Source organism: Arenimonas sp. (assembly GCF_022842045.1).
Classification (GTDB): Bacteria; Pseudomonadota; Gammaproteobacteria; order Xanthomonadales; family Xanthomonadaceae; genus Arenimonas.
Window position 1 is genome coordinate 1 of the sequence record NZ_JALHQI010000012.1, and the last position, 54826, is coordinate 54826.

The window sequence follows — 54826 nt, forward strand, 5'->3', positions numbered from 1 at the left end:
AGCGCCGCCGCCAGCCCGGCGCGGCAGGCCGCGGCCGCTTCGGCGTCGTGCGGCAGGAACACCATCCCGCAGGCGTCGCCGTCGGCGTAGGGAATGCCGGCCTCGTGCGCGATCGCCGCCAGGAACACCCGCGGCCGCCGCAGTAGCAGCCCGCAGCCGTCGCCGCTGAGCCCGTCGGCCCCGACCGCGCCCCGATGTGTCAGTCGCGCCAGCGCCTGCAGCCCCGCGTCGACCAGGGCCCGCGAAGGCCGATCGTCCAGCTGGGCGATCAGCCCGAAACCGCAGCTGTCGCGCTCGAAATCCGGGGAATGCAGGCCCGGGACCGGGGGAGCCGGCATGCGCCCTCCGTATTGATGTGGGCTTTCCCCACCGTCACACAGCCCAATAGAGTTTCTGCTCGGTTGCGGGTTAGAGTGAGGCCTCTTCCCGATGTGGAGGTCCGGCATGCGTACGATCCTGGTCGCCAGCTCGAAGGGAGGCGCCGGCAAGACCACGGTGTCGACCAACCTCGCCGCCCACTTCGCCGTCGAGGGCAAGGCCACCGCCATCCTCGACGCCGACCGGCAGAAGTCATCCACCCACTGGTGCGAGAAGCGCGCCGCCCTCGACACCGCCGTGCTGCCGATCGACGGCAGCAAGCGCGGCTGGGACAAGCACGTGCCCGAAGGCGTCCAGCGCCTGGTGGTGGACGCCCCGGCCGGCGCCATGGGCGAGGACCTCACCGCCTTCCTGGACATCGCCGACGCCATGATCGTGCCGGTGCTGCCCTCGATCATCGACCTCGAGGCCACCGTGCCCTTCCTCAACACGCTGGTGCAGCACCCGCGGGTGAAGAAGGGCAAGCTGCCGGTCGGCATCGTCGGCAACCGCCTCAAGCCCTGGACCAGCAACTCCCAGCAGGCGCTGGACCAGCTCAAGGCCTGGCCCTACCCGCTGGTGGCCGAACTGCGCGACACCCAGGCCTACGTGCTGATGGCCGCGCTGGGCAAATCGGTCTTCGACTACCACTCCGAACAGATCCGCAGCCACCAGGACGACTGGGCGCCGCTGCTGAAGTGGCTCAAGAAGTCACTCTGACTCCGTTATTCCAAGGAAGACCATGCGCGAACTGATCCTGCTCCGCCACGCCCACGCCGAACCGGCCGCCCCCGGCCAGGACGACTTCGACCGCCCGCTGTCCCTGCAGGGGCAGGCCGAGGCCGAGGCCGCCGGGCGCTGGCTGCGCGACCACGGCTACCTGCCCGACCGCGTCGTCACCTCGCCGGCGCGCCGCGCGCGCGAAACCACCGAGCAGGCCATGGCCGCCCTGGGCTACGTCGAGCTGCGCCAGGAAAAGCGCATCTACGACGCCACCCCGGGCATGCTGATGCAGGTCGCCGACGAGCACCGCGACATCGCGCGGGTGCTGCTGGTCGGCCACAACCCCGGCTTCGAACAGCTGGCGGCCCTGCTGAGCTCGGGCCAGTCCGGCGACTTCCGCGGCATGCCCGCGGGTGGCGTGGCCGTGCTGTCGATGCCGGCCGACGCCGACCTGGAGCCCGGCATCGCCCGCCTGGCCGCCTTCTGGTGGCCGTGAGCGGATGAAGTGGGCCTGGCTGGGCGCGCTGTGCCTGGCCGCCGCGGTGGCTGACGCCGCCGCCAGCGGGGAATCCCGCGAAGCCGTCGATCCGGCGGCGTCCCGCGCCAGCTTCGAGGTGTCCCTGCGCGTGACCGGCCCGGTGCCGGGCCGGTTCCGGCGCATCGAGGGCGAGCTGCTGGAGGACGATCGCGGCCGCTGGCGGGTGCAGGTGCGGGTGGACGCCGAGGGCCTGGAGCTGGACGGCCCGGAATGGATGCTCCGCAGCACCCGCTCCCGCAGCTTCCTGGACGTGGAGAACCACCCCGAGATCCGCTTCCGCTCGGCGCCCTTCACGCGCGAACTGCTGGCCACCGGCGGCGCCCTGCGCGGGCGGCTGGACCTGCGCGGCGAGTCCAGGGGCGTCGCCTTCACGCTGCTGCCGGCCGACTGCGACCGCCCCGGCCGGGACTGCGACATCGTGGTCCGCGGCGAGATCAGCCGTCGCGCCTTCGGTATGACCAGCCAACGCGTCTGGGTGAAGGACGAAGTGGGCTTCGACTTCCGGGTGAGATTGCGCGACCCTGTCGCCCCATGAGCCCCGCCCGACGCCTGTTCACCGCCCTGCTGGTCCTGCTGCTGGCCGGCTGCTCCACCCTGTCCGTGCGGGAGCGGCGCGAAGCCGCCGACCTGGCCCTGGCCGCCCGCAGCACCGAGGTCGGCTGCCGCGAGGGCGTGGACTGCGCCGTGGCGTCGCCGCTGCTGGCGCTGGGCCATGCCGCCGTCGCCGCTTCCACGCCGGAGGCGCCGCGGCACGAGGTGGTGCTGCTCGACCGCGGGCAGGACTCGCTGCTGGCACGCCTGCACCTGATCCGCGCCGCGCGCGAAAGCATCGATCTGCAGATGTTCATCTTCGACAAGGACGACAGCGGCGTGCTCGTGCTCGAGGAGCTGCTGGCCGCCGCCCGCCGGGGCGTGAAGGTGCGCGTGCTGCTCGACCAGCTCTACGGCCTGCCCGACCCGAACCTGCAGGCCAGCCTGGCCGGCCACCACGCCAACTTCGAGCTGCGCCTGTACAACCCCACCTTCGACGAAGCCAAGACCCAGAAGCTGCAGTACGCCGCCGGCATCCTCTGCTGCTTCATGAAGTTCAACCAGCGCATGCACACCAAGCTGGTGCTGGTGGACGGCGTGGCCGGCATCACCGGCGGCCGCAACATCCAGGACCGGTACTTCGACTGGGCCGAGGGCTACAACTACCGCGACCGGGACATCCTGGTGATGGGCCCGGTGGCGAAGGCGATGGCGGAGAACTTCGACGCGTTCTGGAGCTACGAGCGCTCGCGTCCGGCCGAGGAGCTCAAGGACGTGGCCGAGCGCCTGCATCGCCACCAGGGCGTGCCGCCGAGCTGGCTGTTCGACCCGGAGCGCCCGCCGCCGCCGCCGCGCGTCACCGCCATGCGCGACGAGGCCGGCGACGGTGCCGCGGTGATGGCGCGGATGGAGCCGCTGCGGCTCGCGGTCGGCCGGGTCGATTTCTACGCCGACTTGCCCGAGAAGCACGAAGGCGAGCTGCGCGCCGAGGAGGACGCGTCGCAGGCCATGCACGACCTGGTGCAAAGCACGCAGGGCGAGCTGGTGATCCAGACGCCCTACCTGGTGCTGTCGCGCGAGGCGCGCAAGGTCTTCCGCGGCCTGCAGAAGCGCGCCGACAAGCCGGCGGTGTGGGTGTCCACCAATTCGCTGGCCGCCACCGACGCCTTCCCCGTGTACGCGATGAGCCACAAGTACAAGCGCCTGTACCTGCGCGAGCTGGGCTTCCGCATCTTCGAGTACAAGCCCTACCCGACCGACGCGCCGATCAACGTCGCCGCTACCGGCGTGCTGGGCGAGGAGCGGGCCGCGCACCTGCCGATGTTCGGCTCGGGCTCCTCGGGTTCGTCCAGCGGGCCGGTGCCGCTCAAGCGCGCCGGCATCCGCGTCGGCCTGCACGCCAAGTCGCTGGTGGTGGACGGCCGGATCGGCGTGGTCGGCAGCCACAACTTCGACCCGCGCTCGGACAACCTCAACACCGAGTCCATGGTGGTGGTGCACGACGCCGAGTTCGCGGGCGCCCTGCTGGCCAGCATCCGGCGCGACATGACCCCGGAGAACGCCTGGCTGATCGCGCCCCAGGAGAAGCCGCCGGTGCTCTCGGGCCTGAACTACAGCCTGGGCAAGATCTCCGAGAAGCTGCCGATCTTCGACATCTGGCCTTTCCCCTACGCCACCAGCTACCAGCTGCGGCCGGGCTGCAACCCGATCCCGCCGGGCCAGCCGGGCTTTTACGACTGCTACGAGGACGTCGGCGCCTTCCCCGAAGTCGACCTGCCGCTCAAGACGGTCTATACCCGCATCCTCACGGCCTTCGGCGCCGGCCTGGTGCCCATCCTCTGAGCCGCGTGGCCGGTGTCGCGCCGGCCTGCGTTCGATTGACGCCGCCGCCGCCCCGGCCTAGGCTGCTTCCTCTTGAAAACCCCGCCGGACACGCCCGCATGCCCCTCGCCATCAGCTTCGAACTCTCCGACCGCGACCTCGAGCACTTCAACCAGGCCCTGGCCAAGGCCCGCGCCTCCGCCGGCAGCAAGACCGCCGACGAGATCATCGCCGCGGCGTCCAAGCTGCTGATCGAAGCCGACAAGGTCGAGGTCCCGGACTTCATCGCCGAGCGCCTGGACCGGCTCGACGCGCTGATCGCGATGTCGCGCGACGAGGGCTGGCACCTGCCCGAGGAGGACCGCCAGCGCGTGCTGTCGGCCCTGGTCTACTTCGCCGACCCGTCCGACGTCATCCCGGACCACGTGCCCGTGCTGGGCTACTTCGACGACGCCATCGCCATCGAGATGTGCGTGAAGGAGCTCAAGCACGAGATCGAGGCCTACGACGAATTCTGCGAGTACCGCCAGGGCGAGGCCGAGCGCCGCGGCCTGGACCCGGCCACCGTCGGCCGCGCCGACTGGCTCGAGGCCCGTCGCGACGAGCTGGTGGACCGCATGCACCGCCGCCGCAACCGGCAGACCGGCAGCGGCTACGGCGACAGCTCCGGCTATGCGCGCAAGGGCTACACCAGCGCCTTCCGCCCGGGCCTGATGCGCGTCCGCTGAGCCCCGCTGCCATGGCCGGCCCGTTCCGCCGCCGGCCGGCCGTGGCCGACATCAACCGGATGCTCGTGGGCACCGCCCCGGGGCACCTGGGCATCGCGGTCACCGAGCTGGGCGAGGATTTCCTGCGCGCCACGATGCCGGTGGACGAGCGCACCAAGCAGCCGTTCGGGCTCCTGCACGGCGGCTCCTCGGTGCTGCTGGCCGAAACGCTGGCCAGCCTCGCCGGCTGGCTCTGCCTGGACCCGGACCTCAAGCAGCAGTCGGCCGGCATCGAGATCAATGCCAACCACCTGCGCGCCGTCACGTCCGGCGTGGTCACCGGCACCGCGCGCCCGATCCACCTGGGCCGCGCCACCCAGGTCTGGGAGATCCGCATCGAGGACGACCAGGGCCGGCTCACCTGCATCTCGCGCATGACCGCGGCGGTGATCGGCGCCTGAGCCGGCGCGCGTCGCCCGCGTACCGCGGCGTCGGGTGTTTACTCGGCCCGCCTGCGGCACAATGCCGCGCATGTCCACCCACACCGAAACGGCCAAGCCCGCCCAGGATTGGCGCCGCCCGTTGCGCTACCTCTGGCGCGCGCCGCTGCTCAGCCTGCACCTGCTGGTCGGGCTGCCGCTGACCCTGCTGATGATCAACCCGGTCTCGGCGCGGATCGAGCTGCGCGGCGAGCGGTTGGACCACCGCATCATCCGCTGGTGGTCGGGCACGCTGATGCGCATCTTCGGCTTCCGCCTGCGCCGCTACGGCACGCCGCTGCCAGGTGCCGCGCTGTTCGTGGCCAACCACGTCAGCTGGATCGACATCGAGCTGATGCACAGCCAGCGCATGATGGGCTTCGTGGCCAAGGCCGAGATCGCGCGCTGGCCGCTGGTGGGCTGGGTGGCCAGCCGCGGCGGCACCATCTACCACCACCGCGGCAGCAACGATTCGCTGCACGGCGTGATGCACCAGATGGTGCAGCGCCTGGAGCAGGGGCTGGCGGTCGGCGTGTTCCCGGAGGGGCGCACCACCGGCGGCGACGCCATCGGCACCTTCCACGCCCGCATCTTCCAGCCGGCGGTGGTGGCGAACGTGCCGGCGCAGCCGGTGGCGCTCAAGTACGGCGCGCGCGGCGACGCCCAGACCATCGTCGCGTTCGGGCCGCGCGAGAATTTCCTGCAGAACTTCCTGCGCCTGCTGGGCGAGCCGGGCCGGGTGGCCGAAGTGCACTTCCTCGAGCCCGTCGCGGCCAGCGAGGACGGCCGCCGGCGCATGGCCGAGGCCTGCCGCGAGCGCATCATCGCGGCCATGGCGGGCTGAGATGGGCAGCGCCTACCGGCCGCCGCGCTGGCTTCGCAACCCGCACGTGCAGTCGGTGCTGAGTTCGATGCCGCTGCGGCGCGCGGCGGGGCTGCGCGAGCTGCGGCGCCTGGGCGCGCAGACCACCGAGCACATCATCACCGTCGAGGACGGCGTGCGGCTGCAGGGCTTCCACACCCGCCTGCCGGGGCGCGAGGCACCGACGCAGGGTTTGGTGCTGCTGCTGCACGGCTGGGAGGGCAGCAGCGAGTCGAGCTACATGCGCCACACCGCGGCGCAGCTGCTGGCGCGCGGCTTCGAGGTGTTCCGGCTCAACTTCCGCGACCACGGCGACACCCACCACCTCAACGAAGGCCTGTTCCACTCCTGCCGCCTGGGCGAAGTGGTGCAGGCGGCGGCCGAAGTGTCGCGGCGCTTCCCGGCGCGGCCAATGCTGGCGGCGGGCTATTCGCTGGGCGGCAACTTCGCGCTGCGGCTGGCGCTGGCGGCGCCCGGCGCCGGCATCCCGCTGGTGCACGCGGCGGCGGTGTGCCCGGCCATCGACCCGTCGGCGGTGATGCGCACGCTGGAGTCGGGCCAGCCCTTCTACCACTGGTACTTCATGAAGAAGTGGCGGCGTTCGCTGTCGATCAAGCGCGCGCTGTTCCCGCAGCAGCATGACTTCGACGACAGCATCCTGGCCAAGGACATGCGCAGCCTGACGCACTGGCTGGTGGAGCGGCACACCACGATGGGCGGGGTCGAGGAGTACTTCGACGGCTACGCGGTGGCCGGCGACCGCCTGGCCGGGCTGCAGGTGCCGGTGAGCGTGCTGGCGGCGGCCGACGACCCGGTGATCCCGGTGGAGGGCTTCCCGCGGTTGGCGCTGCCGGCGCATTCGATCCTGGAAATCGCCGATTTCGGCGGCCACTGCGGCTTCCTCGAGGGCGCCCACCTGCGCGGTTACGCCGAGCGCTGGGTCGCCGACCGGCTGGCGGCCGCCGCCGCGCCCGCCCGCGATACAATCGCCGTTTCCGCCTAGAAAACCCACTTCCATGCTCGACAGCATCAACGCCTCCCTGCGCGATGGCGACTTCGCCGTGGCCCTCGCCACGGCCCGCGAGCTCGTCGCCGCCGAACCCGCCAACGCCGCCGGCTGGCACTTGCTCGGCATTGCCGCCCTGGCCCTGGGTGAGCGCACCGAGGCCCGGGACGCGCTCGACCGCGCGATCGGCCTCGACCCCGAGCAGGGCGCTTTCCACGCCACCCGCGCCGCGCTCGACCTGGCCGAGGGCAAGCCGACCGACGGCCTGCGCGAGGCGCTGGCGCTCAACCCCAATACGCTCAGCGCCTACCTGCTGCAGGTGCATGTCGCCCTCGCCCGCGGCGATGTGGTCGAAGCCCGGCGCCGGCTGCGCCTGGCCCAGCGCGTGGACGCCGGCAACCCGCAGGTGTCGATGGCCGAAGGCCACGTCGCCCAGGCCAGCGGCGACCCGGAGCTGGCCCTGCGCTGCTACACCGCGGCCGCCACCGCCCAGCCGAACATGGCCTCGGCCCAGCTCGCGCTGGGCCTGGCCTATCTGCAGCGCCAGACCTGGGCGTTCGCCGAACAGGCGCTGTCGAACGCGCTGCGTCTGGATCCGTCGCGCCCGCGCGTCGCCCTGCGCGGCCTGGTCGAGGCCCAGCGCCGCCAGGGCGACCGCGAGGCGGCGCTGAAGACGCTCGACGAACTGGCCGAACGTTTCCCCGACGAGCTCGATGCTTTCGGCCTGCGCGCCGAGCTGCGCCTGCAGGCCGGCGATCGCGCCGGTGCGTTGGCCGACCTGGACCACGTGCTCGACCGCCAGCCGCGCCACGTTTCCAGCCTGCGCCGCCTCGCCGCGCTGCTGGTTGGCGAAGGCCGCGCCCCGGAAGCGAAGGCCCGCCTCGACAAGGTGCAGGAAGGCGCACCGAAGGACCACGACGTCTGGGCACTGCGCCTGCAGCTGGCCGGCGCCTTCGGCGAGGCGCCGCTGGACGTGGTCAGGCGCTGGCATGCCGCCGACCCCGACAGCGCGGACTGCATGGACCTGCTGGCCGACTTCCACCGCAGCCGCGGCGAGTTCGCCGAGGCCGCGGCCTGGGCCGAGCGTGCGCTCGCCGTCAATCCGCGCCTGTTCAACAGCAACATGATCCTGCTGCAGGCCGAGCAGGCCCGCGACCTCGACCTCGCCCTGGTGCGCGCCGACCGCCTGCTGGTGATCGAACCCGACGTCGAGCGCCAGCGCCAGGTGCTGGCCTGGGCCGGCATCGCCCTGGACCAGGCCGGCCGCTACGACGAAGCCGCCAAGTGCTGGAAGAACATGCTCCAGCGCGTCTCGCGCCAGTCGCCGCGGATGCCGCCGCCGGCGGTGGCGCCGGCCGAGCAGGTGCCCGAGGGCGAAATCGCCGCAACCCTGGCGTGGGCGCCGGTGGGCGTGCGCGCCGAAGCGGTGCTGATGGCCGCGAAGCAGCAGCTGGGCGAGCGCCTCGACCTGGCCCGCGCCGGCGTGGCCTCGGCGGGTGATGGCTTCGGCCTGGTGCGGTTCCCGCCCGGCGATCCGCGCGCCGGCAGCGCCGCGCGCTGGACCCAGACCGTCACCGCCGCCGGCCTGGACCCGGCGACCCTCATCGACTGGCTGCCGCACCTGGACCCGTACACGCTGGCGGCGCTGCGGGGCGCCCGCGTGCTTTGCCTGCTGGCCGATCCGCGCGATGCCCTGCTCAACTGGTTCGTGTTCGGCAGCCTGCAGAACTACCTGCCCTCGCCCGATCCGGTGGCCGCCGCCGACTGGCTGGCGCGCACGCTCGAGGCCGTGGCCGACCATCGCGACGCGCATCCGGACCGCGTGGTCTTCGCCCGCCTGGACGCCGACGCCGCCGAGGCGGCCGCCGCCATCGAACAGGCCCTGGGCCTGCCGCAGCCGCTGCCGGGCCTGCACGGCCGCGGCGCCCAGCTGCCGGCCGGCCAGTGGCGCCACTATCGCGAAGCGTTCGCCGACGCTTTCGCGCGCCTGGCGCCGGTGTCGGCGCGCCTGGGCTACCCGGCCGGTTAACTGCCGGCCGGCAGGCCCAGCAGCAGGGCCACGCCCAGGCCGATGCGGTACCAGGCGAAGGGCCGGAAGCTGTGGGTGGCGATGTAGCCCAGCAGCCAGCGCACGGCCGCGAACCCGGTGAGGGTCGCGGCCACGAAGGCGACGCCCAGGCTGGCCCAGTCCTCGTCGCCGGCGCTGCCGTCGCGCAGGGTTTCCATCAGCGCCCAGCCGCTGGCCGCGAACATGGTCGGGATGCCGACCAGGAACACGAACTCGGCCGCCGCCGGCTTGCGGTTCATGCCCAGCAGCAGCGCCATGAAGATCGCCGCCGCCGAGCGCGAGGTGCCCGGGAACACGCCGGCCAGCACCTGCGCCAGGCCCACGGCCACGACCACTTTCCAGGTCAGCGCGTCCGACGGCGGCTTGCCCTCCGAGATGCGCTCGGCGACCAGCATCCACACGCCGCCCACCACCAGCGCCCACGCGATCGGCGTCACCGTGTCGGGCAGTTCCCAGCCCAGCAGGCGCACCGGCAGGCCCACCACGGCGGTGACGCCGAACGCGACCGCGATCTTCAGCGCGTAGCCGCGGGTCGCGGCGTCGTCCAGGCCCGTGGCGAGCTGCCACAGCCGCTGCCGGTAGACCAGCGTGATGGCGAGGATGGCGCCGGCCTGGATGCTGATGTTGAACAGGTCCGAGCGCGCGCCCAGCCAGTGCTGGGCGATGAGCAGGTGGCCGGTGCTGGAAATCGGCAGGAACTCGGTGAGGCCTTCGATGATCCCCAGCAGGAGGGCGGACAGCAGGTCGTTCAAGGGCGGGGCCGGTGGGTGGGGGCGTTGGATGATACGGCGGGCAGCAAGCTGGGCGCAGGAGTTGGTGGGGAGAGGGTGGGAACTGGTGAAGAGGAACTAGTGAAGAGGAGCTAGGAACTAGTAAGAGCCGCACGGCCCGCTTCTCCACTAGCTCCTAGTTCCTTTTCACTAGTTCCCACTCCTCCCCATATTGGCGCAATACCCAAAACACAATGCACCACCATGGTGCTTGCTGGTCCCGAAGGAATAACAAAAAACTATTTGCGCCAATAACATACGCCCGGTCCTGCCTTGGCACGCCCTTTGCAACCCTACCCCCATCCCAACCCACCCGGAGCCACCCGCATGTCGCTTGCCCATATCGAGAAGATGATCAAGGACCACGAGGTCGAGTTCGTCGACCTGCGCTTCGCCGACGTGCGCGGCGTGCAGCACCACGTCACCTTCCCGGTGAGCATCATCGAGCCGGGCCTGTTCGAGGACGGCAAGATGTTCGACGGCTCGTCGATCTCGGGCTGGCGCGGCATCAACGAGTCCGACATGGTCCTGCTGCCGGACCCGGACACCGCGGTGCTCGATCCCTTCACCGCTGATCCGACCCTGATCCTGGTCTGCGACGTGCTCGACCCGGCCACCATGCAGGGTTACTCGCGCTGCCCGCGCGGCGTCGCCAAGCGCGCCGAGGCCTACCTCAAGGCGTCCGGCATCGCCGACCAGGCCTTCTTCGGCCCCGAGCCCGAGTTCTTCATCTTCGACTCGGTGCGCTTCGCCAACGACATGGGCCACACCTTCTTCGAGATCGATTCCGAGGAAGCGGCCTGGAACACCAAGAAGAAGTACGAGGGCGGCAACAGCGGCTATCGTCCGGGCGTGAAGGGCGGTTATTTCCCGGTCGCGCCGACCGACCAGCTGCACGACATCCGCGCCGAGATGTGCAAGCTGCTGATGGCCGCCGGCCAGGAAGTGGAAGTGCACCACCACGAAGTGGCCAACGCCGGCCAGTGCGAGATCGGCACCAAGTTCAACTCGCTGGTGAAGAAGTCCGACGAGCTGATGATGCTCAAGTACATCGTCAAGAACGTCGCCCACCGCAACGGCAAGACCGCCACCTTCATGCCCAAGCCGCTGGTCGGCGACAACGGCAGCGGCATGCACGTGCACCAGAGCCTGGCCAAGGGCGGCGTGAACCTGTTCACCGGTGACGGCTACGGTGGCCTGAGCCAGATGGCACTGTGGTACATCGGCGGCATCTTCAAGCACGCGCGCGCCATCAACGCGTTCTCGAACTCGACCACCAACAGCTACAAGCGCCTGGTGCCGGGCTTCGAGGCGCCGGTGATGCTGGCCTACTCGGCCTCGAACCGCTCGGCTTCGTGCCGCATCCCGTACGTGGCCAACCCGAAGGCGCGCCGCATCGAGATGCGCTTCCCGGACCCGATGAACTCGGGCTACCTGACCTTCACCGCGCTGATGATGGCCGGCCTGGACGGCATCAAGAACAAGATCGACCCGGGCGCGCCGAGCAACAAGGACCTCTACGACCTGCCGCCGGAAGAAGAGAAGAACATCCCGACCGTTTGCCACTCGCTCGACCAGGCGCTGGCCGCGCTCGACGCCGACCGCGAGTTCCTCAAGGCCGGCGGCGTGATGAGCGACGACTTCATCGACGGCTACATCGCGCTGAAGATGCAGGAAGTGACCAAGTTCCGCGCGGCCACCCATCCGCTCGAGTACCAGATGTACTACGGCATCTGATTCGCGACCATCGTGGCGGAAACGAGATGGCCCGGCTTGTCCGGGCCATTTCTTTCCCGATAGCATCGGGCGACACGAGGGGAGAGCGTGATGATGAAGTGGGTCCGGCAGGGCTTCCTGGGGCTGTTGTTGTTCGTGGTCGGCGCGGTGGTGGTGACGGCGGTGCTGCGCTGGTTCGCGGTAGATGATGCCGCGCGCGCCGACGTGGCGCTGCTGATGACGCCGCCGCCGGCGCCGGTGGGGGACAACGGCTTCGCCGCCCTGGCGCTGGCCGGGCACGAGGTGCCGGTGGACCAGTTCGAGGCCGTGATGGCCGGCGAGGTCGCGCGCTTCGAGGCCTTCGAGCGTGCGACCCGCGAAGAGTTGCTGGCGATGGCGCGCAAGTCGCCCTATTCACTGGCCGACGGCGGGCCGAGCTACACCCTGCTCGAAGACAGCGGCTTCCCGGTGCGCGAACCGCTGGATTATTCGGTCGGCTGCGGCATGCAGGCGGACGACTGCCTCGCACGCGTTGGCGAGGATCCCGGCGCCGTGCGCGACCTGCTGGCCCGTGCCGGCGAGCGCACCGCCCTGGCCGAGCGCAGCCTGGCCAGCGGCCACCTGCGCAATCCCTATCCGCCCAGCCTGATGGCGCCGCTGCCGAGCTTCCAGCTGCTGCGCCTGCCGCTCAATGCCGCCGCGCTGGACGCCGTCGAGGGCCGCGTGCCGGAGGCGATGTCGCGCACCTGCGGCGTGTTGGCCAACGCGCGGCGCCACGGCGCCACCAGCACCGACCTGATCCCGCAAATGGTCATGGCCAGCCTCGCCAACGGCGCCGCCGGCCTGCTGCTCGACCTGCGCCGCGCCGCGCCTGATGTGCCGCTTCCCGCAGACTGCGCGCCGGCCCTGGCGCCGGTGCAGGGCGAGGATTACTTCGTCTGCGAAGCGATCCGCGGCGAGTTCCGCATGGTCTCGCGCGTCAGCCACGACCTCGACGCGTCGCTGGCCGGGAAGTGGAATCCGCGCGACCTGTTCCTGCGCCTCACCGCCTTCGATGCCGACACCTACGACGCCTGGCTGGCGCCGCGCTACGCCCAAACCTGCCGCGATGACTATCGCCAGGCCGTGCTGGCGGGCGTGGTGCCGCCGCCGCGCGTCGAAGTGCCGGAAATGTCGGACCCGACCTGCTGGGGCGCGGTGGTCAGCTGCGTGCTGAGCAACATCGGCATGGCCGACGTCGGCCAGTACCAGCGCCGGCTGCTCGACAACGCGGCGAAGCTGCGCCTGCAGCTGGCGGCCTTGGCCGTCGCCGATGGCCGCCTGGCGCGCGACGCCGCGGTGGCCGAAGCGACTTCGCCGGGTTACGCGGCGACCCTGTCCGCCGACGGCGATCGCCTGCAGATCTCCCTGCAGCAGGCCGGCCCGAACCAGGAGCCGACCTTCAGCGTCGCGCTCTGATCCGCGTCCAATCCCTGGCCCCTGATCGAAGCCGGCCCCCGCGGCCGGCTTGCGGCGTTGCACCAAGTCCCCCGAGGGGAAATCTGTAATATCCGGGTAGGAAACTTCGTACCGACTTCTGGGGAGAAAGCGTACGTGACTATCCGGACCCTGCGGCTTCTGCCGCTTCTTTTGCTGTGCCCGTCGCTCGCCCAGGCCGGTGCCTGGATCAACGAGATCCACTACGACAACGCCGGCACCGACGTCGGTGAACGCATCGAGATCGCCGGCGACGCCGGCACCTCGCTCACCGGCTGGACCCTGCACTTCTACAACGGTGCCGATCGCAAGGTGTACGCCACCCGCAGCCTGTCGGGCACGCTGGGCGCCACCTGCGGCGCATTCGGCTTCCTCACCGTGGACGCGGCCGGGCTGCAGAACGGCGCGCCCGACGGCGTGGCGCTCACCAACGCCTCCGGCGCGGTTGTGCAGTTCCTGAGCTACGAGGGCAGCTTCAATGGCGCCGATGGCCCGGCCCGCAACCGGACCTCGGTGAACATCGGCGTGTCCGAGACCGACGCCACGCCCGTCGGCCACTCGCTGCAGCTCGGCGGCAGCGGCACGCAGTATTCGAACTTCACCTGGCGCGCGGCGGCGGCGTCCACGTTCGGAACCTGCAACGTCGCGCAGACCTTCCCGGTGCCGGACCTGGCGCCCACCGTCACCGGCACGTCGCCGGTGGATGGCAGCGGCTCGGTGGCGCTGGACAGCAACCTGTCGATCGTCTTCTCCGAACCGGTGAGCCTTGCCGCGGGCGCCGTGACGCTGGCCTGCGACAGCGGCGGCAGCGTCGCGGTGGCCACCAGCGGCGGCCCGACCCAGTTCACCGTGGATCCGCAGACCAGCCTGCCGGGCCTGTCGGACTGCCTGGTCGACGTCCTCGCCAGCAAGGTCACCGACCTCGACGGCACGCCGACGCCCATGGCGGCGAACTACAGCTTCGTGTTCACCACCGCCGCGGTGCCGGGGCTGGATTACTACTCGGGCGTGAACACCTCCAGCGCCTCGGCGCTGCGCAGCAGCCTGCACGCGCTGATCGACGACCACCAGCGCTTCCCGTACACGTCCACGGCCACCGATACCTGGGACATCCTCGAGTACGCCGACGAAGACCCGACCAACCCGGGCCGCATCCTCGACGTGTACCGCAATGCGGCGTACACGAAGGCCGGCGGCGGCAACACGCAGTACAACCGCGAGCACACCTGGCCCAAGAGCTACGGCTTCACCAACGACGGCAGCGGCAACTATCCGTACACCGACACCCACATGCTGTTCCTGTCGGACTCGGCCTACAACAGTTCGCGCAACAACAAGCCGTATGCCGATTGCCTGAGCAACTGCGTCGAGCGCGCCACGGTCGCCAACGCCGGCGCAGGCGGCGGCACCGGCGTGTTCCCGGGGAACTCGAATTGGTACGACACCACGTACTGGCAGACCTGGGGCGACCGCAAGGGCGACGTTGCGCGCGCGCTGCTGTACATGGACGTGCGCTACGAGGGCGGCACCCACGGCGTCACCGGCGTGGCCGAGCCGAACCTGATCCTCACCGACGACCCGGGCCTGATCCAGGCCTCCAGCAGCAACCTCGGCGTCGCCTACATGGGCCGCCTGGCCGACCTGCTGCGCTGGCACGCCGAGGACCCGGTGGACGAGAAGGAAATCCTGCGCAACGAAGCGGTCTACACCTACCAGGGCAACCGCAATCCGTTCATCGACCACCCGGAATGGGTGGCCTGCGTGTTCCAGGGCGTTTGCCCCTGAGCTGAGTGACGCGGGCGGCGCCGGGCCGCCCGCCGGTCCGGTGCAGGGCGCTCGCCTGGCCCGGCCCCGCCGGCGTCCGGCGGCCCGCCCGTCGGCCAGGCGGCGAGGGGCTTGCCGGCCCCGGGGTCACTGTGCATACTGTGCCTATTCAAAAAGCACAGTGGCCCCGTGAACGCGGAACTCTTCCTGTCGGCCAGCGACCCGCGGCCGATGTACCAGCAGATCGTCGACCAGGTCACCGCCAAGGTGATGGCTGGCGACTGGGCGGCCGGCCAGCCGCTGCCGTCCATCCGCGAGCTGGCCGCGGAGAGCCGGGTCAGCGTGATCACCGTTCGCCGCGCCTATGAAGAGCTCGAACGCGCCGGCGTGATCGCCACCCGCCAGGGCAAGGGCTCGGTGGTCGCCGAACGCAGCGACCTGCCCACCGCCCTGATGCACGAGGAACTGCAGCGCCAGCTCGAGGTGCTGCTCGCCTGCGCCGCGCGCCTGGGCCTGCCCCGCAGCGAACTGCACCGCCTCATCGACCAGGCCGCCGACCCCGACGCGGCCGGCCCCGCCACCCCGCAAGGAAACCTGCCATGACGCTCGCCTTCTCCCTGTCCGGCATCGGCAAGTGCTACCCGCACTTCGCCCTCAAGGACATCACGCTCGACCTGCCCGAAGGCCAGGTGATGGGCCTGGTCGGCATCAACGGCGCCGGCAAGACCACGCTGCTGCGCCTGCTCACCGGCCTGGCCGCCGCCGACACCGGCGAAGTCACGGTGCTCGGCCATCGCTTGCCCGAGGGGCAGGTCGCCGCCAAGCGCGACATCGGCTTCGCCTCCGAGGACATGCGCCTTTACCGTGGCCAGACGCTGCGCTGGCACATGGACCTGATGCGCGGCATCTATCCGGACTGGAGCGAGGTCTATGCGGCCGAGCTGCTCAAGCGTTTCGACCTGCGCGCCGAACAGACGCTCGGCGGGTTCTCGCACGGGCAGCGGGTGAAGGCGCTACTGCTGCTTTGCCTGGCCCGCCGCCCGCGCCTGCTGCTGCTGGACGAACCGACCACCGGCCTGGACCCGGTCGCGCGCATCGAGGTGCTGGAGGCCCTGGCGGACGTGCTGCGCGACGAGAGCCGCAGCGTGCTGTTCTCCTCGCACAACACCCACGACGTCGAGCAGATGGCCGACAGCATCACCTTCCTGCACCAAGGCCGGCTGGTGGCCTCGGCCGACAAGCACGCCTTCGTCGACCGCTGGCGCCGCGTCGTCTGCCAGGGCGCGCTGCCCGAAGGCCTCGATGCCTGGCCGGAGATCGCCAGCGCCCGCGCCAACGGCAGCCTGGTCGAAATCAAGGCGCGCGCCTGGGACGCCGGCATGCCCGCGCGACTGGCCGCGCAGGGCCTGCAGGTCCAGCGCGACGATCCGATGGCGCTGGAAGACATCTTCGTAACCGCCGTGCGCTCGGGAGCCGTGGCATGACCCTCAACATCCCCGTCATCAAGCTGCTGGTCGCCAAGGACTGGCAGCTGTTCCAGAAGCAGCTGGCCGTGTGCGTGCTCGCCGGCATCGTCTCGCTGTGCTTCCTCGGGCTGGCCAGGCCCTGGGCTTTCTATGTCGGCTCGCTGATGCTGATCATCGTGATGGTGTCGGCGGCGTGCTTCTCGATCGCGACCTCGCTGGTGGTCGAGCGAAAGGAGCAGACGCTGGCCTTCGTGATGAGCCTGCCGGTGTCGCCGCTGGACTTCACGGTGGCCAAACTGGTCGGCAACCTGGTCACCTTCCTGGTGCCCTTCGGGGTGATGCTGGCCGGCACGCTGGCGGTGGTGCTGTTCACCCCGCTGCCGGATGGCCTGTTCGTTTACGCGCTGCTGATCTTCGGCTACCTGCTGTTCGCGTTCTCAGTCTCGCTGGCGATCGCGATGGCGGTGCAAACGGAGGGGTGGGCGACGTTCGGGATGATCGCGCCGATGGTGCTGATCAATCCGTACATGATGGCGCTGGCGCAGGTGCCGGAGATCCAGCGGCGTGTCAGCGTGGACGCGCTGGTGTGGACGACGCCCGCGGTGCTGATCCTGTCGGCGCTGGTGGTGCTGTCGGTGGTGCTGATCGGCGCGACCGCGTGGCACCACGCCCGCAAGCCGGCGTTCTACTGAGGCCGTGGGTGCCACCGCGCCGCAGGAGCGGCTGCACTACATGGACCACCTGCGGGCGCTGGCGATGCTGGCCGGCGTCTTCTTCCACGCCGCGCTGGCCTACAGCCCGCTGATGCAGGGCTTCTTCCCCACCGCGGACCGGCAGAACAGCGTTGGGGTCGACGCGGTGATCTGGGGGCTGCACCTGGTGCGGATGCCGCTGTTCTTCCTGGTCGCGGGCTTCTTCGCCGCGTGGGTGATCGCCGCGCGCGGCGGCATGGCGCTGGCCCGGCAGCGGGTGCGGCGCATCCTGGTGCCGTTCCTGGTGGCGTGGCCGCTGGTGCTGTGGTCGCTGTCGGCCAGCACCGGCTGGGCGCTGGAGAACGTGCAGCATCCGTCCGCGTTCCTGGCCATGGTGCGCGAATGGCTGCAGCAGCCGGACCCGCCGCGCCTGCCGCCCGGCACCGGCCACCTGTGGTTCCTGTACTACCTGCTGCTGTTCGGCGTGCTGCACTGGGTGGTGCGCACACTGGATCTTGGACGCCTCGGCGCCTGGCTGGCCTCGCGGCACCCGGCCTGGCTGCTGCTGGGGCTGCCGCTGCCGCTGGTGCCCGCGCTCGCTTCGGTCAGCGCGCCGCATCCCGCGCCCGAAGGCCTGGTGCCGCAGTTCTGGGCGATCGCCTACTACGGCGCCTTCTTCGCGCTGGGAACCCTGGTGCACGTCAGGACCGACTGGCTGGCGCGCGCACGGCCGTCCGCGCCCTGGCTGGCGCTGGCCAGCCTCGCGCTCTACGCCGTGTTCCTGTGGCGGCTGTCGGTTGAACTGCCGGGCCAGGCGCAGCCGGTCGCGTCCTGGGGCGTCGCCTTGCTGGAAGGCTGCCTCAGCGTCTGGATGACGGTGCTGTGCCTGCTGGCCGGACAGCGGCTGCTGGATCGCGCCAGCGGCGTGATGCGCTACCTCGCGCAGTCGGCGTACTGGACCTACCTGCTGCACCTGCCGCTGCTGTTCGCGCTGCAGTACGCGCTGATGGACCAGGAATGGCACTGGGGCCTGAAGTTCGCGACCGCGGTCTGCGCCACGCTCGCCGCCTGCCTGCTCAGCTACCAGCTGATGGTGCGGCACACGCCCTTGCGTCGCTTCGTGGGCTGAGCGCGGACCGGCGCCGCCGCCGGTGCGGGGGCGTCCGGGGCCAGCGGCCCGCGCCTTGCGACATACTGTCGGCATGTCCGTCCAGCCCACGCCGCCGTCCACCGACAGCCTGGCCACGCCGCTGGCCTGGCTGGATGCCGACGGTCGGCTGGTAGGCTGCAATCCCGCCTTCGCCAGCTGGCTCGGCGTCAGCGCGCGGCGCCTGGTGGGCATGGCGCTGCAGGAGTTCGACGCCGAGGGCGATCGCGTCGCCGGCCTGTTGCCGCGGCTGCTGCCCACCGGCGAGCCCCTGCGCGTGCGGCGCGCACGCCTGGCCTTCCCCGGCAACGCCGAGCGCTTTGCCGAGGTCTGGCTGGCGCGCACGGAGGACGGTGGGCTGAGGCTCGAAGCGCACCCGGCCGACGAATTCCCCGGCGAAGACCCGGCCACCGCCCTGCCCGCCGCACTGTCGGCCGCGCTGAAGGGGCTGGCGCACGAAATCCGCAATCCGCTGGCCGGCATGAAGGGCGCGGCGCAGCTGCTCGGCCGTCGCGTCGAGAGCGACGACGCGCGCGAGCTGGTCGAGCTGATCGGCAGCGAAGTCGACCGGCTGGCCGCGCTGGTGGACCGCTTGCTCAACCCTGCGCCGCCGCGCGACTTCGAGCCCACCAACATCCACGCCGTGCTCGAGCGCGTGCGCGCGCTGGCCGAGACCGAGGCCGGCTGGTCGATCAAGCTGGTGCGCGACTTCGATCCCTCGCTGCCCGAGTTCCCCGGCGACGCCGACCGCCTGGCGCAGGCGCTCTGGAACCTGGTGCGCAACGCGCTCGAGTCCGGCGCCTCGCAGGTGTGGCTGCGCACGCGCGCCGAGCACCACGTGCTGATCGGCGACACCGCGCACCGCCTCGCCGTGCGCGTGGAGATCGCCGACGACGGCCGCGGCGTGCCCGACGACCTGGCCGAGCGCATCTTCCTGCCGCTGGTGTCCGGCCGCGCCGAGGGCAGCGGCCTGGGATTGCCGCTGGCCCAGCAGGTCGCGCGTGAGCACCGCGGCTCGCTGGGCTATCGTTCGCGCCCGGGCCACACCGTATTCACCCTGCTGCTGCCGGTGCCCGGGGCCGGCGAGGACGACGCATGAACACTGCCCTTCCCACCCGCTCCACTTTCGTCACCGTGGTGGCGTGGATCTTCCTGATGCTCTCGGGCTTCGGCCTGTTCATCTCGCTGCTGCAGAACCTGATGATCCACCTGCTGTTCCCGCCCGAGGCCTTCGAGGAATTCGCGCGCATGCCGCCGCCGCCGGGCATGCCGGCGGGCGTCGGCTGGATCTTCGGCAACATCAAGGCGTTCTTCGCGCTGATGGTGCTGCCGGTGTTGTTGATCTTCGCGGCCTCGCTGGGGCTGCTGAAGCGGTGGGAGTGGGGCCGCAAGCTCTTCATCGCGATGATGGCGCTGTCGATTGTGATGAACCTGGTGATGCTGGTGTTCCAGGGCTTCATGATGGTTGGCCTGCATGGCCAGTTCGAAGCGCTGGCGCAGGCCGCGCCGGAGGGGCAGGCGCCGCCGGACATCGGCGCCTTCCTGATCGGCATCAGCGTGTTCGCGCTGGTCTACTCGCTGGGCATCTCGGCGGTGCAGGCCTGGATCATCAAGCGCCTTGTGTCCGCGCCGATCGTGGCGGAATTCCGCGCGGCGTCCGCTCAGGCGTAGCTGAATTCCATCAGCGCCTGGTCCACCTGCCAGGTCACGCGCGTGGGCTGCACCGACAGCCACAGGCGCTTGGGCTCGCCGACGGGCTTCCTGCCGACGAAGCCGGCGGGCGTGAGCAGGGCGACGCAGCCACCGTGGTCGGGGTGGCGCACCGAGGCGTAGCGGATGGCGCCGATGTCCGCGGCGCGGGCTGCGCGGGCCAGTGCCTGGCAGTCGCGGTAGTCGTCCGGATCCGCCCACTTCGCGGCGTCGCGCGCCAGCGGCGCTTCGCGCGTATCGATCGCCGTCGCGCGCAGCGAGGCCTGGAACGCGGTGTGCACCACCGGCGGCAGCCGCGACATCGCGGTGGCGTCGCGCAGGAAGCGCCAGCGCCAGTAGCCAAGTTCGGCGCAGGCGGTGGGCAGGGCGTCGGCGCCGTAAAACACGCCCGGCTCGCCGCCGGCGCGGAAGCGCGAACCGCCCGGCAGCGGCGGGTAGCGGAAGGGCGTGGACAGCAGGTAGTGCAGCGGCTTCGCGATGGCCGGCAAGGGTGGCTTCGCGGCGTCGAGCAAGGCCTCGAGCACCACCTGTTCGGCCGCGGTGTCCACCAGCTTCATGGTCGAGGCCACGCGCTGGTCCTCGACCACGCGCCAGGCGCGGCTGCGCCAGGGGCGCGCCTCAGACGCGAGCGCGGTGGGCGTCCAGGTAATCGGTGACATGGACCAGGCCGCGGGTCTCGAGGATCAGTTCGCGCGGCACGCCGTTGAGCCCGGCGTTGTCGCTGGCCAGCCAGGCGCGCGCGGCCTCGGTGCTGCCGACGATGGAATCGAGCGAGCGGAACAGCCGCAGCAGCAGCAGGGCCAGCTCGCCGGGCTTGCCGTCGGGGTCGAGCCGGTACTGGCCCTGGTAGAGCCGGGTGACCGTGGCCTGGCTCAGGCCCAGCACCCGGCCCAGCGTGGCCTTGCTCAGGCCCAGCTGGTCGGCGGCGCGGGTGACGGCCTTGGCCAGTACGGCGTCGCGCTCGGGTTCGGGCAGTCGGGCTTGGGTGCGGGACATGGCGCCTCCTTTCCCCTGGAAGGATACGCCTCGGAAATTTCAGGTGCAAACAGCCGGGATCAGCCCGGCGGCTTCTCGTTCAGCAGCTCGTTGAACTGCTGCACCAGCTTCGGGGGGGTGGTTTCGTCGTTGAAGCCCACGTTGATGTAGGCGATCTTGCCGGCGCGGTCGATCAGCACCAGGTGCGGGATGCCGTTGACGTTGTAGGCCTCGCCGATCACGCCGTCCGGGTCGTGGGTCAGGGTCATCGTGTACTTCAGGGCGCGGCGCAGGCGGCGGTAGTCGCGGGTGCTTTCCTTGAAGTTCACCCCGATCACGTGCAGGTGCTCCCGGCCCATGCCCACCTGCAGCTTCTCCAGCAGCGGCAGCTCGGCGCGGCACCGGCCGCACCAGGAGGCCCAGAACACCAGCGCTACCACCTTGCCGCGGGAATCGCTGATGCGCACTTCCCTGCCCTCGGCGTCCACGCCCACGAAATCCGGCGGCACGTCGCCGCCCACCAGCTTTTCGGCCGCGGCGGCCGGAAGGGCGAACAGGAAGATCGCGATGAAAACGGCGAACGCGGCGCGGCGGTGGGGCATGGGGCGTGGTCCTGGGGGTGGCGGGACGCAAGGGCCCGAAGTCGCTGGAACTCTAGCCGATTGGCCGCGCCCCGGGTCCGGTCGCGCAGGCAGACAAATTCTCGTGCCGGTGGGGCGGGCGTTACTTGAGCTGGGACCAGAGGTAGAAGCCGCCGAGGGCGACGAATATCAGGACGGGCACGACCAACTGCATCAGGAAGTCTTTCGCAGCGGCGTGGCGGGCGGACGGCAGGGGCGGATAGTGCCGGGCGACAAAGGCGTCCACCTCCCCGGCCAGTTTCGCGGGCGAGCCACGCCGGTCGACGTGGAGCTCGTCCAGCGGCGCCCCAGGCCCCCAGCTGTCGTCCGGCGGGAGCAGTTCATCCTCAATCAGGAGCCAGGCCCGGTAGCGCCGCCCCATGACCTCATGGATCAGCGTGACCGTTTGGGCGGACAAGGTGCCTTGCCCGCCGAAGGCCAGCAGCGTGTCTCCGGCCTCGGCGGCACCCTCGGGCAGTTCTGCCGGATCGAGTTCAGCCATTGACTGGACGGCATAGTTGAACCCGCTCGGCTGACCGTCGACGGTCACGGGCAGCCAGCCCCCGATGTTACGGTCCAGCGAAAAATCCGCGGGGAAGGTCACCGTGACGCCGGTCTCGGCAATGTCGGCGGTCAACTGTTGCGCCGTGGGCAGGGTGGTCTTGCGGACGATCAAGGCGCTGTCGACGCTCATGGGATGGCTTGCCTCAGGTCACTTCCGGAAAAGTGTATTTGAACCGCACGCCCCGCGGCTTGGGCCAGGCTCGCGTCCGAATAAAAGAATAGGTTTTCCCTGATAAAACCGAAGGTTGACATCGGTCAGGATGGGCCCTTGGTCACGCCCATCGTTCCATGAGGCTCAACAAGTCAGCACTTCCGTCTCCATTGTTCCATTTTTGGTCATTTCAGCCGGGTGCGAGACCCTGCATGATGCTGGTGCCTGCTTGCGACCTCCATTCACGCTGAGTTGCGTTGCATTGAGTAGGCTGCCCATGGGGAGAGGCACAAATGAAAACGATCTCAGCAAAAGCAAAGTACTCGGAGCGGGCGCGCAATCTCCTTACGGACAAGGGGTCTTCGCGAGATCTCTTCGCCAAAATCCTACTCGCCAATAAGCTTGGCGCGCAGGACCAGAAGATTGTGGTCAATGGGTACACGGTAGTTACCGAACGGAAACGCTAAAGCGTGGGGCTCGGGCTGTCCGCCCTCGCGGCGATCGTGGTGCTGCTGCCTGGGTTCGCTTTCATCATCGGACTCGGGCGAATCTCAAGCCCTTCAGCGCCCTCCACCTTTCTCGATCAGCACGTCAGCGTTGGCTTGGTGTTATCGGTTGTAGCTGCCCTTCTCGCACATACATTGGCTTTGCCGTTTGCCGCAATTGCTGCGGCTATATTCGGACTGGGGGAGCCAGATCCGACTAAAGCTCTTCCGCTGCTTGCCGGCAATGTGCCAGTTGGAAATGGCCAAGCCGGCTCGAACGCCCTTGGGGACCACCCCCTCGCAGTCGCAATCTACTTCTCCACAGTCACCATCTGCTCATGGCTGCTGGGGCGGACTGTCGCCAGACTGTTTCCCGTTGCACGCCCAGGCTGGCATCAGCTTCTGCGGCCCGCGGACGACAACGTAGATTTCGTCGTTCTAACGGTTGACGGGCAGATTGATGGCGTGTGCTACCTGTTTACCGGCATTGTCGCGGATTTCTTCGTTGATGGATCCGGTCGGTTAGTCAGGGTCACTTTAAGCTATGCGGCGCGTCGAGCTTTTAGTGGGCCAGAGTCAAAAATACCAAGGGGTCATTACCTCGGCGATGGCTGGGTAGAGATTCCTGGTGAATTTTTGGTTCTGAGCCTCAGCGAAACAGCAACCGTGAATGTCGACTACTTCTACATAGATGAAGCTCCCGCAGAAGGCGAAGGAGCGTCAGCTCAGTTGATGTTGACCTTTGACGGCGGTGGAACGAAGTAGGTCCAGTAGCCCGTGCGATGGCGGAATCGATAATAGTTCCCACCGAAACTGACGGGCTTTCTGTCATAGCACAGACCAATGCGGGCGCCGGTCGAGTTTGAACTTTGCGCCGGAATGAGCTGACCAGCGATTCAGGTGTTGATTGAGCCAGCCCACACTGGCGGTGGCGACTGGTATCGCCTAGGGCGGCCGCCTGCCGCTTCCGGCCAGGAGCAGACATTGCCCGAGCGGATGGTTTAGGGTGTCTACTAAATCGTAGGAACTATCGCCCTCGTAGGAAGAAGCTCGACCGCCAGCAGCAGCACCGGAAATGTTTCACATTCATTCCGGCCCGCGCAATGGATACCTGGCAGTGGATACCTTGGGGTGGTCGCTGAAGTTGTGTTGGAACCTCGTTACGCGCGCTGGAACCGGCCTGTAGGGTCCGCGGGAAATGGTCGCTAAACCCGGCAGTCAGACTTCTGGCGGGCCCAAAGGGCCGGAACGAGGGAGACGGGCCGCCCGTTGGCGACGCCAGGACCCCCAGCCGTAAGCCGGTTGCCGGTTTTTTCCGCCCCCGGTCGACTAGCTAAAGAACGACCCAGCATGGCACTCGATCCTGGCCCGTCGCCGGCCACGATCGCGTGAGAACGGGAGCGGTTTATCCCGAAAGATGCACGCAAGAGGTCGCAACGTCTGGAGGAGAATTACCCGCATGAAAGCTGACCTCGAACCACCCGATGCTGAGGCCGGGCCCTTGCCAAGGACCCGGCGCCCGGAAGTCCAAACCGTCATCGACACGCTGAATGGTCTGGCGCGGCCGCAACTGCACCAGCGCCTGCGCCAGGCCATCCTGCATCGGGATCTGCCTCCGGAAGCGCTGTTATGCCTGGCGCGCAACGGGCATGCCTGTAAGGACAAGGACACGTTGTTTCTGGCCTTCGAAGGCCTGACCAAGTGCGCCTTGCCGATGATCCGCAGTCAGATGCGCCGGCTGTATCGCATCTCCGACGCAGACCTTAAGGACCATGCGCAGGTGGTATTCGAGAACCTGTTCCTTCGCATCAGCGAGGGCAACAAGGCGCTCGACTATGGGGAGCGCTTCTTCCACTCGTTCATCCTCAAGCGTTCGCTCGATGCGATGAAGTCGGCGGATCACCCCTGGGAACCGAAGTACCGCAACGCCGTCGCGGCTCTGTCCGATGCGTACGGCAAGGCTGTCCGGCCGATTAACGGCGATGGAGAACGCGCGCCGGTGGAAGCGGACGCACGCATCCTCAGCCAGGCCGAAGATCCGGCCGAGCGCGCCGCGGGACAGGAGGAGCTTGAAGACGTCGGACGGCGTCTGCTGGACGTGCCTGAGAACGCCTGCGAGGCCCACATCCAGTCGCACGTGCTGAAGATGACCCATGCGGAAATCGCAGCCCACTTTGATGTTGATGAGCGGACCATCCGCAACTGGCTCCCGCTCGTCAGCAAGGCACTAGGTAAGAGGGATACCCCATGAACGGAAAAATGACCCGCGATGAAGTCCTCGATGCATTCGGGGCGGCGGCGTGGCCCACCGAGGAGTTGCTGCGCGAATGGGTGAAGCGCTACCCGAAGTTCGAGCGCGACCTGGTGGAGTTCGCCACCTTGTGGGCGGCGACGGCCAATCTGCCGGAAGAGGAGATGGACTCGCAGCTGGAGGACTCCATCGTCAACCGGGTGATGAGCCGCGTGCAGACGCTGGACCGCGAGCTGGAGGATGACGAGCTGCCGGCGGCTCTGCCGGCCGCGCATGCCTCGGCGGCAGCGGCCCGGGCAGCGCTGTGCGTGTCCGATGCAGTTTGCCTGCACATTGAAAGCCTCGAGCAGGCGCTGCGTGCACGCGGCGTGTCGGGTGAGTGGGCGCACACCCTGCAGATTGACGATTCAATCTTCGTGCTGATGGAAGAACACATGATTTCCCCGCCCGTGCCCCGACGCTTGCTCGACACCTTTTCGAAGGTGTTGGGCGTGCAAGTCGAAGCGTTTCGGGCCTGGTTGTTCCAAGATCCGGCCCCTCAATATGCGTGGTACGCCACCAAGACCCCCACGATCGAGCGGTGGAGCTTTCAAATGGCGGTAGAAAAGTCTTCCTTGCCAGAGCCGCTGAAAAAGCAGTGGCTGGCCGAGAGCATGGACTCCTGATCGCTCATGGACGCTTTTACGTCGGTCCGCCTCAAAGCACAGCGGCAGCGCGAACACCTCATCACCAAACACAGCTGCAGCGAGGATGCCCCCTCGCTGCTGGCCGCGGCGATGCGCGACGCCGAGCTTCGCTTGCTGGTGGTCCCGGCCGACTTTCCGTTGTTGGGAGGAGGGCACGGCGCGTTGCAGCGCGTGCGTCGACGGGTTCTGATATCGGCGGATCTCCAACCGGAAATCCAGTCCTTTGTGCAGGCACACGAATACGCGCACTGGGTGATCGAGTCCCCGGCCGATCCGGTGCTGGTGAGCCAGGTCATCGATCCTGCCACGCCTGAACAAGCGACCCCGCTGGGCATGGGCCGAGTCGAAGGCTATAGCGCCCAGGAGCTGCGCGAACGCTACGCCAATGTCTTCGCTCGCGAGTTTTTGTTGCCAACGATGCTGGCGCGCCGGATGTTTGTGGACCAGAAGTTGTCGGCTACTGATATCGCGGGGATCCTGAAGATCACCGTAGGTCTGGTTTACCAGCAGCTGCAATACGCTTTGCTGGTTCCCGAACCACCGCCGGCAAAGCCGGACAATCCGTTGCCGGACCTGGACGATTCCCAGCGTTCAGCGGCCCAGCACGAAGGCAGTGCCGCGCTAGTCGAGGCCGGGCCGGGTACGGGCAAGACGCGAACCCTGATCGGGCGCATTGAGCATCTGCTGGCCAATGGAGCCGATCCTCGATCGATCTTGGCGCTGACCTTTTCGAACAAGGCTGCGCGCGAGATCAAAGAGCGCGTGGCTCGCGCAGTCCCCGCAGCCAATGAGTTGTGGGCCGGCACCTTCCATGCATTCGGCCTGGAGTTGCTGCGCAAACATGCGACGCGCGCGGGGTTGAAAGAGCCGGTGCGTCTGGTGGACCCGGCCGATGCCCTCGAACGCCTGGAGTCGCTGCTACCCGAGCTGGGACTGAACTACTACCTGCGCTTGAGCGATCCGCTGGTGTTGATTCAAAACGTCTTGGGCGCGATCTCCCGCGCCAAGGACGAGCTGTGCACGCCCGAGCAGTACGCCGTGTTGGCCAAAAATATGCACCAGTCCGCGGGAACCGACCCGGCATTGCTGGAGGCGGCTGCGCGGGCCGCGGAGGTGGCCCGGGTTTACGCGCGTTACGAGCTCATGCTCCGGCAGTTGGGCGCTGCGGATTTCGGCGACCTCATCTGGGGCGCCATCAAGCTGCTGGAGAACAACGGCGATCTGCTGGCCATGCTGCGGGCACAGTTTCCTCATGTGCTTGTCGACGAATACCAGGACGTCAATCGCGCCAGTTCGCGCTTGCTCAAGCTGATCGCCGGCGACGGCCAGAAGCTATGGGTGGTGGGCGATGTGCGGCAGGCCATCTATCGGTTTCGGGGCGCTTCGCCCGCCAACATGCGGCTGTTTTCGCAGGATTTCCCCGGGGCTTCAATATTGGAGTTGAAGTTCAATTACCGGTCCGGTCAGCGCATCGTCGACACCTACACGGATTTCGCGCGCAGCCTGTACGACCCGGTCTGGAACGCGGCACCGCACCTGAAGGCGGTGCGCGGCGAGGGTCATCGGCCAAGCCTGATCATCGCTCCCAACCTCGACGCGGAAGTGGCAGCAATCGCGCAGGCCATCGAAGCCCATCGCGCCCACGGCATTGCCTACCGCGACCAAGCCATCGTCGTGCGCACGCACACGCATGCCGAGCGCGTGGCGCTGCGCTTGCAAGCGCTGGGTGTCCCTTCCATGTACTTGGGCGACATCTTCGAACGCGACGAGGTTCGAAACCTCCTGGCCGTCGTCTCCTTCGCGGCCGAACCCAGTCGCGGCGCGCTATTGCGCTTGGCGCTGACGCAGACCTACCGCCTGCCTTTGGCGCAGGTGCGCGCCTTCCTGGATTTGGCACGCGGCGCCGAGCGATCGCCCCTGGAAGCACTGTCCGATCCGGCGGTATTGGCCGACTGTCCCTCGACCGCTCGAGCAACCCTCGAGCGCCTGCGTGACGACCTGGCCGGTTTGTCGTTCAACAGCACCGTGGCCCAAACGCTCAATCATGTTCTGTTCGAGCGCCGCGCGCTGATCGACGAAATCCTGGCGGTCCAAGGCGCACTGGGCGACCAGCGACGCCTGGCGATCTTCCAGTTGATGCAGTTTGCCGCCGAACACTTCGACGCGCGTGGGGGCAATCCCAAGAAGAACTTGCTGCGCTGGATCCGGCGACTGGAACAGTTCGGGGAAGAGAAGGCGCTGCGCGAGCTTCCCGCCGCGGCCGCTTCCATTGAGGCGGTGCGATTGATGACGGTGCACGCCAGCAAGGGATTGGAATTTCCAGTCGTCTACTTGCCGTATCTGGCGGCGACCCATTTTCCACAGCCCAAGAATCGCTATCGGAATTGTCCACCGCCCGACGGGATGTTGCGCGCGGAGGACGTGGACGATCAGTTTGAGGAAGAGAGCCTGTTCTATGTGGGCTTGTCGCGCGCACGCGACCACTTGGTCTTGTCGCATTCGGAAACGCTTTCAGGTCGAAATATCAAGGCCACCAGCTTCCTCGACACCGTCGCAGGGCACTTGACGCAATCGCGGGCCACCGCGCTCGATCGGGCGTTGGTGGGCGATGAGCTGCCATTGCTTCCGGAACTCAAGCTCGCCCCGGACATTCATGATGCCAAGGACCTGGACCAGTACGAGCGCTGTCCGCGCAAATACGCCTACGCTCGCAGTTTGGGGCTTCGCGCCGGTGGAGATGATGATGGCTACGTGCGCTTCCACCGCGCGGTGTCCGCCGTGCTGTCGTGGGCGATCGCCGGGCGCGCCGAACGGGCTGTGCCCTTAGACGAATACTGGCCGCGGCTCGAAGCGGTTTGGGCCGAACACAAGTTGAGCGAGCATGCCTTCGCGCCCGTCTACAAAGACTTCGCCGTCCGCATGCTCACCGTCGCGGAGGCGCATCTGCGCGCACCCGGGGCGGCCGCACACGATATCGAGCTCCCAGTGGGCGGGATCAAGGTCAAGGTCCGCCTAGACCACGCGGAATCCAGCGACGGAGGCGTGGTGCGTCGCTACAAAACCGGACGACGGCCGAAGAAGGTCGACCCCGATCTCACCGATGCCTTGCGCCTGATGGCAGGTCGGCACGTTTACGGGCCAAGGGCGCGACTGCAGGTCCATTTCCTCAGCTCCGAAGACGTCGTCGACGTGGAGATTAAGGACAAGGCGCTGGAGAACCGGGTCGCCAAAGTCCGCGAGATCGCCCAGAACATCGCCACGGGCAAGTTTCCGGTGACCACCAACGTCGACCAATGTCCGCGTTGTCCTTTCTTCTTCTTGTGCCCGGCTGTTCCCGAGGTGGAGTAGCACAACACGGTTTCCGGTTTTTTCACGAAGCACTCGACTAGTTGTGTAACGGCGTTGGAATTGTCCAACGACGAAATACAACGAGGTGTAGCGTGAAAAAGTTCAAGATCGTGTTGCAGTGCGAAGGTGCTGCGAAGGTGCTGGTCGGTGACTTCAAGGGCCAGCAGTCGGTGGGTGAGGCCCTGAAGGCGCTCGGCGCGCCCCACATGGGCGAGGAAGGCTACCTGGTGTTCGCCGAAGGCCGCGACGGGCCGATCGACTTGCACGTCCCAATCCAGACGCTGGCGGTAGGCAAGGAGGGCGACAAGGGCCAGGAAAAGGGCCAGGGCGAGGTCATCCGCCTGCACGAAGGACGTTGCCAGCGAGTAAGCGTGAGCGTCACCTTCAACGGCGTGACGAAGTTGCGCGAGTTCCCGCCGGTGACACGCGTGAGCCACGTCCACCAGTGGGCCACGCACAACGCCTTCGACATGTCGCCGCGCGATGCGGCCGAGCACGTGCTCGAGCTGGTCGGCGGCGACGAGCGCCCGGATGCCGACACCCAGATCGGCACGCTGACCTCGGGCATGCTGTGCGCGGTGGCCTTCGACCTGGTGCCCTTCAAGCGCGTGGAGGGTTGAGCATGGCTTCCTTGGACCAGCAGGCCTTCGAGGCCGACGTGGAGTCCGGGGCCTTCCTCAACGGCTCGCTCACGGGCCGTTGGGAAGTGCAGTCGGTGCAGTGGCCGCACGCCTTCATCTGGGTGCGCGCCGGGAACGGCAATCGACTGCTGCTGCGTTTCGAACTCACCAACTACCCGCGCCAGGCGCCCACCGCCGAGCCGTGGGATATCGAAACCAACGCGCCGCTGGCACCGGTGCGCTGGCCGCGCGGGGATGCGCGCGTAACGGCCGCCTTCAACCCCAACTGGAACGCGCACGCGCTCTACATCCCCTGCGATCGCGTCGCGATCCAGGGCCACGAGGCCTGGCGCCACCAGCATCCGTCGATGCTGTGGGATCCGGCCGCCGGCATCCATCGCTACGTGCGCGTGGTGTCCGACCTTCTGGGATCGCCCGACTATGCCTGCGCCCACTGAACTGCGAATCCCGGCGCCGCTGTGGAAGCAGCTGATCGAGCAGCTGCACGCGCGCACAGGCGGCGAGCGCCACGAATCCGGGGCGTTCTTGCTCGGCCACATCACCGAACAAGGACGCCAGGTCATGCAGGTGCTGTATTTCGACGACCTGCACCCTGAGGTGCATGCGCGCGGAGTGGTGGAACTACCCGCGGCAGCGTTCCGATCCCTGTGGGCGATCGTGCGCGAACGCGGCCTGCAGGTGGTGGCGGACGTGCACACTCATCCTTACGGGGCGCGGCAAAGCGAGATCGATCGCAAGAACCCGCTGATCGCTACGCGCGGTCACATCGCCTTAATCGTACCCAACTTCGCGCGCCCGCCGCTCGAGCGCGAGGCGCTGGGGATCTACATCTACGAAGGCGACCACCAGTGGCAGACCCTGTACGGCGGCGGACACCGCTTCCTCGTCTTGGAGAATAAACATGACTGAGTCGATGGAACACATGGCCGAGCGCATGAGCCGCGTGCTCAAACTCGCCCTCGACACCGGGGAGGCCGCCAGCGAAGCCGAAGCGTTGGAGATTTTCTCGCGCTATCGTGTGCAGCTGGTGTTCGGTGCGGACTTGGGCGAGATGGGCCAGGTGGCGCTGCTCACCGCCGTGGCCACGGCCATGCCATGCCTGCTGGGCGGAGTGACGATCATCGGTCCCGACCAGCCGCTGCGGGCGCGCTGGCGTGGGCACCCCGATACGCCAGCGCCTACGCAGTTGATCGCCGCGCTCGAATCCTTCGGTGCATCCCGCGCCACCCGCATCGATCCGCAGGTGCCTTGCATCGCCCTCGGTGGGGAGGAGGTGCCGGCGGGGTGGGGCATCCGCGCGACCTTCGATGGCTGGACGGCGGCCGTGCTGCCGCTGGCGGGCGAGCGGCTGGCTGAGCAGGGCAACTGCGCACCAGCCGCCATCCTCGCCGGCGCGATGGCGGTCGCGGAAATCTTCCAGCACTACCGCGGCACGCAACCGCTGGCTTGCCACCGCACCATCGGGTGGTCGCTATGGGAGCCGTGGTCGCCGTGGACGAACGCGTCTCGCGGACCGCGCCTGACGTCGCTGCCGCAATCGGCATGGCTGGTGGGACTGGGCAATTTGGGGCAGGCCTATCTGTGGAATTTCGGATTGCTGCCGTACGGCGACGACGAGCTCGAGCTGGTACTCCAGGACTTTGACTTCGTGTCCACCGCCAACCGCAGCACGTCGCTGCTCACGCGCGAACGCGATGTCGGACGCCGCAAGACCCGCCTGGCGGCCGCCTGGGCCGAACATCGCGGCTTTCGCACCGCGCTGATCGAGCGCGCCTTCGCCGCCAACGTCACCGTGAGCGGCGAGGAGCCGGCCGTGGCGCTGATCGGTGTCGACAATCCGGCCGCTCGACGTCTGGTGGAAAACGTCGGCTTCTCTCGCATCATCGACGCCGGCTTGGGGCGTGGGCCAAGCGATTACCTCGGCATCACCCTGCACACCTTTCCTGCTTCGCGCCCAGCCGACGAATGTTGGCGCGAATCGACAGCGCCCAGCATCGATCCCGCGCAAGCCACCGCCAGGAAGAAGGCCTACGAGAGCATGGACGCCAGCCGCAAGGATCGATGCGGCGTACTGCGACTGGCTGGGCGCAGCATCGCCACGCCTTTTACGGGCGCGGCGGCGGGCGCGCTGGCCGTCGGTGAACTGCTCCGGCTGTGCCACGGAGGCGCACGCGTGGAATACACGGCATGGCACCTGGCGCATCCGGACAATCGCCTAGTGCTCCCGGGCGAACCGTGGTCGGTGATTAATCCCGGGCTGGTCATGCCGGCGTTTGAGTCCGCGTAGAGCGCACCCACGTGCAAAGAATCGCCGTACACTCCAGAGGCGATTTGACGTAGCAACACCGTCCTAGTCGACACGATTCAGCGCTTCAAAGGACTTGAGTCGCCGGTCGTCATCCTCTGGGGTCTGGATACGATCGATTTGGCTCGCAGCGAGGAGTTGCACTTTGTCGGAATGAGCAGCGCAAAGTCCTGCTGGTTGTCGTCGGGAGCGATGCAACATGCTCGATGATCAAGGCTCACCCGCCGGATCGCCCGTGAATGTCCGCTTCGGGTCGGAAGCTGCCCTAGCGCCAGGTCCACGTCCGACTGGAGCGGACGTAGGTCATCAGGTCAACACATGGCCACGCTGGGGCGCCACCTCGATGCGCGCCTCCAGCCCCGACCGGAACTCCAGGCCGTCGGCCTCGATGCCGTCGCTGAAGATCACGCCGCCCTCGGGCATCAGCGACCGGATTCGCAGGCAGGCCCCGCCCTCGACCTGCCCGAACACCATCCCGGCCTGGCTCCAGCGCCCGGGGAAGGGCTCGCGCACGCTGTACACCAGCCGGCGGGCGTCCCAGGGCAACCCCTTGAGCCGCAGCGATTCCACGCCGGGCGCCAGCCGCCCGCCGGACACGCCGCTGGCGCCGGTCAGCACGCTGCGCAGCCAGCCCGTCGAGCCCAGCCCGGTGGACACGATCACGCCGCTGGACGACTGCCGCTCGTGCCGGTCGCCGTGGGCGATTTCGTAGCGGGCCGAGACATGGCCCCGCGTGCCCACGAAGAAGTCGTTCACCGCCAGCAGCGTCTGGCCGTCGGTGAGCGTGGCCAGGGCCATGGTCACTTCGCGCACCTTGCGGCGCCCGGCCCAGACGTCGCGCAGCACGGCGGGCAGGTCGGGCACGGCGAAGGGCAGCAGCACGCCGTCCCAGCGCGCGGGGTCCGGGTTGATGGCCAGCACCGGCTGGCCGTGGCGCAGGTACTTGAGCGTGTTGGCCACCAGCCCGTCCTGCCCCAGCACGACCACGGTGGCGGCCGGCGGGAACAGGAAATTGGGCAGGAAACCGCGGTCGAGCCGCTGCAGCCGGCCCTGCCCTTCCAGCACCGCCTCGGTGGCCCGCACGGCGGCGCGGTACACCTCGTCCTCGGCCAGAAAATCGCCGAAGTCCATGCCCAGGTGTTCGGCCTGGAACTTCGCCTGTTCGATCGTGTTGTAGCGGTCCACCATTTCCTGCAGCCGCGTGCGCCGCGTCACCAGGATGATCTTGCGGTCGGCGTCGGCCATGGCTCAGCCCGCCTTGCGCGCCAGCTGGCGCAGGGCGTCGGGCGAGAAGTTGAACTCGCCGATCTTGGCCGCGTTGTCGGCGAAGGTCTGGAAGCCCACCGCCATCAGCGCCTCGGGGCTGGCCTGGCCCATCACCAGCGCCTGCAGCGTGCGCGGGTCCAGGCCCTGCATCGCCTGCACCAGCACCTGGGTGCCGTAGGCGCGCACGTCGGCCTCGCGGCGCTGGTTCTCGGCCTGCAGCTGCACCAGTTCGCCATTCTTCTTTTCCAGCGTGACGCGGCCGGCCAGCTCCTGGGCCTGGATCTGGTGCTTCTTCTCGAGGATCACGCGCTCGGATTCGACCTGGGTCTCGCGCACCTGGCGCTTCTTCTGCTCCACCACCAGTTCGCTGCGCAGCTCGCTTTCCTTGATCAGCTGTTCCTGTTCGATGGCGGCGTTGCGGCGGGTGTAGGTCGCGTCGTCGGCCTGCTTGAGGATCTGCTCGCGCATCGGTGCTTCCAGCGCGCGGGCGGTTTCCGGATTGGGCTTCACGGCCAGCAGGCCCAGGTCGCCGATCTCGATGCCCAGCGCCACCAGGCTCGGCGCCGTGGCCAGGCCGCCGCGCGCGGTCTTGGACAGGCGCTCGGTGCCCTGCAGCAGGTCACGCAGGTCCACTTCCTGCAGCAGCGCGCGGAACTGCGCCTTCACCGCGTTGAGCACCCGCACCGGCAGCCGCTGCGGGTCTTCGCTGGCGTATGCGCCGTTGGCCAGCAAGCTGAAGTCCTGCTGTTCGGACAGCAGCTTGGGCTGCGCCACGCGGTAGCTCACCTGGCCCTGCAGGGTGACGGACTGGAAGTCGCGGGTGATCTCTTCGAACATGAAGGGCACGTCAGTGGCCGTCAGCGGGATGCTGACCAGCGACGAGCGTGGCGCGAAGTAGAAGAAGGCCAGGCCCGTGCCCTCGCGCACGATCTGGCCGTTGCGGTACTGCAGCAGGTAGTGGCTGGGCGAGGATTTGACGTAGCGGATGCCGAACATGATGTTGCTCCTTGGCGTTCCCGGCGTTTTCCGGGTTGAGAGGGGCCGCGTGACCCGGGGTGTCCGGGTCGCGGGTGATTCATCGAAGGTGGCCGGCGGTCAGAGCCGGGCGGCGTTGGCGCGGGCGCGCACGTCGGCGAAGGTCCAGTCGTTGCCGATGTGGCCGTTTTCCCACACCGTGACCAGGGCGTCGTCGAAGCCCAGCGGCTTTTCGACATCGGCCACGGACGCGGCTTCGGGCGGCACGGTCACGGTGCGGTAGGTGCCGTACTCGCGGTGCTTGAGCAGGGTCATGCGGCCGCGCTTGCTGGTCTTGCCGTGGTCGGTGACCGGGTCCTTGTAGACGTCGATCCACCGGCCGTCCACCCGCGCCGCCGAACACTTGAGCGCGAACTTCTGCGTGTCGCGGTTGAGCTGCTGCAGCAACGCGCCGCCCATGCCGAACGCCACGTTGTCGGTGGCGTAGCCGGCGCTGGTCACCCGCTCGAGGATGGCGCGGATCGAGTTGGGGTTGATGCCGTCGCCCTGGATCACGCGCACGTGGTTGAGCACCTTGTAACCCTTGCCGTTGACGGTGTGCCCGAAGGCCTCGTCCAGCAGCTCCAGGCACTGGTGCACCACGGCCACCGGGTCGCCCGAATCGGGCCGGATCACGACCGTGGCGCCCGAGTCGATGACTTCCTGCCTGAGCGTCTTGCCCCAGTGCTCGCGGATGGCGTGGAAGATGTCGTAGCTGTCCGACACCACCGCCACGATGGCGCCGGGCTTGGCGAACCGACGCAGCATGTTGCGGTAGGCCTCGGCTTCGTTGCCGCGGCCCCAGCTGGTGATGGTGCTGTGCTCGGCGGCCGGGATCGAGAAGCCGGCCATCGGCTCGTGGTAGTACGCCTTGGCCGCCATCAGGCCCGACACGGTGTCGGTGCCCAGGAAGTTCACCAGGTGCGCCGCGCCGCCCAGCGCCGCCGATTCCGCGCTAGACACGCCGCGCGCGCCGAAGTCGTGCAGCTTGAACGGCAGCGCGGCCTCCGGGTCGTCGCTGGTGCGCTCGAGGAACTGGCGGATGGTCTGCTTGGCGTGCCAGCTGATGGTGGCCACGGTGACCGGGTACCACAGGCGCAGCAGCAGGGTTTCGATGTACGACGGCACCCAGTAGGCCTTCGGGTCGGTGGACTCGATGGTGACCAGCGCCTGGTGGGTCGGCACCACGCTGCCCTCGGGCACGGCGCGGATGCGCACCGGCAGCAGGCCGCCGTGGCTGTCGACGATGTAGCGCCAGCCGGATTCATTGAACGGTTCGCCATGCGCCGCGAACAGGTCGCGCGCTTCGTCCACGTCGGCGTGGGTGATCGGCTTGGCCAGGTATTCCTTCAGGATGGCCTGCAGGCCGAAGAACACCGTGCGGTCGTACAGGCCGCCGCGCGACTCGACGTAGAAGAACGTGGCGTCGGTGTTGGGCGGGTACTGCAGCCAGTGGCTGGCCTTGTAGCTGTCGGTGTTGAGGAGAAGATTGTCGAGGCATTTCATGACGGAAGCTCCTTCGCGTCGGGGAAACCGGCGGTCTGTCCGCCGGCGGGGAACGGCCGGGTCAACCCCGGCCGAGGAAGAATTCCAGGATGTGCAGGTGGTCTTCGAACAGCTGCGGGCTCATGTCCAGCGCCTCGCTGACCGGGATCCAGCGCGCCTTGTCGGCATCGTCGCCGCCGCGCACGTCCGGCAGTTCGCCCGCCGGGAACTCGAAGTGGAAGGCGTGCGTGAGCGTGCGGCCGCGCAGGCTGCGCTCGGGGTGGTCGAACACCTGCTGGCCCTTGATCGAGCCCTTGAGCACCGGCACCGGCACCTTGAGCCGGGTTTCCTCGCGCAGCTCGCGCAGGCAGCCGTCGAGCAGGCCTTCGTTCTGGCCGACGAAGCCGCCCGGCAGTGCCCACAGGCCCTTGCCCGGCTCGGCGCGGCGGCGCACCAGCAGCACGTGGCCCGAGTGCACCACCACCGCGTCGGTGGTGACGAAGGTGGGCGGATAGGGCGCTTCGGCCCAGGCGGCGCGATAGGTGTCGATGAAGCGGTGCTCGGCCACCAGCTGCTTGAACGCCGGCGAGTTCTTGCGGAAGGCCTCCAGCATGTCGAACACCGGGCCCGGCACGTTGGCGCGGATCATCATCAGGCCGCCGTGGCTGTCGAGCTGGTTGGCCTCGAACAGGTAGCGGCGCAGCTCGGTGGCCGACAGGGTTTCGGTGTGGCGCACGTCCACCAGGTCCCACTGCGGGAATTCCTGCAGGTAGTAGCTCGAGGCGTCCTTGTCCTTGCCGACCAGGCCGATCCTGGCGCCGGGCGCGCCGCCGTCGGCCTTGATGGCTTCGGCCACGGTGCGCTGCACAGCGGCGATCCACAGGCTTTCGTTGTAGAGATGGTCGCGCAGGGGCCGGATCAGCAGGCGATCGGCGGCCTCGGGCAGCGCGGACTGGATCATCACGGCGCGCTCGCCGACGGTCCACGGGTTCTTGATCGTGCGGGGGGTGTCGGCCGAACCGACGAGGAAGATGACTTTCTTGGCCCGGCTCAGTGCGTAGCGGGCGACAGCGGCGTGGCCGTTGTGGAAGGGCTCGAAACGCCCGATGAAAACGAGGTAATCGTAGTCCATGAGAATCCCTCACGGTTAAGTGGCTTGCGGTCTGTCCGCTTGCCTGTTGCCAAATCTACTCCGTCCGTATGGCAAGTCAATTCACTCCGCGCAGACCAGACAGGAAACATTCACGACCTGCCCATGGCCATGAGTCCCCTGGGCGGATCGTCAACTTGAGACGAAAAAACGGACGAAAGTTGATTTCCCGCTAGGCGCCGAACAGTCCGATACTGGCCGCAATGGTACTGGGCGGGAAAGTAATGTCCGAGAACGGCGGCGTGCGGATCTGCGATGAGCAGCGACAGCTATGCGAAGTCCTGCAGGAGCGCTACGGCGCCATCCTGACCTTGGCCGAGCTCGGGGAAGTACTCCGGTTCCCCTCCCATCAGGCGGCCTGCAAAGCCAGGCGCCAGGGGAGGCTTCCTTTCCACACCTTCCAGGTGCCGCATCGAAGGGGGTGGTTCGCCACCGCCTCGGACGTTGCGGCCTACCTCAGCTCGCTCGGGAATGCCGACAGGCAGGAGAAGACGACGATGGAAACCTAAGCAAATGAAAAAGCCCGGCTGGCCGGCCGGGCTTTTGCACTACTTGCGAGTCAGACTTTGGACCGTCCTGACTCTTCCGATCCTACTCCTCGTTGGCCTTGTGTCAAGGGGCGGCTTTGGCCGGGGGAAAACGTGCTCAACAAGTTCAGCTTCTCCCAACGGGAGAAAATCCTAGATCACTCGAGAACTCTGGGCGTCGCCGAGCGGGGCATCGAGTACATAGCTAACGCTCTGGATGCCCCGTCACGAGAGTCGTCTGGCGGTGGCCTCAGGTCGTTCAGCGTCAACTATGCGTCCGCCGTAGCGGGCGTTGCTTTCCAAGTCGATTCGGCAACAGTTGAGCTCAAGTACCTGCTTCGAGCGCTGATCGGACGAGACAGCCTCTTGCCTATAAACCAACCGGGCAGGATACATGTGCGTGGGCTCTCCCCTAATGGGCGACGCACACGCTTCCCGTACACGCCGGACTTCGTAGACATAGAGCTCAAGCGCGTCATCGTAGTTGAATGCAAGACCGAAAGTCAGCTTATTGAACTCGCCAAAACTCGCCGAAACGACTATGTGCGATGCCGGGAGGGCTACAGGTTTCTGCCTGGTGAAGACTATTTCAACAATCTAGGCATGGAATTCCGTGTCTTCTGCGACCGAGAAATAAGCCAGGTAGAACTGGCGAACCTGATGCTCGTATGCCCTCAACAAGGCCTACTGCAGAGAGAAGAAATCGAGACAGACCCGCTTCTCCTGCAGGCAAGGTCACTTGTCGAGAGGAGGCCAAGAACCCTCTCCGCGCTCAGAAAGAAGCTAGGAAGCGAAGTAGAGCATGTCCTTATCAATGCCCTGGCACACAGGTGTCTGTTCGGAACAATGGGCTCAACAAAGTTCACGGACGCTGATCGGTTCACATTCTATCCATCAGAAACCAATGCGCGGAACGCTGATAGAAAAGAGCTGTCCCGCATTGCAACAGAGCAGATAAGGCGTCAAGAGAAATGGAGCAACTCCGCAGCAAGCATTACTGCTGCTGACCATAGGTCAGCAATAAGGCGAATCGCTCGCATCGCAGACATAGAAAGTGGATCTCGTAAACCCAACAGCAATGACCGGCGAATCATCGCGACGTACCAGCAAAAAATCCAAGAGGGTCGCGAGCCAGAATTTGCAGCCGCAACCAAGTATGAGCTCTCGGGAAACAGGGGTTGTCGGTTTGAAGATCAAACAGAATTACTAGAAACGTTTCACGCCCAGCACATAGCTATACCCAACCCGAAGAGCATTAGGGAGACCTACGGGCTGGTCTCTGCTGAAATCGAAGAAAAGGGCATGCATCCCGTCTCTTACGAGACATTCCGCAAGTTCGTGAATGCCAAGGATCCTGGCGCAACGGCCCAAAAGCAGAGTGGGTCAAGAGGGCTTCATGCGCATGCGCCAATTTCAGATATTGAGACGGCAAGGCCGGAAGCGCTCACGGCGGGCCAGGTGGTACACGTGGACTCCTCCCCAGAAGACTGCCGATCGTTCGCAAAGATCGCAGGTCTCATATCGCTTGAGAGGCCATCCTTCGCAATCGCCGTCTGCGAACGGACCGAGCACATACTGGGCTTTGCTGTCGCATTCGGTGCGGCCTCGGCCTTTCTTCTTTCCTTGCTACTCAGGGACATCGTCCGCCGATGGGGATTCTATCCGCAGTTTGTGGTCAACGATGGCGGGCCTGAGCATAGATCAAACATGTGGCGACGGGCACTGGCCTGGAACAGATGTTCAATCATCAACAGACCAACAGGGGCGCCTCGCGCAGGCCAGTGCGTCGAATCAGTTATCAGAGCTATCAACTACGGGGTGCCGAGAAAGCTAGCGGGATCAACTAGAAACGACGAAGCAAGGCGGCGCTCGTCAAATCAGTACAAGAGCCGGTCTACCGCAGTACATGACTTTGAAACAGTGCATGACTTGATCGCGGAGGACTTTCGTTCACTACATGACACATCTCCAAAAGCTTTTGCGCACAACTCTCCACGCGACTGGTTTCTGGCGGAGCGCGCCCTGCGACCCGTGGGATTGCCGGCGCAAATATCCGAACCAATGACGCTAATAGAAACGAGCGTACCGATCAATGTGAGAAAAATGGATATGGACGTAACCAGGGGGCTCAGGGTCGGCCTGAGAAACTATAGTTCGTTGGATCTGATCGACGCGGTTCGCGAACATAAGACTTTCGATCAGGTTCGCCTAGATCCTGAGGATCCGTCGACGATCTATGTTCAGTTCAAGAGTGGCTGGGTGACCGCCGATTCCCACGATGCAGATGAGCTGCGGGGCCTGTCTCCGATTGAACGATTGGTTGAGGGGATGCACGCTCGCCAGCGCTGGGACGAAAACCAAGACGTGCGAACAAAGAACCAGGTAAAGCTGAACACAAAGATTGACCAACTGGACGCTAGGGCTCGGGCTCTGAGCAAGAGCGAGCGATCGCCGCGAGCAAACGAGACTTCTCGAACGGCATCGGCAGGAAGCGACATCTTTACGCGACTCGAGTCCGGGACGAGCAAGAGGTTCAAGACCAATGGATAAGGGTGCGCGCCGACATCATGTACCGACCATAGAACATCCGAAGTACATGGAAGCCCTCGAACTCTGTTACGCGCATATAAATCGCGCGGAAAAAGGGTCAATGGTTCTGGTGACGGGGATGTCCGGGTCAGGGAAGGGCACTATTGCGGCGGAAATAGTAAGGCGCCTGACTGAGAAGAATCCGATGCTAAATGACTGGGACATGCCAATCGTTGAGATGATTGCAACAAACTCCGAGAACGCATACTACTCTTCCAAAGACACCGTATCCCGGCTTCTGAACGTGCTGAAAGACCCGTTTCACTCTGTCGGCCGAGAGGAAGTCCTTGAGAAGGTTGGAATACGCGCCTCGCCTGCATCTCATCGGTCGATTACAGAGGGAACAATGAGGCAGCGTGTCACGCGCCTCCTGAAAGGTCGAAATGTTAGGTACCTCATAATCGATGAAGCCGACATGATGTGCGTGATAAAGAAATCCGGGCGCGATGAGGCGGATCACTTAGAGAGCTGGAGGCTGCTCGCGCTAGATGCAGAAGTTGTAATCGTATTCTTGGCGACATTCAGGATTCTGAAGCTATGGGATAGAACGTCGCAGTTCACACGCAAAATGCCAACTGTTCATGTGCAAAGGTACGTGATCGAGATAGATGAGGATGTAGAAAGTTTTGTCGGACTCATTGAGCAGATGTGCGATTTCTATCGCATAGCGAAAGGCGAGCGCGAGAAGATCATAAAGAACGCGGCAGCAATAATGACGGCTACAGGGGGCGTGTTCGGCCAATTAAAAGGTCTTTTTGACCGGGCGGATGAGCGCGCCGAAGCGATGGGTCGTAAGACAATTTCCTTAGCTGACATTAGCTACGCGTTGCCCCGTCGGAATCAGGTGAAGCGATTGTGGGTTGAGATTAATGCCGGGGAGCGCGCTCTCGAAAGCTCGAACTTTGAGGAGCTGGCAAGGGAAGCAAAGGCCGCAAGGCTGGCGGCCAGCAAAAAGAAGGTCGGACCGGATCGCGCAGAGACGAGCGACAATGCCGACACCAAGACCGACGTGTCGAGTGCGACAGAGGCGAGCGAGCAGCCTGGGGATAACGCACGTGGCGATCATGCCCGTCCTTCTAAAGGCAAGGGGCGGCGTCGTGCGAAACCAAAACCGAGGCTCCCCGTAAAGAGGGCGTGAGCATGTCAATACTTGCCCCAATGGACCTGCTAGGTTCAAATTCCTCATGCGTTGAATCACTTGAGCACTATGGCGCACGCCTCGCCTTCATGCACTGCGTGAAGCCAGCTCGGATCTTTGCCCTGGCTCGGGATGCGGCTAATGCAGTTAGCAACGAGTCCAAGATGCGAACCTTCAGCTACCAGGCGATCTGTGGCTATGGACCGGTCGCAACACGGCTCGCTATGGGGCTAGAGAGACTAACGGGAAAGGCTGGGTTGAGCGCAGGGACGTTGCTTCCTTTTAGCGGCGTACTTACGTCGCGGGTAACTGGAGTGTTCGTTCAGAGTCGTCGTTGGTGCCCAATTTGCTATCTCAAGCCAGCGGAGGAACGCTATGACTTGCTCGCATGGCAACTTGCAACAGTGACGCATTGCCCGATTGACGGTGTGCGTTTGGCTGAGAGTTGCAGGGAGTGTCGAGCTACGCAGGTGGATTTTGAGTCGCTCGATGGCGATCGATACGTCTGTCGAGTCTGCAGCGCTTCCCTTGGATGGGTGCCTGCAGCTGAACGATCGGAAACCACATGGGAGAGGTGGAGCAATCGGAGTTCGAAGGATCTAATTCAATTCACCTCCAGCAACCCCGAAGGAATCAAAGGAAACCCATGGAGCATCTTCCTGACTGCTCTGCAGGATAATGGCCGCCTTTCGCCAGACAAAAGCGTTAGAGATTTTCGGGTTCTCGTTTGGAAGAGCAACAAGTCGCGCCCGAGGCTGACGACAGTGTTTCAGTACGCCGCCCTTCAGTCTGTCCCGCCTCTACAGGTGCTTTTGGACCCGCTAGGTGCATCAAGTGCGACACTCCCGCTCGCAGTTAACGCGATCATGGACACTCAACCAACCGGCAGTTTGGCGTCTCGAAATCACAAGCACCTCCGATATGCTGCGGCTGTTATGGCAGAGACACATCACGGACTTCCATTGCCACCACCTGTTTGGATGGCGAGACTGTTCAAGGTGAACCGAAGCAACTGGCGCGAATCAGACCGAGTTGGTTATGGACGCTACGTAAGTGCCCACAAACGAAGCTGGGTTGGCAGGGCGGTTTCACTCGATCTGTCCCTTTATAGCAGGGCATTGGCCTACGTTCAGCGCGAACTAAATGTCGGAAGTGAAAAGACGGTCGGCGAAATCATTAGGGATCTTTCAATGGAGAGCGGAGCCAGTGACCCAGCCCGGGTGAAGCGCGCCGTGCTAAGTACCCTGATCGTTGCGGGGATCTTTCGGCGTCTCAGGCCGGGAGAGGTATTGGAGGTACAGGCTGGGCGAGTAAATGCCAAAACTAGGCTATGAAAAGGATTCTTGATCCAAGCCCCCAGAAGGCGCTGGGTGATCTCATAAAGGAGCTAACGGGCGAGAAGCGTGTCCGCATTCAGGATTGGAGAAGACTCCAAACGAAGGTGGTCCTTTCATTCGCCCAGAGCCAGGCATCCATGTCACTGCCTGATCTGGCGGCTGCCAGCATCTATGGCTCCAGGACGAAGTCCGGGCTGCATGAAAAATGGGCGGGAGGCCAAGCGACTGTATCCCCGGGATCAGCGAAGAGACTTGACCGTGTGGCGCCAGGCTCGCTCGAATGCTTTGAGCTGCCCCTGTTTCCTTTGCTAGCTCAGGAACCCATCAGTGAGCCTGAAATCCACGAGCGCCTCGAGCCGTATCGGCGTCAAGATTCTTCGATAAGGGCGTTTCTGCCTTGGAGGTTTCCTGACGAGGTCGAGAGGCTTAAGAGGCGCGACTACATCCCCGTGATGTCGGTGACCGACACGAGCAACCTATTCCTTTACGGAACACCGCACTCGTTCTCAGTTTTGCTTGGCCTCGCCAGGCTGGCCGAATCGAAGGGTGACCTAATGTTGCATGTTGCGGCATTCAGAGATATCTATCGAGCCCTTCCCTTCTTGCTTCGACGGCAAGGATTTAGAGAGCATCGCGACGAGCTGATTGAACAGCTGGATAGAGTTCGTAGCCGTGTGCCCTTGTCCGCTTCCTTGTTCGACGTCGACTGGGATGTTGTCTCACGCCAGGAGACAGATACCACCATCGAGCTATGCCGTTGGAAGCGTCCGAGATGCCCAGCAACGGGCAGGTTCGTCGATCTTGAAGAACCCATCCTAGAGGCTGAGATTATCCCGGGGCAAGAAGTGAAACGGAGACGGGACGCCTCGGCAAAGCGACGCACTCAGCGCAGAAAAGCAAGCAGCTAAATGAAACTGGCCAGCTCGGCGTTGCCGTCAGCCAAGACATCCGTTCCGCCTGACTAAAGTGGCGCTGCTGGTCTCGTAGTCCATTCCAATGATGGAACTTGCAGGTGGCTACGATGGAGCGTAACGAATCGCGCGTTGCATCTTCAAAGCGCAGGCTCATGAGCTATATCTATGCCACTGCCCTTCCTCTAATCAATTCAAGTACATCAACAAGCTGCGCCATCCGACCCTGTGGGAAGATCGCGAGCGGACCTTGGGCGTTGACATCGGTAAACGGTGACTGGAATAGGCGCTCCGCCTCCATCACTCCGTTTCTCGTGAGCTCCTGAACGACCAACTCAACGAATTCGATCTGGCTAGGTGTGGCCTGTGATTCAGCAACAAACTGACTGAACGCCTCGACTACCGCCTCACGATCAAGCCCAACGAGCGACCTTACGAAGAGTCCGATGCCTTTTGCCTGCGCCTTGGCCTCGCTGATCAACGCGGGAGTGCCGCCGGCAGCAACCAGCATCTTCTCAAGCTCATTAATATCCTGCGTCGTCAGCGGCTGGTTGCGGCGTAGCCTCTGGAGCGAAATGTGCGTTTCGTTCACCCTCAGGAATGCTCGCGCTTTCTCCTTGAACTTGGCCATATCGAGGCCGGCGACTTGAGGCAGGTCTACGGCGACGGCCTCGCCAACTTCGTCCTCAAAATTCGAATAGACAACCACCTTCCGGCCCTTGGGGATGAGCTTGATCAGGGCCCTCAGGCGGCGCCGAACGAGCTCCAGCATGGGGACCGTCACGTATTCCCACCACTCTTCACTAGCCACCTCTTGGATGAGGGCGGCCTCGGCCTTGACGGCTGGGATCGCCATTTGACCCTCAAGCTCAGCGGCGATTCGGCGGATTCGCTCCATCAAGGGGCCAAAGTCTTTGCCAGCCTGAAGAATGGACAGCTGCGCTCGGAGGATCAGCAGGTCGAACCGCTTGGCCTCCTCATCCTGGTCGACGGCCGCGGATGGCAAGCCAGCCACCCTTCCGAACAGCGCTTCGACCGAGTCAGGCCCCAGGTGGCTCCAAGCCTCCGGCGTGGAGAATGTCTCCACGTACCGGCGCTGCGGCCGGACGACGAAGTTATCGGGGTTCATCGCCGCAACATAAGCATGAAGCCCTTGGGCAATGTCTGCCCGGAGCTGGGCGTCGGTCAGGCTATCCCCGTAGACCGGCGACTGAGCTTGTTCTACGGGGGTTCCTTTCCCGCGGAGGGCATCGAGCTCAAGAAGCATCTGGACCCGCGCCTTGAACAAGCGTGTTGAGAGTGCCTCGGTCGTCGCTACGTCTGAGAAGTTCGGGTTCTGGCTGAAGAACTCGAGGTTCCCGCAGAAGTCGAGGATGACGAAGTCCTTCTTGTGCTGCCCCGGACCGTACAGATCCTGGCACAGCCTGGTTCCTCGGCCCACCATCTGCCAGAACTTGGTCTTCGATCGGACGACCTTGAAAAAGACCAGATTGACGACCTCTGGCACGTCAATGCCGGTATCGAGCATGTCCACCGAGATTGCTAGATGTGGCGCCTTCTCCTTCTTGGAGAAGTCATCGATGAGGCTCTGCGCGTACTCAGTCTTGTAGGTGATGACGCGAGCAAAGTGCCCCTTGTACTCGGGATAGTTCGCGTTGAAACGCTCGGCGATGAAGTCTGCGTGGTCGTTGTTCTTGGCAAACACGATGGTCTTGCCGAGCCGATCGCCACCCGCTACCCGGTGGCCCTTGGTCATTAGAACCTCGAGCACCTTGTCGACGGTGTCCACGTTGAACAGCCACTGATTCAGCTCGGCGGGGTCAATCTCGTCCGGGATGGTCCCGTCGTCACTCCAATCAAGGGACTCCCATTGCTCCTTCTCCTCGTCGGAGAGATCGGCGTACCGGATACCCTCGCGCTGGAACTTGGTCGGGACGGCGATGGGTATCGGCTTGACGAGGTGGCCATCGGCGATGGCCTGCTCAAGGGTGTACGCATCGGTCGGGACCCCTGTCTCCAGGTCGAAAAGCCCATAGGTGTTCTTGTCGATCTCATCCTTTGGGGTTGCTGTCAGCCCGACCAACATGCTGTCGAAATACTCGAAGATTGCCCGGTACTTCTGGTAGATCGAACGGTGGGCTTCGTCAATAACGATCAGGTCGAAGTGTCCCACGCCGAAGCGGCGCTGCCCATCGGGAGCCTCGTCTATCAGGCCCATCATCGTCGGGTAGGTCGAAACGAAAACTCGCCCGTCCGTATTCTTCTCGGTTACCAAGTTGACCGGTGCGGCATCCGGAAGATGGGTCTTGAAGGCGTTTACCGCCTGATTGACTAAGGCGACCCGGTCGGCCAAGAAGAGTACTCGCTTGGCCCAGTTCGCCCGCATAAGTACGTCTATCAGCGCTATTACTGTTCGGGTCTTTCCCGAGCCGGTAGCCATCACGAGAAGTGACTTCCGCTGGTGGTCGACCTCAAAGGTCTCGCCCACGCGCCGCACTGCGCGAATCTGGTAGTAGCGCTCAATGATCGATGCATTGATCGGGACGTCCGCAACTCGCTTGCGCGACGTGCGGCGCTGGATTAGCAGTTCAAGCTCATCCTTCTTGTAGAAACCCTGAACTCTTCGCGGTGGCGCATCGACGTCGTCCCACATCCAATGCTCATAACCATTGGAGTAAAAGATCACCGGGCGCTGCCCGTAAGCCTTCTCAAGGCAGTCGGCATAGAGCTTGGCCTGCTGCTGGCCGACCTTGGGGCTGCGCGTTGTCCGCTTAGCCTCGACCAGCATCAGAGGCTTGCCGTCATCGCCCCACAGCACATAGTCGACGAAGCCCTTGGCCTCGTTATTGGGCATGCCGGCCACTTCGATTTCGAAGTTCTTGGCCGGATCAAGCGACCATCCTGCTTCCCGAAGCAGGAGGTCGATATACGCCTTGCGGGTTTCGGCCTCCGAATAGTCGTGGGTATCGGGTTCAGCGGCGTTGGCCTTCTTCGCCGCCGCCACCTCCTCTCGCAACTCCTCCAGTTCGGCGTTGAGCTTCTCGTGGGAGGTCTTGAGGCCTTCGAGCGCCTCATCCCTTTCGGCCAGCGCCGCTGAGAGCTTCTCGATCTCGGCCTGCGAAAGCGCGGGCGTCCCGGAGATCTTTGGCAACAGATCGGGGGAGAAGGAAAGGCTCGGCGCAGGACGGACCTGGCGGCCGTACCGGCGGGCCATCCAGAAGCAGAAGTGGAACAGCTCGCGTGACGCTGTTAGGGCGTCACTTTCGGCAACACGCTTGTGGCTGTGGACGGCCAGATTCCCAAGGTCCTTGATCAGCCTGGCTTTCGCGAACAGGGCCTCTCCAACCTGCTTGCGAAAGGTTGGCTCGTAGATGAGCGCGCTCAGCGTATCCTGATAGGGAGGTTGAAAGGCCTTGTCATGCGCGTACAGCCACGCTACGGCAATCTCGAGCCCGCGGCGGGCATAGAAGCACGAGGCCCTCGGATCGGCATGGGCGGCCTGCTCGCATCGAACGGCCGCCTCGTGAACGAGCGCCCATTCCGCCTGCAGGAAACTGAAGTTGCTCATGCGTACCCTTCCCTTGGGATCTCGCCACCAGGTTCTACGATGAAGCTTCGCCCGACACAGCCATTCTTGTACCAGCAAGAGGATGCCACGCCTTGGGGGAATGGCGACCCCATAGCTCTGTCCTTCCCTCTGCACATCGGCTGGTTGCTATCGCCCGATCCAAGTTGACCTACGCCCCTGCCTTTTCCTGGATGAAGGCGTTCATCCGGGCGGCTAAACCCTCCCGCCTAGCAGCGAGGAAATGCCGGTAAGCGCTTGTATTCCAGAGTGCCCGATCCGTCGGCACACACTGGCTCTCCAGCGCGGCGGAGCCCTGCTTGGCGACCACGCCCTCCAAGTAGTCCGTCGCTTCCTTGTTACTGATGCGCCGGTTCGTCTGCCCAGTGATGAAGGCCATGTTGGCGATCTCGTTGATCTCGCCGGGTTCATAGCCCTGCTGCTTGAGCAGAGATTTCGGGATGACGTGGTGCCACTGAATGAAGTGCAGCTTGCCTTGATGGGTCAGGGATAGCCCCAGACCGCTATACCAGTCTTTGGCGCCGGCCGCCTTGAGGGCTAGGTACGCCAGCGAGAAAAGCGGGCTGTTCACGCCGCGGCCCGCAATATCGCCCGGTTCGATATGGAGACGCCCGAACTGGCGCTTGACCGGCTCCATCAGGCCGCTAATGCCTTCACCACGGAAGAGAATGGCCAGGTCCTCATTCAGCAGGGTCTCGGTTGAACCTCGCGAGTAACGTCCGCGGGCGTTCGCGACCAACAGCCAATGCAGTAGGGCGCGCTGCTCCTCAGCTGTAAGCTTGTTGTCCTTGATCCGGCTGACGGCCGCCAGCACATGAATAAACATGGGCGACGACAGCAGCGACTCATCCTCGATACCGGCATTGCTGCGCAGGACGTTAATGGCAAAGCGCAGGCCTTCCTGTGCCTGAGCCCATCCTGCCTTCAACTTCTCGACAGGCGTGCTGGCAACCGAGCGGAACAGGCACTGCTGGGTTGCAAACACCATTATGGCGCGCACCAACTGACCCAGATCAATCGTGAACCAGCTCTTCTCGCACTCCTCCTGAAACGCTTCCAGCTCTTTGAGCAGGTTCTGCCAGCGGGACGACATCTGGGCCAGCGCCAAGTCCGACGACTTGAGCTTGGCGCCCAGGGAGTTCACGCGGACAAAGATCTCGGTGACTTCCTCGTAGCTCATGTTGCGCTCGAGGACATGCACAACGTAGGTGTATTTCTTTATGTCCCGAAGTCGCTGTAGTCTTTCGGAGTACCGCTTGTAGCGAGGGTCCTTTAGTGATTCGATACCTGCTTTCTCAAGTAGCGCACCGTTGTCATCAGTCCTGAATACCTCAGTGACCGACACCCAGTTCGGCAAGGATGCAAGATTCTTGCTCGCGACGACGAAGGTGCGACGGCCCAGCTTCTCTTGAAGCCCCTGCTCGCTTTCGTCGATGTCGTCGGCACCGTCCGCCTCATCAACCTGCTCATCGTCCGCCGCCATCGGCGAATCTTCGTCGCTGGTAACCTCCGTGTCGTAACTCGGAGGTCCGTCTGGATGATCCAGATTGAACAGGATGTCTATGGGCTTCTTCCGGCCCCGAACCTGCACCAATCCGCCCCCCAGCACTGCCGTCAGCGAGGTCAGCCGCTGTTGTCCGTCCAGTAAAAGCTTGCGGCCAGCGAAGGCGGTGGTCTCCTGGGCGATCGCGAAGTCCCGCGTCGGCACAGGCTCATCCGTCTCCCACATCAGGATGGAGCCGCTGGGGTAGCCACGATATAGCGAGTCCAGAAGGTCGCGTACACGAGTAGCGCGCCAGACGTAGTGGCGCTGGATCTCCGGTAGACGAAGCTCCCCGCGCTTGTACATGTCGACCAGGGTGCCGATAGGGATGTTTTGTTGCTGCATTCAAAGCTCTCCCCGAAAGGCGCGGTGTTGGAGCGATGAATACAGATTGCTCAGCTCCGTAAGCATTACTCGATGGGCGGATTTCAGTGCATCAACCTTGTCCAGGATGCGGGCAATGCGCTGTTGTTCGGCGATGGGCGGCAGTGGAATAGGAATCTTTGCAACTTGTGCTGGTCTTGCGCGCACCAGCGAACCACCTACTCCGGAAACGGTCTGCATAAACTGAGCGTGGAAGTCATCACACAGAAGCGCATGCCTAAGGTACTCAGGCACTACTCGAGGGCTGCGAAACACAATCCACTCACCCGAAGCAATCTGCCTGTATTCCTGTTGTTCCCGAACAATCCATGAGCGTCGGATGTGCGGAACTATCTTTGACAGAAGGACATCGCGCGGTCTAACGATCTGTTTTGTTGAGCCAATTGCACTGCCGGCAAGTACCTCAGGCCGGTAATTGTCGAACGCCGGAATGCTGTAGAGCTCGAAAATTTCGGTTGGGGATTTCGACGGGTTGACGCTGCCCTGTCGGACAGCCATCAAATCTTTAAGAGGAACCATTGGGGATCTGCTCACTTCAGCATCTCCTCCAGCTCTGCCATCCCAGTCTGAATATTGGCTTCGATCGCTCTCAGCTTGGCCAGAATGTCGAGCGGCGCATCGTGCGTCACAGACTCATTCACCAACTTTTTGTAGCGATTGAGGCTGAGTTCGTAGTCCTGCGCTTCAATCTCAGCCTTCGGCACGCAGAAACTCTGCGCGGTGCGCGGCCGTTCACGTTCGCTGCCTTCACGTTTCTCCCAACGCCCAAGTGCGTCGGGCAGGTTGTTCTTGGCGTGCTCGGCCTCGGTCAGCGCTACGGCCAGCGAAGGGCCAAGCTTGGACTCTTCCAATAGCGGCTGGCGCTTGTCGTCGAGGCTCCAGCCGTCCGCGCTCATGTCGTAGAACCAGACATGGTCGGTGCCACCAGAGTTCGTCTTGGTAAAAAGAAGGATGGCGGTAGACACGCCCGCGTAAGGCTTGAAGACGCCCGATGGCAGCGAGATCACCCCGTCGAGCCTCTGCTCCTCCACCAGCATCCTGCGCAGTGCCTTGTGTGCCTTCGACGAACCGGACAGCACGCCGTCAGGTACGACTACCGCCGCTCGACCGCCGGGCCTAAGAAGACGAAGGAACAGTGCGAGAAAAAGCAGCTCGGTCTTCTTCGTCTTGACGATCGAGAGAAGGTCTTTCGCCGTATTCTCGTAGTCGAGGCTGCCCGCGAACGGCGGATTGGCGAGGATCAGGCTGTAGGCCTCCTCGTCGCCTGCGTGGTCCTGGGCAAGGGAGTCCTTGTAGCGAATGTCGGGGTTATCCACCCCGTGCAGCGCCATGTTCATGCTGCCAATTCGCAGCATCGTATTGTCGAAGTCGTATCCGTGAAACATGGCGCGGTGGAAGTGCTCGCGCGCGGCAGGATCGTTGAATAGTGCTGGGTGGTACTTGCGGAGGTACTCTCCCGCGGCGACAAGAAAACCACAGGTGCCGCTGGCCGGGTCGCAGATAGTGTCCGTAGGCGTCGGCTGCGTTAGCGCTACCATCAGCTTGATGATGTGCCTTGGAGTACGGAACTGGCCGTTCTGGCCCGCCGCGGCGATTTTGCCCAACATATACTCGTATAGGTCGCCCTTCGTATCCCGATCGTCCATCGGGACCTTGTCGAGCATGTCCACTACTTTAGCGAGCAGTCCTGCGTTAGGGATGGTGTAGCGGGCGCCTTCCATATGTCGCGAGTACGTGGAGCCGTCGCCGCCCATGGTGCGCATGAACGGGAAGACGTGTTCACCGACCACCATGTGCATGTCGGCCGGAGCGAAGTTCTTGAACCGGGACCAGCGCAAGTCCTCATAGGGACGGCCCTTAGGGTCTCTTCCCTCCGGGAAGACACGGCTGGCCATGGGCTTGCCCAGGACCATCGCCTTCGACTCTTCGAGGGTGTGTGCGTCGTCCAGGCGACGGATGAAGAGCAGGTAGGTGATCTGCTCGAGCACTTCCATAGGATTGGAGATGCCCCCTGACCAGAAGGCATTCCAGATGGCGTCGGCCTGATTGCGGATTTCACCAGTCAGCATGGAGTCCCTCCTGGCTGGCGAGGGTGTCGATAAGAATCGGGGCGTCTTTGGTTGGCATCTCAGTCTCTGGACTATCGCGACGACACCAGGGACAACCCCCAGGCCGTCCTTGGCGAGGTGGACAGCATACGACGATGGCCCTGAGCGGCTTCGTCGCCCCGCTGGAGCACACATTTTGGTTTGGACGAGTAATGCTCAATGGTCATTCGATGCGGCAGGCGTAGGATCCGCGAATCTGAATTGCCAGATGCTATGGCTTTCCGGGGGGAGGACAAAACCTATCTTGCTGAAAAATAAGCATTAAAAGAGAAGTTCAGCTCGGCGAAAAACCTATTGTTGTTTTCGGACGAGGCGGCCTGACTCGCCACTTGCACCCTCATGGTGCAAACTGCGGCGCATGCCTGCCCCCGGTAAGCCAAGCCACGCCCAGCTCTGGGTCGTCGACGACGACCGCACTGTCCGCTTCGTGCTGGCCGAGGCCCTGCGCGACGCCGGCTACGCGGTCAGCGCGTTCGAGGACCCGCGCCAGGCCCTGGCGGCGCTGGCCGACGGCGAGCTGCCCGACCTGGTGTTCACCGACGTGCGCATGCCGGGCATGGACGGCCTGTCCTTCCTTGATGCGCTGAAGGCGAAGCGCCCGGACCTGCCGGTGGTGGTGATGTCCGCCTACACCGACATCGCCAGCACTGCCGGCGCCTTCCGCGGCGGTGCCCATGAGTTCCTGTCCAAACCCTTCGACCTGGACGAGGCCGTGGCGCTGGCGGCGCGCGCGCTGCCTGCCGCCGAAGCCGCGCCGGAGCAGGCGGCGCCGGAGATGGGCGACGCCCTGGTCGGCGAAACGCCGGCGATGCGCGAACTCTTCCGCGCCATCGGCCGCCTGGCGCAGGCACCGCTGAACGTGCTGGTCACCGGCGAAACCGGCACCGGCAAGGAGCTGGTCGCCCGCGCGCTGCACCGCGAGTCGCCGCGCGCCCGCAAGCCCTTCGTCGCGCTCAACACCGCCGCCATTCCGGCCGAGCTGCTGGAAAGCGAACTGTTCGGCCACGAGGCCGGCGCCTTCACCGGCGCGCAGAAGCGCCACGTCGGCCGCTTCGAGCAGGCCGATGGCGGCACGCTGTTCCTCGACGAGATCGGCGACATGCCCGCCTCGCTGCAGACGCGGCTGCTGCGCGTGCTGGCCGAAGGCGAGTTCTTCCGCGTCGGCGGCCGCGAGCTGATCAAGGTGGACGTGCGGGTGATCGCCGCCACCCACCAGGACCTGGAAGCCAAGGTGCGCGACGGCAGCTTCCGCGCCGACCTGCTGCACCGCCTCGACGTGGTGCGCCTGCGCCTGCCGCCGCTGCGCGAGCGCAAGGGCGACGTGCCGGCGCTGGCCGCGCGCTTCCTGGCCCAGGCCGCGAAGAAGTTCGGCGCGCCCGCCAAGCGTTTCCATCCCGAGGCACTCAAGCGCCTGGAGCGGCACGACTGGCCCGGCAACGTGCGCGAGCTCGAGAACCTGTGCTGGCGCCTGGTGGCGCTGGCCCCGGGTGAAACCATCACCCTTCGCGAACTGGGCAGTGCGCTGCGCAGCGAAGGCACCGCCACCGCCGCCGGGGACTGGACGCGCGGCCTGGCCCAGGCCGCGCGCGAGGCCCTGGCCCGTGGCGACACCGGCCTGCACGCGGCGCTGCGCGAACGCTTCGACCAGGTGCTGCTGGAAACCGCGTTGGAACACACCGACGGCCACCGCCAGCTGGCCGCCGAGAAGCTGGGGCTGGGCCGCAACACCGTGACCCGCAAGCTGGGCGCCACCCGGCGGCGCAAGTCACCCTAGCGCCGCGTGCCGCTGGCCTGCGACCATCCGCCCACCAATCCCGAAGGAGACGCCGCGTGTTTAGCCATGTGATGGTGGGAACCAACGACATCGACCGCGCCAAGCGCTTCTACGACGCGCTGCTGGGCTTCCTCGGGGCCGGCGCGCCGTTCGAGAACACTTCGGGCACGGTCACAAGCGCCTGTTTTACCGCCACGAGGGCAGCACCTTCTGCGTCACCGAGCCGATCAACGGCGAACCCGCCACCGTCGCCAACGGCGCCACCCTCGGCTTCAAGTGCAGCTCGCCCGAACAGGTGCAGCAGTTCCACGACATCGCGGTGGCGAACGGCGGCACCAGCTGCGAAGGCCCGCCCGGCCCGCGCACCAATGCCATCGGCATGCTGTACCTGAGCTACGTGCGCGACCCGGACGGCAACAAGCTCTGCGCGCTGCATCGGCCGGCCTGAGGCCACGGCCACCCAGCCCTTTTTCCGGGAGAGGCCATGACCGTCCTGCGTTGCTTCCTGTGCCTGCTGCTGTTGGTCGCGCTCCCGGCCGACGGCCGGGGTGAACCGCGGGCCCTGACCGTGTTCGCGGCGGCCAGCCTGAAGGAAAGCCTCGACGCGGCCGCCGAGGACTGGACGCGCCTGTCGGGCCAGCCGGTGGTGGTGTCCTTCGCCGCCAGCTCGGCGCTGGCGCGCCAGATCGAACAGGGCGCGCCGGCCGACGTCTTCATTTCCGCGGACGCCGAGTGGATGGATTACCTGCAGCGCCGCCAGCAGATCGATCCCTCCACCCGCTTCGACCTGGCCGCCAACCGCCTCGTGCTGATTGCCCCCGCGACCTCGTCGCTGGCCGCAGTGGCGCTCACCGACCGCGAGGCGGTGCTGCGCGCGTTGGGCGATGGACGCCTGGCCGTGGCGGAAACTGCGAGCGTCCCGGCCGGACGCTACGCGCGGCAATCGCTGGAGACGCTGGGGCTCTGGGAGGCCCTCGAACCCCGGCTGGCCCAAGGCGAGAACGTGCGCGCCGCGATGGCGTTCGTAGCCCGGGGCGAGGCGCCGATCGGCATCGTCTACGCCACCGACGCGCAGGCCGAGAAGGGCGTACGCGCCATCGCCCGATTTCCCGCGGACGGCCATGGCCGCATCATCTATCCGGCCGCCCGCGTCGCCCGTTCGGACGCGGACCATGCCCGGGGATTCCTGGGCTACCTGCGCGGCGACCGCGCCGCGGAAATCCTGAGGAAGGCCGGGTTCTCCCCCCCCTGACATGCTTACCCACGAGGAAACGGTCGCGATCGGGCTCAGCCTGAGGGTGGCATTGCTGGCGGTGGTGTGCGCCTTGCCGTTCGCGATAGCGACGGCCTACGTGCTGGCGCGCAAGCAGTTCCCCGGCAAGGTCCTGTTCGACGCGCTGGTCCACCTGCCGCTGCTGCTGCCCCCGGTGCTCACGGGCTATGTCCTGCTGGTGCTGCTCGGCCGGCAGGGCGCAATCGGTTACTGGCTGGAGCAGTGGCTGGGCATCACGTTCGCGTTCCGCTGGACGGGCGCCGTGATTGCCGCGGCGATCATGGCGTTCCCGCTGTTCGTGCGTTCGATCCGGCTGTCGATCGAGTCCATTCCCCGGGAAGTGGATGAAATGGCGGCCAGCCTCGGGGCGCGGCCGTGGGCGGCGTTCTGGCAGGTCACCTTGCCGCTGAGCCTGCGTGGCGTCATCGCCGGCATGACGCTGGCGTTCGCCAAGGCCCTGGGCGAGTTCGGCGCCACCATCACCTTCGTGTCGAACATCCCGGGCGAGACGCAGACCATCGCGCTCGCCATGCATACCCTTATCCAGGTGCCCGGTGGCGGCGTGGCGATCGCCCGGCTGGCGGTCGTCTCGGTGATCATCTCCATCGGTGCCCTGGTCGCCTCGGAGTGGCTGGTGCGGCGGGCGGCCTACCGGCAGGCGAGCGAATGAGGCGCGGAGGCCATCCTTGACCCGCCGTTAATGCCGGGGCTGACACCCTTGGCTCCCGACCGATCGCAAGGACGTGCCATGACCCTGATGAGAACCACGATGCTGCTCGGCACCGCACTGGCGCTGTCTGCCTGCCAGCCCGCGGAGCCGCCGGCGGCCGAGGCGCCGCCCGCGCCCGCGCCGGTCGCAGAACCGGCACCCGCGCCGGCGCA

Annotated in this window: 47 protein-coding genes and 2 pseudogenes; 35 read left to right on the forward strand and 14 right to left on the reverse strand. The window is 65.7% G+C overall.

The window, feature by feature from the left end; translation table 11 throughout:
• Positions 1 to 338, reverse strand: a 338-nt coding sequence (locus Q0C12_RS04455) for a hypothetical protein (protein WP_290886729.1), incomplete at its 3' end; no start/stop codon positions are given.
• Between the two features lie 106 nt (positions 339 to 444).
• Here Q0C12_RS04455 and Q0C12_RS04460 point away from each other — a divergent pair.
• From Q0C12_RS04460 to Q0C12_RS04500, 9 genes are all read left to right on the forward strand, one after another.
• Positions 445 to 1077, forward strand: coding sequence for a ParA family protein (locus Q0C12_RS04460; RefSeq protein WP_290886731.1), 633 nt, complete (start codon positions 445 to 447; stop codon positions 1075 to 1077).
• A gap of 22 nt (positions 1078 to 1099) precedes the next feature.
• Positions 1100 to 1576 carry a histidine phosphatase family protein gene (locus Q0C12_RS04465; RefSeq protein WP_034214042.1) on the forward strand — a complete coding sequence of 159 codons (477 nt, stop codon included), beginning with the start codon at positions 1100 to 1102 and terminating at the stop codon, positions 1574 to 1576.
• 4 nt (positions 1577 to 1580) lie between these two features.
• Positions 1581 to 2153 (forward strand): YceI family protein, encoded by a 573-nt coding sequence (locus Q0C12_RS04470; RefSeq protein WP_290886736.1) that lies wholly within the window; start codon positions 1581 to 1583, stop codon positions 2151 to 2153.
• Positions 2150 to 3991 (forward strand): phospholipase D family protein, encoded by a 1842-nt coding sequence (locus Q0C12_RS04475; protein ID WP_290886739.1) that lies wholly within the window; start codon positions 2150 to 2152, stop codon positions 3989 to 3991. The genes Q0C12_RS04470 and Q0C12_RS04475 overlap by 4 nt, the downstream gene beginning before the upstream one ends.
• 98 nt (positions 3992 to 4089) lie before the next feature.
• Complete coding sequence (locus Q0C12_RS04480; RefSeq protein ID WP_290886742.1) at positions 4090 to 4698, forward strand: DUF1232 domain-containing protein; 609 nt, start codon at positions 4090 to 4092, stop codon at positions 4696 to 4698.
• A gap of 59 nt (positions 4699 to 4757) precedes the next feature.
• The gene (locus Q0C12_RS04485) at positions 4758 to 5138 is read left to right on the forward strand and encodes a hotdog fold thioesterase (RefSeq protein WP_290886855.1); all 381 of its coding nucleotides are present in this window, start codon (positions 4758 to 4760) and stop codon (positions 5136 to 5138) included.
• Between the two features lie 70 nt (positions 5139 to 5208).
• The gene (locus Q0C12_RS04490; protein WP_290886745.1) at positions 5209 to 6000 is read left to right on the forward strand and encodes a lysophospholipid acyltransferase family protein; all 792 of its coding nucleotides are present in this window, start codon (positions 5209 to 5211) and stop codon (positions 5998 to 6000) included.
• A 1-nt stretch (position 6001) separates the two neighbouring features.
• Positions 6002 to 7021 (forward strand): alpha/beta fold hydrolase, encoded by a 1020-nt coding sequence (locus tag Q0C12_RS04495; RefSeq protein ID WP_290886748.1) that lies wholly within the window; start codon positions 6002 to 6004, stop codon positions 7019 to 7021.
• A 13-nt stretch (positions 7022 to 7034) separates the two neighbouring features.
• Entirely contained in the window at positions 7035 to 9053 is a 2019-nt protein-coding gene (locus Q0C12_RS04500; protein WP_290886751.1) for a tetratricopeptide repeat protein, read from the forward strand.
• On the opposite strand, the gene Q0C12_RS04505 is transcribed toward Q0C12_RS04500, so the two are convergent.
• On the reverse strand, positions 9050 to 9844 hold the full coding sequence (locus Q0C12_RS04505) for an undecaprenyl-diphosphate phosphatase (protein WP_290886754.1): 795 nt from the start codon (positions 9842 to 9844) through the stop codon (positions 9050 to 9052). The genes Q0C12_RS04500 and Q0C12_RS04505 overlap by 4 nt on opposite strands.
• Before the next feature lie 345 nt (positions 9845 to 10189).
• On the opposite strand from Q0C12_RS04505, the gene glnA reads away from it, so the two are divergent.
• From glnA to Q0C12_RS04550, 9 genes are all read left to right on the forward strand, one after another.
• A complete protein-coding gene (glnA, locus tag Q0C12_RS04510) occupies positions 10190 to 11599 on the forward strand; it encodes a type I glutamate--ammonia ligase (RefSeq protein WP_290886757.1) in 1410 nt (469 codons plus the stop codon).
• 90 nt (positions 11600 to 11689) lie between these two features.
• Positions 11690 to 13036 (forward strand): hypothetical protein, encoded by a 1347-nt coding sequence (locus Q0C12_RS04515; RefSeq protein WP_290886760.1) that lies wholly within the window; start codon positions 11690 to 11692, stop codon positions 13034 to 13036.
• Positions 13037 to 13171: 135 nt separating this feature from the next.
• Positions 13172 to 14839 carry an endonuclease gene (locus tag Q0C12_RS04520; protein ID WP_290886763.1) on the forward strand — a complete coding sequence of 556 codons (1668 nt, stop codon included), beginning with the start codon at positions 13172 to 13174 and terminating at the stop codon, positions 14837 to 14839.
• Between the two features lie 168 nt (positions 14840 to 15007).
• Positions 15008 to 15421, forward strand: coding sequence for a GntR family transcriptional regulator (locus Q0C12_RS04525; protein WP_290886766.1), 414 nt, complete (start codon positions 15008 to 15010; stop codon positions 15419 to 15421).
• Positions 15418 to 16302: an ABC transporter ATP-binding protein gene (locus Q0C12_RS04530; RefSeq protein WP_290886769.1), complete on the forward strand. Its 885-nt coding sequence runs from the start codon at positions 15418 to 15420 to the stop codon at positions 16300 to 16302. Before Q0C12_RS04525 ends, Q0C12_RS04530 begins: the two co-directional genes overlap by 4 nt.
• Positions 16299 to 16976, forward strand: a complete 678-nt coding sequence (locus Q0C12_RS04535) for a hypothetical protein (RefSeq protein ID WP_290886772.1) — start codon at positions 16299 to 16301, stop codon at positions 16974 to 16976. The genes Q0C12_RS04530 and Q0C12_RS04535 overlap by 4 nt, the downstream gene beginning before the upstream one ends.
• Before the next feature lie 4 nt (positions 16977 to 16980).
• A complete protein-coding gene (locus Q0C12_RS04540; protein ID WP_290886775.1) occupies positions 16981 to 18105 on the forward strand; it encodes an acyltransferase family protein in 1125 nt (374 codons plus the stop codon).
• Positions 18106 to 18178: 73 nt separating this feature from the next.
• Positions 18179 to 19222, forward strand: a complete 1044-nt coding sequence (locus Q0C12_RS04545) for an ATP-binding protein (RefSeq protein ID WP_290886777.1) — start codon at positions 18179 to 18181, stop codon at positions 19220 to 19222.
• Complete coding sequence (locus tag Q0C12_RS04550; protein ID WP_290886780.1) at positions 19219 to 19794, forward strand: hypothetical protein; 576 nt, start codon at positions 19219 to 19221, stop codon at positions 19792 to 19794. Before Q0C12_RS04545 ends, Q0C12_RS04550 begins: the two co-directional genes overlap by 4 nt.
• Here the strand turns inward: Q0C12_RS04550 and Q0C12_RS04555 are convergent.
• The 4 genes from Q0C12_RS04555 to Q0C12_RS04570 form a co-directional block, all read right to left on the reverse strand.
• Positions 19785 to 20492 (reverse strand): RES family NAD+ phosphorylase, encoded by a 708-nt coding sequence (locus Q0C12_RS04555; RefSeq protein WP_290886782.1) that lies wholly within the window; start codon positions 20490 to 20492, stop codon positions 19785 to 19787. The two genes, Q0C12_RS04550 and Q0C12_RS04555, sit on opposite strands and share 10 nt — an antisense overlap.
• Entirely contained in the window at positions 20452 to 20829 is a 378-nt protein-coding gene (locus Q0C12_RS04560; protein WP_290886785.1) for an MbcA/ParS/Xre antitoxin family protein, read from the reverse strand. The genes Q0C12_RS04555 and Q0C12_RS04560 overlap by 41 nt, the downstream gene beginning before the upstream one ends.
• Positions 20830 to 20888: 59 nt before the next feature.
• Positions 20889 to 21410 carry a TlpA disulfide reductase family protein gene (locus Q0C12_RS04565; protein WP_290886788.1) on the reverse strand — a complete coding sequence of 174 codons (522 nt, stop codon included), beginning with the start codon at positions 21408 to 21410 and terminating at the stop codon, positions 20889 to 20891.
• A 121-nt stretch (positions 21411 to 21531) separates the two neighbouring features.
• Positions 21532 to 22122 (reverse strand): hypothetical protein, encoded by a 591-nt coding sequence (locus tag Q0C12_RS04570; RefSeq protein ID WP_290886790.1) that lies wholly within the window; start codon positions 22120 to 22122, stop codon positions 21532 to 21534.
• 491 nt (positions 22123 to 22613) lie between these two features.
• Here Q0C12_RS04570 and Q0C12_RS04575 point away from each other — a divergent pair, with 491 nt between their 5' ends.
• The 8 genes from Q0C12_RS04575 to Q0C12_RS04610 all read left to right on the forward strand — a co-directional run bounded on the left by Q0C12_RS04575 (position 22614) and on the right by Q0C12_RS04610 (position 31841).
• Positions 22614 to 23393, forward strand: coding sequence for a hypothetical protein (locus Q0C12_RS04575; RefSeq protein ID WP_290886794.1), 780 nt, complete (start codon positions 22614 to 22616; stop codon positions 23391 to 23393).
• 694 nt (positions 23394 to 24087) lie between these two features.
• Complete coding sequence (locus Q0C12_RS04580) at positions 24088 to 24879, forward strand: hypothetical protein (protein ID WP_290886796.1); 792 nt, start codon at positions 24088 to 24090, stop codon at positions 24877 to 24879.
• 8 nt (positions 24880 to 24887) lie between these two features.
• The gene (locus Q0C12_RS04585; protein ID WP_290886799.1) at positions 24888 to 25544 is read left to right on the forward strand and encodes a hypothetical protein; all 657 of its coding nucleotides are present in this window, start codon (positions 24888 to 24890) and stop codon (positions 25542 to 25544) included.
• Positions 25545 to 25550: 6 nt separating this feature from the next.
• On the forward strand, positions 25551 to 28913 hold the full coding sequence (locus tag Q0C12_RS04590; RefSeq protein ID WP_290886801.1) for an ATP-dependent DNA helicase: 3363 nt from the start codon (positions 25551 to 25553) through the stop codon (positions 28911 to 28913).
• A gap of 92 nt (positions 28914 to 29005) precedes the next feature.
• Positions 29006 to 29533: a hypothetical protein gene (locus tag Q0C12_RS04595; protein WP_290886803.1), complete on the forward strand. Its 528-nt coding sequence runs from the start codon at positions 29006 to 29008 to the stop codon at positions 29531 to 29533.
• A gap of 2 nt (positions 29534 to 29535) precedes the next feature.
• Positions 29536 to 29991: a hypothetical protein gene (locus Q0C12_RS04600; RefSeq protein ID WP_290886806.1), complete on the forward strand. Its 456-nt coding sequence runs from the start codon at positions 29536 to 29538 to the stop codon at positions 29989 to 29991.
• Positions 29975 to 30463, forward strand: coding sequence for a Mov34/MPN/PAD-1 family protein (locus tag Q0C12_RS04605; RefSeq protein ID WP_290886809.1), 489 nt, complete (start codon positions 29975 to 29977; stop codon positions 30461 to 30463). Before Q0C12_RS04600 ends, Q0C12_RS04605 begins: the two co-directional genes overlap by 17 nt.
• Positions 30456 to 31841, forward strand: coding sequence for a thiamine biosynthesis protein ThiF (locus Q0C12_RS04610; protein ID WP_290886812.1), 1386 nt, complete (start codon positions 30456 to 30458; stop codon positions 31839 to 31841). Before Q0C12_RS04605 ends, Q0C12_RS04610 begins: the two co-directional genes overlap by 8 nt.
• 324 nt (positions 31842 to 32165) lie before the next feature.
• Here Q0C12_RS04610 and Q0C12_RS04615 read toward each other — a convergent pair whose 3' ends face one another.
• From Q0C12_RS04615 to Q0C12_RS04630, 4 genes are all read right to left on the reverse strand, one after another.
• Positions 32166 to 33104, reverse strand: coding sequence for a sugar kinase (locus Q0C12_RS04615; protein ID WP_290886815.1), 939 nt, complete (start codon positions 33102 to 33104; stop codon positions 32166 to 32168).
• A gap of 3 nt (positions 33105 to 33107) precedes the next feature.
• Positions 33108 to 34121, reverse strand: coding sequence for an SPFH domain-containing protein (locus tag Q0C12_RS04620; protein ID WP_290886818.1), 1014 nt, complete (start codon positions 34119 to 34121; stop codon positions 33108 to 33110).
• A gap of 99 nt (positions 34122 to 34220) precedes the next feature.
• A complete protein-coding gene (locus tag Q0C12_RS04625; protein WP_290886821.1) occupies positions 34221 to 35645 on the reverse strand; it encodes a nicotinate phosphoribosyltransferase in 1425 nt (474 codons plus the stop codon).
• Positions 35646 to 35706: 61 nt separating this feature from the next.
• Positions 35707 to 36762 (reverse strand): bifunctional nicotinamide-nucleotide adenylyltransferase/Nudix hydroxylase, encoded by a 1056-nt coding sequence (locus Q0C12_RS04630; RefSeq protein WP_290886858.1) that lies wholly within the window; start codon positions 36760 to 36762, stop codon positions 35707 to 35709.
• Between the two features lie 236 nt (positions 36763 to 36998).
• On the opposite strand from Q0C12_RS04630, the gene Q0C12_RS04635 reads away from it, so the two are divergent.
• The 4 genes from Q0C12_RS04635 to Q0C12_RS04650 all read left to right on the forward strand — a co-directional run bounded on the left by Q0C12_RS04635 (position 36999) and on the right by Q0C12_RS04650 (position 43273).
• The gene (locus Q0C12_RS04635) at positions 36999 to 37283 is read left to right on the forward strand and encodes a hypothetical protein (protein ID WP_290886824.1); all 285 of its coding nucleotides are present in this window, start codon (positions 36999 to 37001) and stop codon (positions 37281 to 37283) included.
• Between the two features lie 132 nt (positions 37284 to 37415).
• Positions 37416 to 39851, forward strand: a complete 2436-nt coding sequence (locus Q0C12_RS04640) for a hypothetical protein (protein WP_290886827.1) — start codon at positions 37416 to 37418, stop codon at positions 39849 to 39851.
• A 46-nt stretch (positions 39852 to 39897) separates the two neighbouring features.
• Positions 39898 to 41028, forward strand: coding sequence for an AAA family ATPase (locus Q0C12_RS04645; RefSeq protein ID WP_343212435.1), 1131 nt, complete (start codon positions 39898 to 39900; stop codon positions 41026 to 41028).
• Positions 41029 to 42358: 1330 nt separating this feature from the next.
• The gene (locus Q0C12_RS04650; RefSeq protein WP_290886833.1) at positions 42359 to 43273 is read left to right on the forward strand and encodes a hypothetical protein; all 915 of its coding nucleotides are present in this window, start codon (positions 42359 to 42361) and stop codon (positions 43271 to 43273) included.
• A 169-nt stretch (positions 43274 to 43442) separates the two neighbouring features.
• On the opposite strand, the gene Q0C12_RS04655 is transcribed toward Q0C12_RS04650, so the two are convergent.
• The 4 genes from Q0C12_RS04655 to Q0C12_RS04670 all read right to left on the reverse strand — a co-directional run bounded on the left by Q0C12_RS04655 (position 43443) and on the right by Q0C12_RS04670 (position 50858).
• Complete coding sequence (locus Q0C12_RS04655) at positions 43443 to 46844, reverse strand: DEAD/DEAH box helicase family protein (RefSeq protein WP_290886836.1); 3402 nt, start codon at positions 46842 to 46844, stop codon at positions 43443 to 43445.
• 169 nt (positions 46845 to 47013) lie between these two features.
• Positions 47014 to 48750 (reverse strand): DUF262 domain-containing protein, encoded by a 1737-nt coding sequence (locus Q0C12_RS04660; protein ID WP_290886839.1) that lies wholly within the window; start codon positions 48748 to 48750, stop codon positions 47014 to 47016.
• Positions 48751 to 49323 carry a restriction endonuclease subunit S gene (locus Q0C12_RS04665; protein WP_290886842.1) on the reverse strand — a complete coding sequence of 191 codons (573 nt, stop codon included), beginning with the start codon at positions 49321 to 49323 and terminating at the stop codon, positions 48751 to 48753.
• On the reverse strand, positions 49320 to 50858 hold the full coding sequence (locus tag Q0C12_RS04670; protein WP_290886844.1) for a class I SAM-dependent DNA methyltransferase: 1539 nt from the start codon (positions 50856 to 50858) through the stop codon (positions 49320 to 49322). Before Q0C12_RS04670 ends, Q0C12_RS04665 begins: the two co-directional genes overlap by 4 nt.
• 397 nt (positions 50859 to 51255) lie before the next feature.
• Here Q0C12_RS04670 and ntrC point away from each other — a divergent pair, with 397 nt between their 5' ends.
• The 5 genes and pseudogenes from ntrC to Q0C12_RS14870 form a co-directional block, all read left to right on the forward strand.
• Positions 51256 to 52671 (forward strand): nitrogen regulation protein NR(I), encoded by a 1416-nt coding sequence (gene ntrC / locus Q0C12_RS04675; RefSeq protein WP_290886847.1) that lies wholly within the window; start codon positions 51256 to 51258, stop codon positions 52669 to 52671.
• Between the two features lie 56 nt (positions 52672 to 52727).
• Positions 52728 to 53119 (forward strand): annotated as a pseudogene (locus Q0C12_RS04680) (VOC family protein).
• Positions 53120 to 53155: 36 nt separating this feature from the next.
• Entirely contained in the window at positions 53156 to 53923 is a 768-nt protein-coding gene (gene modA / locus Q0C12_RS04685; protein ID WP_290886850.1) for a molybdate ABC transporter substrate-binding protein, read from the forward strand.
• Between the two features lies 1 nt (position 53924).
• Positions 53925 to 54614 carry a molybdate ABC transporter permease subunit gene (gene modB, locus Q0C12_RS04690; RefSeq protein WP_290886853.1) on the forward strand — a complete coding sequence of 230 codons (690 nt, stop codon included), beginning with the start codon at positions 53925 to 53927 and terminating at the stop codon, positions 54612 to 54614.
• Between the two features lie 78 nt (positions 54615 to 54692).
• Positions 54693 to 54826, forward strand: a pseudogene (locus tag Q0C12_RS14870) (superoxide dismutase family protein); the annotation flags it as partial.

Coding starts and splice junctions, on each gene's coding strand:
- Q0C12_RS04460 (WP_290886731.1), top strand. CDS start 445: ATGCGTACGATCCTGGTCGCCAGCTCGAAGGGAGGCGCCGGCAAGACC.
- Q0C12_RS04465 (WP_034214042.1), top strand. CDS start 1,100: ATGCGCGAACTGATCCTGCTCCGCCACGCCCACGCCGAACCGGCCGCC.
- Q0C12_RS04470 (WP_290886736.1), top strand. CDS start 1,581: ATGAAGTGGGCCTGGCTGGGCGCGCTGTGCCTGGCCGCCGCGGTGGCT.
- Q0C12_RS04475 (WP_290886739.1), top strand. CDS start 2,150: ATGAGCCCCGCCCGACGCCTGTTCACCGCCCTGCTGGTCCTGCTGCTG.
- Q0C12_RS04480 (WP_290886742.1), top strand. CDS start 4,090: ATGCCCCTCGCCATCAGCTTCGAACTCTCCGACCGCGACCTCGAGCAC.
- Q0C12_RS04485 (WP_290886855.1), top strand. CDS start 4,758: ATGCTCGTGGGCACCGCCCCGGGGCACCTGGGCATCGCGGTCACCGAG.
- Q0C12_RS04490 (WP_290886745.1), top strand. CDS start 5,209: ATGTCCACCCACACCGAAACGGCCAAGCCCGCCCAGGATTGGCGCCGC.
- Q0C12_RS04495 (WP_290886748.1), top strand. CDS start 6,002: ATGGGCAGCGCCTACCGGCCGCCGCGCTGGCTTCGCAACCCGCACGTG.
- Q0C12_RS04500 (WP_290886751.1), top strand. CDS start 7,035: ATGCTCGACAGCATCAACGCCTCCCTGCGCGATGGCGACTTCGCCGTG.
- glnA (WP_290886757.1), top strand. CDS start 10,190: ATGTCGCTTGCCCATATCGAGAAGATGATCAAGGACCACGAGGTCGAG.
- Q0C12_RS04515 (WP_290886760.1), top strand. CDS start 11,690: ATGATGAAGTGGGTCCGGCAGGGCTTCCTGGGGCTGTTGTTGTTCGTG.
- Q0C12_RS04530 (WP_290886769.1), top strand. CDS start 15,418: ATGACGCTCGCCTTCTCCCTGTCCGGCATCGGCAAGTGCTACCCGCAC.
- Q0C12_RS04535 (WP_290886772.1), top strand. CDS start 16,299: ATGACCCTCAACATCCCCGTCATCAAGCTGCTGGTCGCCAAGGACTGG.
- Q0C12_RS04545 (WP_290886777.1), top strand. CDS start 18,179: ATGTCCGTCCAGCCCACGCCGCCGTCCACCGACAGCCTGGCCACGCCG.
- Q0C12_RS04550 (WP_290886780.1), top strand. CDS start 19,219: ATGAACACTGCCCTTCCCACCCGCTCCACTTTCGTCACCGTGGTGGCG.
- Q0C12_RS04555 (WP_290886782.1), bottom strand. CDS start 20,492: ATGTCACCGATTACCTGGACGCCCACCGCGCTCGCGTCTGAGGCGCGC.
- Q0C12_RS04560 (WP_290886785.1), bottom strand. CDS start 20,829: ATGTCCCGCACCCAAGCCCGACTGCCCGAACCCGAGCGCGACGCCGTA.
- Q0C12_RS04565 (WP_290886788.1), bottom strand. CDS start 21,410: ATGCCCCACCGCCGCGCCGCGTTCGCCGTTTTCATCGCGATCTTCCTG.
- Q0C12_RS04570 (WP_290886790.1), bottom strand. CDS start 22,122: ATGAGCGTCGACAGCGCCTTGATCGTCCGCAAGACCACCCTGCCCACG.
- Q0C12_RS04580 (WP_290886796.1), top strand. CDS start 24,088: ATGAAAGCTGACCTCGAACCACCCGATGCTGAGGCCGGGCCCTTGCCA.
- Q0C12_RS04585 (WP_290886799.1), top strand. CDS start 24,888: ATGACCCGCGATGAAGTCCTCGATGCATTCGGGGCGGCGGCGTGGCCC.
- Q0C12_RS04590 (WP_290886801.1), top strand. CDS start 25,551: ATGGACGCTTTTACGTCGGTCCGCCTCAAAGCACAGCGGCAGCGCGAA.
- Q0C12_RS04600 (WP_290886806.1), top strand. CDS start 29,536: ATGGCTTCCTTGGACCAGCAGGCCTTCGAGGCCGACGTGGAGTCCGGG.
- Q0C12_RS04605 (WP_290886809.1), top strand. CDS start 29,975: ATGCCTGCGCCCACTGAACTGCGAATCCCGGCGCCGCTGTGGAAGCAG.
- Q0C12_RS04610 (WP_290886812.1), top strand. CDS start 30,456: ATGACTGAGTCGATGGAACACATGGCCGAGCGCATGAGCCGCGTGCTC.
- Q0C12_RS04615 (WP_290886815.1), bottom strand. CDS start 33,104: ATGGCCGACGCCGACCGCAAGATCATCCTGGTGACGCGGCGCACGCGG.
- Q0C12_RS04620 (WP_290886818.1), bottom strand. CDS start 34,121: ATGTTCGGCATCCGCTACGTCAAATCCTCGCCCAGCCACTACCTGCTG.
- Q0C12_RS04625 (WP_290886821.1), bottom strand. CDS start 35,645: ATGAAATGCCTCGACAATCTTCTCCTCAACACCGACAGCTACAAGGCC.
- Q0C12_RS04635 (WP_290886824.1), top strand. CDS start 36,999: ATGTCCGAGAACGGCGGCGTGCGGATCTGCGATGAGCAGCGACAGCTA.
- Q0C12_RS04645 (WP_343212435.1), top strand. CDS start 39,898: ATGGAAGCCCTCGAACTCTGTTACGCGCATATAAATCGCGCGGAAAAA.
- Q0C12_RS04650 (WP_290886833.1), top strand. CDS start 42,359: ATGAAAAGGATTCTTGATCCAAGCCCCCAGAAGGCGCTGGGTGATCTC.
- Q0C12_RS04655 (WP_290886836.1), bottom strand. CDS start 46,844: ATGAGCAACTTCAGTTTCCTGCAGGCGGAATGGGCGCTCGTTCACGAG.
- Q0C12_RS04660 (WP_290886839.1), bottom strand. CDS start 48,750: ATGCAGCAACAAAACATCCCTATCGGCACCCTGGTCGACATGTACAAG.
- Q0C12_RS04670 (WP_290886844.1), bottom strand. CDS start 50,858: ATGCTGACTGGTGAAATCCGCAATCAGGCCGACGCCATCTGGAATGCC.
- ntrC (WP_290886847.1), top strand. CDS start 51,256: ATGCCTGCCCCCGGTAAGCCAAGCCACGCCCAGCTCTGGGTCGTCGAC.
- modA (WP_290886850.1), top strand. CDS start 53,156: ATGACCGTCCTGCGTTGCTTCCTGTGCCTGCTGCTGTTGGTCGCGCTC.
- modB (WP_290886853.1), top strand. CDS start 53,925: ATGCTTACCCACGAGGAAACGGTCGCGATCGGGCTCAGCCTGAGGGTG.